Source organism: Sporotomaculum syntrophicum (genome assembly GCF_009932395.1).
GTDB classification, from domain to species: domain Bacteria; phylum Bacillota; class Desulfotomaculia; order Desulfotomaculales; family Desulfallaceae; genus Sporotomaculum; species Sporotomaculum syntrophicum.
Map to the genome: position 1 here is coordinate 529,932 of NZ_LSRS01000002.1, position 51,914 is coordinate 581,845.

Here is a 51,914-nt window from a genome sequence, read left to right on the forward strand (position 1 = left end):
TCGGTAGTCGGTGATAGAGTTACCTTAGCTAAACTACTACTTGCTTGGCTGTACAGTTTTGAGGGAACAACAAGTTAAACACAAGGTGCCTGGCACCGTTAAATTAACTTATTTACCTTATACAAATAGTATATAAAGTTTTCCGGTGACCATACTGGAGAGGATACACCCGTTCCCATCCCGAACACGGAAGTTAAGCTCTTCGAGGCCGATGGTACTTGGGCTTGTCCCTGGGAGAGTAGGTAGTTGCCGGAATTAATTTTAATGAACCCCCTGGTTTTGTGCCGGGGGGGTTTGCTTTATGTATAATAAAGCTTTACATTTGGAGTTAATATTTTTACAATTATTTTAATTAACTAGGATAGTTTTCTGAATTATTGAAGAAGAGGTGGGATAATATGAAGAAGCTGGTTTTATTGGGTGTATTTGCTGTATTTTTTATGTTTGCTTCGACTGCTGCTGCATCAGAGATTAAAGTGCTTACCCAACCTGCAGTAAAGGGCGACTCGGTTAGCTCGCTGGGTACTGTTCTAATTAAAATTACAGGTGGGGCGTTAAAGAATGGCGATATAGGATTATTTAGACTTCCTGAAGACTTTAGGTTTTGCAATGAGGATGAATCTACAATGACCCAGGGTGACTGGGTAGAACAACTCAGTAACGAGGCAATAATGGTGGGTAATGCAAAGAATTATGTTAAAATTCCACGCAAGTATGGTGGCAAAGAAAACGCTCTTTACGGTCAGGGGAATTTGTCTGTAACCCAGCTTGATGAAAATGAAATCATGCTCAAAGTGAACACTACCCCGGACATTTCACAGGATAGCTATATTCTGCTGTACCTTGGTGCAATTTACATAGATGAAGATGCAGGTGAGATAATAATGTCTATGCGGGCACCGTCGGGTTCCGGGTTCCCGTTCCCTAGCACAGATAAACTGGGCAGAACAGGGGGAGCAAAGGTAAAGGTAAATGCAGATACAGAACAAGATGATGCTCAAAAAGACCAGGCTGATGTTGATAAAACTGCTCCAGCAGAAAAACCGGTAGCTGAAGAAGTTGAAACTACTGGAATTGATAAAAAGATTATAAAATTTGCCATTGGAAGCATGCAGGCTACTTTGAATGGCAGCACTGTTAGCTTGGACGCGGCGCCATATATAAACTCCAGTGGTTTTACAATGGTACCGCTGCGTTTTATTGCTGAAGCGCTGAACGTCCGAGTGGAATGGCTACCAAACTTATCCCAGGTTAATATCTATGGTGATAGTAACATACTAATAAATGTTGAAACAGGTGCTGTTTACATCGATAACAGTATTCATCAATTACCAAGCCCACCGGAGGTTATAGCGCCGGGCAGAGTGTTTGTTCCGTTGCGTTTTGTAAGTGAAACTCAGCACGCTGAGATAGACTACGAAAAAAATCACAAAGTTATTACAATTAAAAGATAGGGTTTAAGGGACGGAGCTATGGATTGGTCTTTTTTGGATCAGCTAAGCGTTATCGCGTATGTTGTTGACGCGCAGCTAAAGTTAATATACGTTAACCAAACCGCTGCCAAGCGCCACAAGCAGGCAGGGATGCTAATCGGACAAAGCATTTTGACTTGCCACAAAAAAGAGGCTTCAAAAGAAAAAATTAGGCAAATGGCTGATGAATTCGCCAGGGGGAGGCGAGAGCCGTATAATTATTCGCTTAAGAAGGGTGGCAAAGTGATGCATAAAGTTATTTTGCCTTATTATGACGAGGGTGTTTTTGCAGGTTTAATTGAATTGATGTATTTTGTTTAATATAGATGCCTGCTTAGGTGAGTATAAAATATGGGCCGGATACTGATGCTATCGTCACCAGTATCCGGCCCATTAATATTCTCTTTGCTTAGGCACTTAAATCCTTAATTGCTTCAACGATCATTTCTACACCCAGACCGCCGTGGAACCGAGGCTCGCCGTTAATAACAGTAAGGGGCAGCTTAACGCGGTTTAATATCTTTTCTATCTCGGGATAGTTACTCATTTCATCGGTGCTGACGTCAACAAAACTGGTTTCCACATTGTCACCAAAAGCATACTGGAGTTTGCCCGCCAGCTCAAGCGCCTCATCCTTCATAGTTCTATCTGACCCACATCCAGTGGGATCTGATCCGCATCCGGAGTCAGAACATCAACCGCCGCCGGTGGATACCGGAGCGTCGATACCAAATACATGAACTTGTATCTTTTGCTCTGCCATAATATTACCTCCCTAAATTTTTTGACTATATAATAGCCAGTTCTGGTTTTATGTCTCAAGTTTAGTATTACATTATTAATATTATATAATACTGGCACAAAGTCAACATGTTTTTCTTATAGCGGTTGCTTTTTTAATAAATTAAATTAATGACTGAAAGGTAGGATTTTACGCCTTGAGGGTTACCCATTTGGTTTCTTGATAGACAAGGACAGCGAACTGAGGTAAAATTTACTCAGCATATACAACAAGGCATGAAAGAGTTTATTGGCTTTGAGCAAAAGAGAAAGAGAGTAGAAAATGTAATGAGCATCTACTGGAGTGAATTAATCAGGGGATTGGACCCCTATGTGCCCGGCGAACAGCCAAGGGATCGCCAATATATCAAGTTAAATACCAACGAAAATCCTTACCCTCCGTCGCCGGCTGTTCTGGAGGCTATTCGTGAGCACACCAACCAGGACCTGCGGCTTTACCCTGACCCCAATGGAGACATTCTCAAGGCGGCGGTTGCGGATTATTTTCAGGTGGAAAAAAATAACGTTTTTGTAGGCAATGGCTCCGATGAAGTACTAGCCTTTGCTTTTATTTCAATTTTTAAACAGGCAAAGCCAATTCTTTACCCGGACATTAGTTATAGCTTCTACCCGGTTTACAGTAAGTTTTTTGAGATTGAGGCGGTGACTGTGCCGTTAACCGCCGATTTCCAGATTGATTTGGCAGATTACCCGGTAGATAACGGCGGGATTATTTTCCCCAACCCCAACGCGCCTACCGGCCGTATCCTACCACTGGAGCAAATTGAAGCCTTGCTGCAGCGGAATACTGCTTCAGTGGTGCTGGTGGACGAAGCCTATATTGATTTCGGCGGTGTAAGCTGCATCCCCTTAATAAAAAAATACCCCAACCTGCTGGTGGCCCAGACTTTATCCAAGTCCAGATCACTAGCCGGCCTGCGCATCGGTTATGCCGTTGGATCGGCAGAATTAATCGAGGGGCTGGAGAGGGCTAAGAATTGCTTTAACTCCTACACCCTTGACCGGCTTGCGCTTGTGGCAGGTGCCGCGGCTATGCGTGACCGGGATTATTTTGACACCACCTGCCGGGCGGTTATGGCCACCAGGGAATGGGTGGTCAGTGCACTAAAGCAGCTTGGTTTTGAGGTGGTGCCTTCGGCAGCAAATTTTATTTTTATTTGCCATCAGAACCAAAGTGCGGAGGAGCTGTTCAGCGAACTACGGCTAAGAGGAGTGCTGGTCCGGTATTTTAAACAGCCGCGTATTGACAACCACTTGCGGGTGACTATCGGCACTGACCGGGAGATGCAGGAATTAGTCAGGCAGCTGCAGGCTATTTTAGGGAGTAACTGAGTAATTTATGGTAAGCTACGCTTTTCGGGGGACAGTACGTGCTGTCCCCCGTGGCGTAGTGGGCATATGACAAGTTTATGAATATATGGCGCGGCTACTCAGATAATCTAACATTTTCTCTTTCTTAAATACACCGTCTTCCGAGATCAGACCGGTGATAAATTTAAATGGAATTGCTTCAAAACCCTCTTCTATTTTATCCAACCTGCGGTCCAATGAAAACTTTAATGAATCGCAGATTACATAAACAGGCACCGTGGGATTATGAACAGCGGCTGTCTCAGCCAGTTTTAGACTGGGGTAACCGTTAAGTACCGAACCGTCCTTAAACACGGTGTCAGCACCAAGCAATACTAAATCCACCCCATCCAGCGAATCCGGCAAGATATCGTCAGGTATAACCCGGCAATTTAAGCCATCCGCTGCAAAGCGAAGACGGGACTGTTCCCCATAACTAATAGCGCCTGCTTGAGACTTCATTACCAGCAGCAACATTGTTTTTCCTTGCAGTACAGCATTGTGGATGGCATCTACTAAAGTGGAACTATAACTACAGGTGGCAATGGTTGTACCGGTGTTAATAAAATTTGCGGCATTGATTATGCTTTGTTTTTTATTGACAATGACATCCTTTTTTAGTTGGTCCAGCGCTTTCATACAATAATTTTGCAGTTCGGGCAAGGTACTGCTCAATTCAACACAAGTTTGCAACTGCTGCTGAAAACGGTGGACAGCATTATAAATAGTTGCCATTGTTGGCCTGCACTTGGCTAAGGCAGCAATGACCTCCTGCAGTTCACTGGTGAACAGTTCCGGAGTAGCTGCTTGACTGGTTTTGACCGACTTAGCGAGTGCCTGCAAAGCCTGAACAGCCAGTTCGCTGGCTCCACTAGTCCGGTTTGTGATAATAGCGTCAATATCGTCGAGGAGCGGCTTCATCATTTGACCTTCTCCCAGGCGGCGTATAAACCGGGTACCGTCTGATGAGAGGGAATTTGGTCCGGGTGAACCCAAAGATACTCGGTGTTTTCCCAGTCGAGCACGATTTTATCCTTATTTTTTATGTTAAACCGGAAAGGATGCACAAACCATTTTCTATCCAATTTATTATCAACAATTTGCAGTACCTCACCTTCTTTTAGTAAGGTAACTTCATCTGAACCTAAACCAACCTCTTCATGAATTTCCTGTCGGGCTTGTTCTACGGCACTTACCCCAGGTTCGATAAAGCCGCTAACCCCCGCCCAGCGTTGCTGGTAGGTGCCAACCTTGTTGCTTCTTTTCAGGATAAGTACCTGTCCGTCATTTTCCAAAAAGCACGTAACCACATGACTTTCTTGCATTAATAGCACCTCTATCCTTTATTTTTGCAACATAATCGCTAAAAAGTATTTAATGGTTAAAATATTATATCTATTGTCTGCCGGGAGTGTCAATCAACCTAGCACATAGCACATACATCTATTTATACCGTTAAATAATATGCAGAACAAACAGTAGCAATAAAAAGAGGGACAGTGTATGGTAGATTAATTGACTTAGAGTAATGGCAAATGCTATATGTAATTTTTAAAGATCGAATGCCGGGCAAATTTTTATCCAAGTTATACGGAAGGAATTTTATAGGTTTTCATGAAGATTATTAACCAGGCTTAAAGGACATATCAAAAGTTAAGTAGTAGATATGGAGCGATAAGATGAGTGTATTTGAAATCGTTATGCTGTTATGTTTCGGAGCGGCCTGGCCATTTTCCATTTATAAATCCTATAAATCCCGGTCTATCGAGGGAAAAAGCTTGCTGTTTTTACTGGTAATTTTTACGGGGTATGTGTCCGGCATCTTACACAAAATTTTCTTTTTTTATGATAGCGTGATTTACCTTTATGCCTTTAATATGGTTATGGTGGGAACTGATATTTTATTGTATTTCCGTAACAAAAGATTGAGAAATACGGGTCAACTGCGGGGCGATTAGGGAAAATATTTTAGTAGTCAAGAAAAGACCTTGGTTTGGTTAAGCGGGTAGCTCTGAATATACTAAGAAGAAGGGGAATTAGCATGAGTATTGGGGCATTTTCGATTAGTTTAACGGTTAAGGACATTAATACGTCTAAAGCATTTTATGAGAAACTTGGTTTCACTGTTATGGTGGATGACAAAAGAACACAGCAACTTTGCCACAGGAATGACTAAATATTGACTTTTCTGAGTTAAGAAGTAGTTAAATTTAAGTTCAAATGTTAGAATATTGTTAACAAAACAAATATTAAGTAATTTTTTTCGCTATCGAATATTAGGTGCATAAATGACTAAATTAAAAGGAGAGGAGGATATTATCGTTGATTCAAGATAAAGAAAGTTTTAAAAAAGCTTATCTGGATACTTTCAGCCGGGTGGAAAGCAATCCTTTGGAATTGTCAAACAACTGGGAAAAGTATCATGCCTTAGTAAGTTTAGTTAAGGAAATGATGAACAGCTATTGGGTAAATGCAGTGAAGACAAATATTGAAAAAGATCAGAGACGTATCTATTATTTATCGATGGAATTTTTAATTGGTAAAATGCTTGCTTATAACCTGATGAACTTGGGCTTAGAAAACATTGTACGGGAAGGGTTGGCCGACTTAAATATTAATTATGATGAACTGCTTCTCCAAGAAGAAGAGGCCCCCTTGGGTAATGGCGGGTTAGGTAGGTTGGCCGCCTGCTATTTAGATTCTATGGCGCAGGAAAAGGATGCAGGCTATGGTTTTGGTTTTGGGATCCGCTACAAATACGGCCTCTTTACCCAGAAAATCGTAGATGGCTGCCAGGTGGAGGTACCGGATCCCTGGCTTAAGGATGGTTATGTGTGGGCTACGCCCAAGCCGGATCGGATGATCACGGTTAAATTCAAGGGCAATGTACGGACTGCAATGGATGGCAACCGAATTATTTTTATTCATGAAAATTATGAGCCGGTATTGGCTGTTCCTCATGATATATTATTCTTAGGTTATATGGATACGTCCAAGATTAACTATCTCAGATTGTATAGTGCCGAACCTGTGATGCAGGATTTTGACCTGTTGTCTTTTAATCAGGGCGAATTTGCTAAAGCAGCTGCTTATAGAGCAGAAGTGGAGGCCATCAGCAACATACTATATCCCGAAGACCAGAACCAGGCCGGCAGGGAGTTGCGCTTGAAACAGGAGTATTTTCTTTCTGCAGCCAGTGTTGGTGATAGCATTGCATACTATAAGATGATTTACGGGTCGCTGGATAAATTTGCGAAGCGGGTGGCCTTCCATATTAATGATACCCATCCTGCCGTCAGCATCCCTGAATTGATGCGCATTCTGATCGATGAGGAAGGAATGTCTTGGGAAGAAGCCTGGGAGATTACCGTAAACGTCTTCTCTTATACCAACCACACTATTTTGCCGGAAGCCCTGGAGTGCTGGCCGGTGGATCTATTTCGTGCTTTATTGCCCCGCATTTATATGATTATTGAAGAAATTGACCGTCGTTATCTACAGGATATCGGCAGCAGGTATCCAGGCGACGAAGAATTGCTCCGGAAAACCGCTATAATTGCTGACGGCCGGATTAACATGGCCCATTTATCGGTAATTGGTTCTCGTTCGGTGAATGGGGTTTCTCGCATTCATTCTCAAATACTGAAGGAGAATATTTTTGGCGCTTTCTACAAAATCACCCCGGAGAAATTCCATAATATTACTAACGGTGTAAGCCATAGACGTTTCCTGCATTATGCCAACCAGCCTTTATCCGATTTAATTTCCCAAGCCATCGGCGTCGAATGGATTAACCAGGCTACTGAATTGGATAAACTGCTAGCTTTTAGTAACGACCGGGGTTTTATGGAACAACTGGCCAAAGCGAAATACAAAAACAAAGAAAGGTTGGCCAAATATATTTTTGAGCGGCAAGGGGTGGCGATTGACCCGTCTTCAATGTTTGATATCCATGTTAAACGTTTGCATGGGTATAAGAGACAATTACTTAACGCTTTAAAAATCATGGACCTTTATAACGCTATAAAAGAAGGGAAGACGATTCAACCCACCACCTTTATTTTTGGCGGAAAAGCAGCTTCGTCATATCAACGGGCCAAAGACGTTATTAAATTGATTAATTCCGTGGCGCAAATTGTAAACAATGACAAACAGGTGAATGATTATATACGGGTGGTGTTCTTGGAGAATTTTAATGTTTCGCTGGGAGAAATTGTTTACCCGGCGGCAGATGTCAGCGAACAGATTTCCACTGCCAGTAAGGAGGCTTCCGGTACGGGGTGCATGAAATTTATGTTCAATGGAGCAATTACCCTGGGCAGCCGGGACGGGGCCAATTTGGAAATACACGAGGCTGTGGGGGATGAGCACTTTGCGCTGTTCGGGCTAACCGCTGCTCAGGTAATGGAGCTTAGTGTAGCCGGTCGTTATAACTCCTGGGATGAGTATTCCAGCACACCACGCCTAAAAAGAGTAATAGACCAGCTGGTGGATGGGTTTTTACAAACAACCTATGATTTTCATAGCATTCGTAATGGTCTCTTGTGGGAAAATGATTGTTTTTTTGTATTAAAGGATTTTATGCCCTATACCGTGGCCTGGGAAGGACTAAATCAGAAATATGCCGATCAGGACCAGTGGCTGCAAAGCTCATTGTATAATATTGCTAAAGCCGGCATATTTTCCAGCGACCGGGCCATCAAGGAGTACCATCAACTAATCTGGAACCGCAAAGGACCTGTAGTTTAATCTTTTATGACCCGATGCAAAGACCTTATCAATCATTTCGCCTTTAAGTATAAATTAATATGACAAATATTGTACCGGCTATTGACAAATTTGATAGATAATTCTTACAATAAACTCAACATATCCACAAGTACTTTATATATGGATGCTATAAGCCTTTCAAGCTTGGGAGAAGTGGAAAATTATTTATTATATAACAATTTTGGATATGACTGCGCAGGACTGGTTTTTTAATATGATTTTCTTAGTAGACTTGACTCTGAGATTGCCAGAAGGGGGGCTGTACTATGTTTGAAAGAATAATTGTTGTGCCTGATTTATCAGACGACTCCTTGGCCTTAGTTGAGCGACTTGGTGCATTAAAGGCTTATGGGGTTAAGGAATGTCTTCTATTACATTGCCTGGATGCCCGGGTAGCTAATACTGTCACTCTTTCGTATATTTCTTCAGTGATGGAAATTAACCTCAAGGCGAAGAAAGAGGTTCTTGAAAAGCATGGATATACTGTTGAAACCAGAATTGCACCAGGTTTGGCTAGAAAAATGGTCAACAAGATTGCCCTGGAGGAGGATTATTCATTAATTGTTGTTGGCGCCCATAAGCATTCTTTTACCAGTGAGACTCCTTCAGACGGAGTCGCCTATGATGTAATTCATTATGCTCGGAAGCCGGTGCTGGTCGTAAGGTTGGAGGACGAGTATGAACCGGATACGGCCGGTAGTTTTAGTATCAGTGATCATATCTTATGCCCCACCGACTTTTCCGAAAATGCAGAACAGGCTTTTGAATACTTATTGGGCATGGCTTCTAAAGGCGTTAAGAAAATTACTTTAATGCACGTTCAAGATCAAACTATTAGCAAATACTTGGGAGACCGTCTGGATGAATTAAATCGCATTGACGATGAACGATTGCAAAATTTGAAACAGCGGCTCCAATCTATTTCGAATGCCGAGGTAAATACAGAAATAAAACATGGCAATCCTTCTGTAGAAGTATTAAAAACCGTCCAGGAAATTGGTGTGCAGCTTGTCATTATGGGGAGTCAGGGAAGAGGATTTGTGAAGGAACTTTTCCTGGGCAGTGTCAGCCATAATATTGTGCGGCAGGCTGATGCGTCCGTATTATTAATCCCGGCCAGGAGGGAGATAGCTGCTGCAGTTAATGACGGTGGTGGTTTAATGTACGGCTAGAAAAAGTAAAATGGATGCTTTGTCATTAAATAGGCTGTGGTTTATGTGCCTGATTGGAAAAAACTGCAGGGAAGCTTTGGCAGCCTCGACCCTGCAGTTTATTTATATTAATCGGGGGGATATGAGCAACCGGCAGCAGTAAAAGCACTGTAGGCCGTTACTTCAAAGAACTTACGCAAGCTCCGGGATAAAATCAAAACCTAACACAGAGCCAAGGCTTTTGGCTATTTCACTGCTTGTTCTGCCGTTTCGCTTAAGATAGTCCTCAAACTGCTCTCGATCTATTTTATTAATATCAAAATACTCGGCTTCCCCCGCGCCGAAGTAAAGGCCGCATACACTGGCCGCCGGCTCCATCATGAAACTTTCCGTTAAAGACACACCGATGCTGTGGCCGTTTAAAAGAGCAAATAGTTTCTCTTTTTCCGTATGGTCCCTGAGTGAGGGGTAACCGAAGGCTGGACGGATACCGGTATATTTCCCCTTGAACAAATCCTCCAGAGAAAGATTTTCATTTGCCCCATAACCCCAGTAAACCATCCTAACCCTTTGGTGGAGCAGTTCGGCAAAGGCTTCGGCCAGCCTGTCCGCCAGCAGTTTCACCATTAAGGCACTGTAATCATCGCCTTTAGCTTTTAAATCTGTTGCATATTCCCTGGCTCCAAGCCCGGCGGTGACAATGAAACCCCCGAGATAATCCCGCAAGCCGCCGGTTTTCGGTGCCAGGTAATCTGCCAGACACCTGTATCGGTTATCTTGACTGGCCTGCTGTCTCAGCAGATTAAAGGTGGTCAGCAGACGATTGTGGTCCAGGGGGTCGTATACCTCAATATCATCACATGCTGAATTAGCCGGAAAGATGCCAAATACAGCATTGGCAGATATAATATGCTCTTTTTCCAGGGTATCCAGCAGTTTATGGGCATCGGCCAAAAGCTTGCCGGCTTCCCTGCCATACCTGGGATCCTCTAGAATTTTTGGATAAACCCCTCGCATATCCCAGGCCGCAAAGAAAAAGGTCCAATTGATAAATTCCCTTAGCTTGGCTATGGGGAAGTTTTCTAATTTTTTAATGCCTAAGAAGTGAGGGACGCTGATTTTAGCCTCGGACCAGTTAATTTCAAATCTGTTTTTTCTAGCTTCGGCCAGGGGAATTGTCTTTATTTCTCTCCTGGCATAAGCTGCTCTGATTTGCTGGTATTCCTCATTTATTTCAGCTAGATATTTTTCCCTCCCGGTTTGGTCAACCAGCTGCCTGGCTACCTCGACGGCCTTGGAAGCATCAGGTACATAGACAACTCCTCTGGAGTACTTAGGGGCAATCTTTAAGGCCGTATGTACCTTGGAGGTGGTTGCACCTCCAATCAGCAGCGGCACCGTGAAGCCTTCTCGTTCCATATCTTCTGCCAGATGGACCATTTCCTCCAGTGAGGGAGTGATTAACCCGCTTAGGGCGACGATATCTGCCTTTTCTCTTTTGGCGGCTTGCAGGATGGTTTCGGAGGGCACCATAACCCCTAAATCGACCACTTCAAAGTTATTGCAGGCAAGCACTACAGCCACAATATTTTTGCCAATATCATGGACATCTCCTTTAACCGTTGCAAAAACGATCTTGCCCGCACAGCTGCTTTTGTTGCCGGCTTTTTCTGCTTCAATATAAGGCAGTAAAAAGCTCACCGCTTTTTTCATTACCCGGGCACTTTTGACCACCTGGGGCAGAAACATTTTACCTTCGCCAAATAAATTGCCCACCAGCTTCATGCCATCCATTAAGGGGCCTTCAATAACCCCTAAAGCCCGGTCGTAATTTTTCCTGGCTTCTTCAATATCTTCGGCAATATAATCGGTTAATCCCTTAACCAGGGCGTATCTTAATCTTTCGTTGTAATCCGCAGTTCTCCAGGCTAGCTTGTTTTCACTTTGGGCTGCCTCAACACCCTTAAACTTTTCTGCATAAACCATAAGTTCTTCCGTCGCCGTAGTGCTTTTATTTAAGACCACAGCTTCCACCTTGTCGAGCAGCTCCGGGTCTATCTTATCGTAGATCTGCACCAGGCCGGGGTTTAATATCCCCATGTCCATACCGGCATTGATCGCGTGGTAGAGGAATACAGAGTGCATGGCTTCTCTAATCACATTATTGCCCCGGAAGGCAAAGGACAGGTTGCTTATGCCGCCGCTAACCTTGGCATAAGGTAAATTTTCTTTAATCCACCTGGTGGCATTAATATAGTCTACTGCATAGTTATTGTGTTCTTCAATGCCGGTGGCTATGGCCAAAATATTGGGGTCAAAGATAATATTTTCCGCCGGAAACTTAACGATATCCACTAATATGTGATAAGCCCTGTGACAGATATCTATTTTCCTGGCCAGGGTATCTGCCTGCCCTTGCTCATCAAAGGCCATCACAACGACACCGGCACCATATTTTTTGATAATCTGTGCCTGAGCAATAAATTCCTTTTCTCCTGCTTTTAAGGAAATGGAATTGACAATCGCCTTACCCTGAATGGCTTTTAAGCCTGTTTCCAACACGTTAAATTTGGAAGAATCAATCATCACCGGTACTTTGGCTATGTCAGGTTCGCTGGCCATGAGCTTTAAAAAAAAGTCCATTTCCTTTTCAGCATCTAAAAGCCCGTCATCAAAATTTACATCAATTATTTGGGCTCCGTTTTCCACCTGTTCCTTGGCTATAGACAGGGCTGCTTCATATTGCTTTTCTCTGATTAGCCGGGCAAATTTAGCCGAACCCGCTACATTTAACCGTTCACCGATGTTGATAAAATTATTTTCTTTATTTACCTTAAGCACCTCGAGGCCGCAGTAAATAGTAACCTTTTCAAGAACGGGTATTTTTCTTGGCTGAATATTCCGCACTGCCTCGTGGATAGCCTGAATATGCTCCGGTGTAGTACCGCAGCAGCCGCCGACAATGTTCAGGTGGCCTTCCTCAGCCAGCTCCTTAACATGCGCAGCCATTTCCACCGGTGTCTCATCATATTCACCAAGGGAATTAGGGAGGCCGGCGTTAGAATGGCAGCTGATATAAAGGCCTTGGGTTTTGGACAGCTCTTTTATAAAGGGCACTAATTCCCTGGGACCAAAGGCGCAGTTTAAGCCAATGCTAAATACTCGATCGTGTTTTAAGCTTTCCGCAAAAGCTTCCAGGGTTTGGCCGGTTAAGATTCTGCCGCTTTTATCGGTAATGGTTCCGGAAATCATAATGGGCAAATTTATTGACTTTCTGGTCAGTATCGTATCAGCGGCTATGATAGCTGCTCTGGCATTTAGCGAGTCAAAGATGGTTTCGATTAATAAAATATCCACCCCGCCATCGACAAGACCCTCAATTTGCTCTTCATAAGCCTCTCGCAGCTCGTCAAAGGTTATATTCCTTAGACCCGGATTTTCCACATCCGGAGATAAAGAGGCAGTTTTATTGGTTGGACCTATAGAACCGGCTACAAACCTGGGCTTAGCTAGTTTCTTTTGCGTGTACTCATCTGCGGTTTCCCTGGCTGCTTGAGCTCCATAATAATTTAGGTCATAAACCATATGCTCCATCGCATAGTCTGCCTGGGAGATTCTATTGCTGTTAAAGGTATTGGTTTCAATAATATCGGCTCCAGCCTGTAAGTAGCTCCGGTGTATCTCTTTAATCAGCTCCGGCCGGGTGATATTTAAAATATCGTTGTTGCCCTTTTGACTGCGTCGGCAAGCTAGGCCGCCGCTAAAGGCCTCTTCCCCCAAACCCAGCTTTTGTATGGCTGTCCCCATGGCGCCGTCCAGAACTAATATCTTTTCTTTTAACAAAGCTTCTATTGGGTACTTCAATTTACCGCCTCCTTTTATACCAGGTTCCCTCAATAAATTAGAAACGGAGGAAACACAAAAATCATTCAAAATGTCAGCCGTTAATTTCTTGCGTGTCCCGTATTCATTCCATTTTGTTTTAGTATTCTAATTCTAGTTGATTTTTTTAAGGAGAGCAATTTATGATTATATTTCCGGGCAAATTAATTGTTCAACAGGATTTATTAACATGTTGAAAAACCGAACAATCATGGTAGATTATTCTACAAACCTTAGCAATTTAAATGAAACCGAAAAATTCAGGCCCGGGTTAATCAGATAACCGAGTATTGGAGTAATTAAATAACAAAGCTAGCTAAATGAGCAGTACAATGCTCTGTCGTATAAAGCGTAGTCAAATGCAAAGCCGGCCACACTTGAGCATTGGCCGGCTTTTATTGTGCATACTATAGGCGGGTTATTGATTGTTATACTGCTGCTGTTGCTGTTGTGTTGCATGGGAAATAAAGTTTTGCGGGCTGCTGGGTAGTTGATACCAGCCTCGCTGGGACATGTAGTTGTAGATTTCATAAGACATTTCAATGCAGTTGCGGGCCATGTTGGCCAGCGCTGTGCGAATATGGGGCTCTGAGCATTCCAGGGCAGCTTTGGTAACGGTATCGGCACCGTATTTATGGAAATGCAGCGCCCCTTCAGCGATGGAACGGTCATTGAGAATGCCGCTTGAGTTGCTCTGGCTGCCGGTTTGCATGCCCATTGGCATACTCAGCTGGGATTCAGCCTGAGTGGGCATCGTCGCACCCATGCCATGGCTGCCGATACCCTGCTGCATAGTGTAAGTCATGGTGCTAGCTTGCCCGGTGCTGTATTGCGGCGCAGACCACTGGGAGCCGTAAGGTGCGGTTGCGGAAGCGGATGTGCTTGTGCTCATAGTGCTGCCGCCAGTAATGGACATGGAGGTAGGCAGAGGAATACTACTGGTGTCCATCCCGTGACTTTGCATTATTTGGGTCAGTCTTTGGAAACTATCCAGAGTATGCCTTTGCTGGCGGTCCAGTAATGAGCGTAGCTGCTGGTCCTGGCAGCTATAAATGTACAGGTTGTAATGGTCTATCATGCTGGCGTTACTCCGCAGTACTTCACTAACGACTATTGCGTCATGGATTCCCGTGTTCATGGATTTCCTCCCTTTGCATAATTGTAAAGCTATCTTGTTTATTATTCAGGTATTAGGCGTAAATTATGCACACCGGGAGGATATATTATTGAAATGATAGGTATAACCAGTAATTGGCTTGATTGGTGGCCAGTACAACATTGTAATAAATTGTTATTTAAAAATAAATTTAATCCCTGCTCACCGTTAAGTATGAAAAGCATGAAAAAGATTGGGTTTAAACGTATTTTAAGTTAGGCTTGTATTTTATACTGCTAATTTTTAACAAGAATTTTCGTAATTGTTTGAGCAATAATCGGTTATTACTAAAACATGATTTATATGTTATATAAGGAGGTTAACGTGGATGAAGGCAACTGGTATAGTTAGGCGGATAGATGACCTTGGGCGAGTTGTTATTCCTAAAGAAATTAGACGTACCATGCGCATCCGTGAAGGCGAACCGTTAGAGATATATGTAGATCGTGAGGGAGAGGTAATTTTAAAAAAATACTCTCCCATTAATGAACTCGGTGAGTTTGCCAAGGAATATGCAGATTCCCTGCATGAAGCGCTGGGTCATGTGGTTTGTATCGCCGACCGTGACGAAATAATTGCTGTCTCAGGTAACTTCAAAAAGGAACTAATCAAAAAGCCCATCAGTAGTACGCTTGAGGAGATCATTAATAACCGGCAGACCAAGACAATTGAAGAAGAGCACAGCCTGGCTGTGGACGAACGGACGATGTTTAAAAACAGTGTCGTATCGCCCATTATTGCCAACGGGGATGCCATTGGTGCCGTAATCATTACTACAAGCGGGGATGAGCGCATGGGTGAGCTGGAAAGAAAACTTTCAGAAACCGCAGCCTCATTTTTAGCCAAGCAAATGGAAGAATAAACGCCTTGCGGGGCGTTTTTTTTTGGGGTTTATTAAGCTCATTGCGGCTAAGCTAATTTAAGGCAGATATAGCAATGGCCTTGGCATAAACTTTCAAGGTGTCCGAGGCAATCTGCCGCCAGTTAAACTTAACGGCTACATTGCGCTTGGCCCGCCTAGTAAAATGTTGGGCTAGTTCCGGGTTATTGAGCAGTTCAGTAGTGTAATGGGCTAGCATGGCGGCATCGCCGGGCGGCACGCAATAACCGTCTATGCCATGCTCAATCACATCACGCAGCCCCCCGGTGTCAGATACCACCACGGGCAGACCTGCGGCCATAGCTTCAAGCGCAACGATGCCGAAGGGCTCGTAAAGGCTGGGAATAACAGCCACATCACACTGGTCAAGCAGTTTGTTGCGGTCTTCATCATTGACAAAACCAACAAAATGCACCTGGGCGGCTACGCCCAGGGACTTGGCTTGTTCGGCCAGTTCCTGCTGATAGGGGCCCTTGCCGGCGATATACAGTTTGACCGGCCCGGCTTTTTGTATAATTGCCGGCAGCGCCTCAATTAATACCTGTACACCTTTTTCCGGCACTAACCGACCAAGGAAGAGAATGTTTTTACCCCGGCCTGACCGGGAGAGCGATTTTTCCCGGTCGGGTAAGATGTTTTTTGGATCAACACCGTTGGGTATCACGGCAATTTTATCAATTGGCTGGTTAAATAAACGGGCGATTTCCTGGCACATATACCGGCTGCAGCCGATTAATAAAGTGGCCTGCTTGGTTAGCTCCTGCTCAAGGCTGTGGATATGTTTCTGCAAATCGGTGTACAGGCCGTGGTTACGCCCGTATTCGGTGGCGTGGATGGTGGCCACTAGAGGCAGCTTCATTTGCCCGCAAATTAGTTTGCTGGCTTCGACCACCAGCCAATCGTGGGCGTGGACCAGGTCAAAAGGCCCAAACACATCCACCAAATTTCCGGCCATTTCCGCCATGCCGTTATTCATCTGGCCCACCCAGTTTATGAAATCGTCCGAGGTTAACAATTCAGGACGGATGCGGTGCACGTGTACACCTCTGTAGAGGGAATAGCTACCTCTACTTGACACCGGGCAGGTGATGACGTGGACTTCATCCCCCAGGGCTGCCAGGGAGCAGGACAAGTCATGAACATGCCTGGCTAGACCGCCCACCGTTTGGGGCGGGTATTCCCAGGATAACATTAAAATACGGTAACTGGCACGTGCGGTAGACGGCCGGCCGACCATATCGCAGCTACTAAAGACATGATAATCAATATCCGGTAAAAATTTGGACCTGGCTTCGATTTCCTCAAGTAAATCTATTTGAATATTACCGGTATCCACCATGCTTGCTAGTGCGTTGAAGCGGCCGATATGGTTGGTAAACCGTTGTTTGGCGTATTCCACAGCTGTGCCCGAATGAATGATGAAAGGCCAGTCGCTGCTTTGAGCCAGCAATAACTCCCGGGCTGCCTGATTTAAACAGCGTATTTCTAATTCTTGCGCATTCCGGTGTCCGTCAGCTAGATCGGTCATTTTTTCCTCAGCGTGGTGCAGGTGTTTGTATATCCAGTCTGTGGATGGGTTAAGCCAGAACTGGTTATAGCCGCCTGCACCCCAGCTGCACATGGGCAGTTCTACTACCTGGTTATTCGGGTAAGCTTTAAGATATTCGGCCGGGGTGACCATGCGCAGGGAATCACTGTCGGCGGCCTCCCGACAGAGGAAATTAAGCCAGTCCGGACCTTCGAACCACCAATGCCCGAATAGTTCGGCGTCATAAGGTGCCAGCACCAGTGGTTGGCGGTGCATTTGGCGACCTGCCTTTTTCAGTTGCTCATAGCGCTGCTGTATAAAATCCCTGGCATGCTCGGCTGCCCGCTTTTTTGCCAGGTCAGGCCGGTAGGGCTGTTTGTCCGGATCACTGCCGGTGATGCGATGATATTTTAACCCTGTGTCTACCCGGATATTATTGCCGGGCAGATAGGGACCAATATAATCCAAAGGCAAATCGTAACCGATATCCCGGTAAAATTCCCTGTATATGGGATCACCCGGGTAACCGCTGTGCCTGTCCCATACCTGCCGGGATGACTCAGGGTCACGGCCGAAAGCAGCCACACCAGCGGGAGTGCAGACCGGAGCGAAAGTGCCGAATATCGAGGTTGGCCTGCTGTTGTATATACCATGACTATCCACAAAGAAATAGCTGACCTGATATTCCCGTAATAGTTCATCCAGGCCGGGGGCGTAGGCGCACTCGGGCAGCCACATGCCCGCTGGTGGATGGTCGAAATGGCTGGCATAAAGCTCTAGAGCTGTTTGGATTTGCGCGCGCCAACTGGAGCGGCAGTTCATTAATGGTAAAAACCCGTGCGTTGCGCAGGTGGTGATAAGCTCGAGACAACCTTGTTGTTGCAGCTGCTTAAAGGGGTTTATTAAATTGCCGTTATACCGCTCATACTGTTTTTTTAACTCGGTAAGTTTTTTTAGGTAATATACGGACAGGGATTGATACTGGGGAGCATTCTGTAAACGTTCCTGTTCCAAAACGGCCAGTTCAATGGACTTTTCCAAATGCCTAACGTAACGTTCTTGTAATATTGGGTCAGTTAGCATAGTGATCAAAGTAGGGGAAAGAGAAATCGTAAGGCGATAAGGCACCTTGTCCTTTTGCATTGACTCAAAAACATCTAATAACGGCAGGTAACATTCGGTTAACGCTTCGAATAGCCATCTTTCTTCCAGCATTTCGGGAGCTTCCGGGTGGTGGATATAGGGGAGGTGCCCGTGTAAAACAATAGCCAGGTAGCCGATATGCATAATCTTTTCTCCCTTATGATGTAGTATTGTGGATGCCCATATAAAAGGACATTTGGTTCAGTATTTCGTTAACAGTTATATCAGGTTTGGAGGTGGTGGCAGCGATATTCCCCGGCAGGTGTCCCAACTTCATAGATTGCCATTGGGCCTCCCTCGCTACCCCTAGTGGTTCGGCAGGCGGTACACGGACGCTATTGGATTTGAGAAGGCTGTAAAAAACTCCGTCTTGTTCCCAACCCATGTCTGCCTGGTATTGACTGTCCGCCGGCAGGTCGTTAAAATACCAGTTTTCAGTCCCTACCGGTAAAGCTGCACTTGTTACCAGCCTTGGCTGTTCAGTTGGCTGCTCCGGGGCCAGGGCAAATAAGCGCACGATCAGCTGGTGCCCGGCAACAGCCTTCCATTGGCTGAAGGCCAGTTCCCAGTATAAAAAAACAGTATGCGGGGTGACTACCATTAAAACCATTTTGTTTTCGTCATACCACCGGGGCAGTTCCATCCGGTCAATGGAGCTTAACATAAAAAATCACCTTCCATAAGAACAGTAGATTTGTACCCGCACGTTTGGCATGGCTGTAAACTTGTATAAATACTAATTTAAGTATAACAAAATTTATAGAAAATATATACAGTAAAGTGCAGAGGCTGTGTAAAAATAAAATATTATGATAATATTGTCTTATTATTAATTATAAGTAGACTGTTCATATATTAATATTAAGGTCTAAAATAGAAAGTGATATTTATGTGAGTGGAGTGATAAAAATGGCTTCCTACCGCACTGTGACGGTCATTCCCCGGATGCCCGGGGAAATTGAGCGCCTGAGGGAATTGGCTTATAATCTATATTTTAGCTGGGATAGTTCTGTTGTCGACTTGTTCAAGGCAATTAACCAGGAATTATGGGAGCAGGTTTACCATAACCCCGTGAAATTCCTACTGCGAGTAAGTGAGGCTGATTTGCAAAAGGCAGCCTCTAGTGAACAATTTCTAGCCCAGTACCGGCAGGTGATGAACTCATTTGATAAATATATGCAGCAGCCGACCTGGTATGATACATTTATTGCCCGGTGCAGTTGCGACGGGCAGGAAACCAAAAAAGAGCCCGGCAACGATAAATCAAATACTACCGGCAGAAATTTTTTAATCGCCTATTTTTCCGCAGAATTCGGCCTGCATGAATCCTATCCTACCTATTCCGGCGGTCTGGGGTTGCTGGCCGGGGATCACTGCAAGGCGGCCAGTGACCTGGGGCTGCCTTTTGTGGGCGTGGGGTTACTGTACAAACACGGGTATTTTACTCAATTAATTAATCGGGAAGGACGCCAGGAAGCCCATTACCGTTATCAAAATTTTAATAAACTACCGATTACTCCTGCGCTGGACAGCAGCGGCAAAGAAGTGGTTATATCTGTCGAATTGCCGGGGCGGCAGGTAATGGCCCGGGTTTGGCATATGAAAGTGGGCAGAATTAACATTTATTTCCTCGATGCCGATATATCGGCCAATAGCCAGAAAGACCGTGAGCTCACCGGACTGCTATACGGCGGAGACAGTGAGACGCGTATTGCCCAGGAGATACTTTTGGGTATAGGTGGTGTGAGGGCATTGAGGGCGCTGGGGTTGGCACCCACTGTTTGGCATATTAACGAGGGGCATGCTGCATTTTTATTGTTAGAGCGGCTGCGGGAGCTAGTGGAGGGACAAAATCTGCCGTTCGGCGTGGCGAGGGAGGTGCTGCGGGCGGATACATTGTTTACCACCCATACTCCGGTGCCTGCCGGACACGATATTTTTAGCCAGGAAATGATAGACCGCTATTTTAGTAATTTTTACGAAAAGCTGGGCATAACCCGGGAACAGTTTATGCAGTTAGCTCTTGATCAGGAACACGGCGGCTTTAATATGACTTTGCTGGCTTTGAGACAATGTGGTTTTAGTAATGGGGTTAGCCGCTTACATGGTGCTGTCTCCCGTTCCATGTTTCATCACCTGTACCGGGATATCCCTGTGGAAGAAGTGCCCATCGGTCATGTTACTAACGGCATCCATACCTTGACCTGGTTGGCTCCGGAAATACGTGATCTGTTCGACAAGTATTTGGGGGAGATGTGGGAGAGAATGATTGCCGGTTCCTCAGATTGGGAGCAGGTGGAGGACATACCCGGACGTGAGCTGTGGGGCATCCATATGGACTTGAAAGAAAAGATGGTACTGTTGGCCCGCCGTCATATCCACCAGCAACGGGTGCGTAACCATGAAACGCTGGACCGGATTAAAGAGGTGGAAAGTTATCTGCGCCCCGAAGTGCTCACCATTGGTTTTGCTCGTCGTTTTGCTACTTATAAGCGAGCCGGCTTGTTGTTCAGGGATAAAGAAAGACTGGCCGCGCTGGTCAATGACCCCGAGCGCCCGCTGCAGCTGATTTTTGCCGGCAAGGCCCATCCTGCAGATAAGCCTGGTCAGGAATTAATCAAGTTAATTAACGATGTCACTGAAGATGACCGGTTTAGAGGTAAAGTTATCTTTTTAGAAAACTATGATATTAATATTTCGCGTTATTTGCTGCAGGGGGTAGACGTGTGGCTAAATACACCCCGCCCCCCGATGGAGGCAAGCGGTACCAGTGGTATGAAGGCCGCTTTAAATGGCGTACTCAATTGCAGTGTTCCTGACGGCTGGTGGCCGGAGGCATATAATGGTGAAAACGGTTTTACCGTGGGCAGCGATTGGGAGTTTCCGGACGATGATGACCGGGATGAACATGATTTTTATGCATTGTATGCGCTGCTGGAGAAGGTAATTATACCGGTATACTACGATCAAACAGCCGGTTTGCCTAAAAAATGGGTAAATTGGATGAAAAAGTCCATTAAAACCATAGCCCCCTATTTCAGTACCAGGCGGATGGTGCTTGAATACACTAACAACTATTACATGCGGGCCAGCGAAAGAAGCCAAATATTTTGTGCTGAGGGCTATAAGGTAGGTAGTGAATTATACGAGTTGAAAAAGTTTTTACGAGAAAATTGGCACAAGGTACAGATAAGCAGCGTAGAAACCAGCGGTGACGAAAATATGTACCCGGGAGAAAAACTAACGGTACGTGCTACTGTTGAACTGGGCCCGGTGTCCCAAACACAGGTATGCGTAGAAATAGTGTACGGTGAGGCTACCAGGAGGGGCGTGAAGATGGTAAAAACCGCCCCAATGTATAAGGAGGAAAACACTAATGGTGAGCAGCAGGGGCGGCTTGTTTACACGGGAGATATCAGCCTGCCCCAGGGAACCTATGCCTACACAGTACGTGTTCGCCCCTACAGCCCTCATTTTGCCCACTACTTTGAATTGCCTCTGGTTTGCTGGGCAGCATCTCTGTAAATCATTAGTCCAGTCTAATAACCAGGAAGCAGCCGGTTAAATCGAGAGGTGCTTATGAAAGAAAAGTCGTTACAGCAATTGTACAGCCTGATTATCAATTGTCGATGCCCGTGCCCGGGTGAAAGGACAGGTGGCTTACTGGTCAGGGATCACGGTAATCCCGGCAAGCGCATTGTTTTTTTAGGTGAAGCACCCGGGGCGGAGGAGGTCAAGCAAGGCATGCCCTTTGTCGGCCAGGCGGGGCGAAATCTGGAAGGCTATCTGCAGTTGGCCGGTCTGGAGCGTAAAGATATCTTTATCGTGAATACTGTAAAATGCCGCCCTACCCGAAACAACGGGCGGGCCAACCGCAAACCCGGGGCCTGTGAAATAAAATCTTGTGCCCATTGGCTGGATGAAGAGTTGGCGATACTATCACCCGGGGTCATTGTTACGCTGGGTGATGTAGCCCTGAAAAGGCTGGGCGGCGGTAAAAGCAGGCGGATAAGTGACTGCCACGGCCAACCTTTTAAACTGGAGAGATATACTGTTTTCCCTATGTACCACCCGGCGGCAGCTATTTACCGCCGGGCTTTAACTGAGGTAATCGAGGGGGATTTTAAAAAGCTGGGCAACTGGCTGAGAGGTTAAACACAAGGAGGAGATGAAAAAACTTCATCTCCTCCTTGTGTTTTATAACATTAACTTATTGAATTTCAGCTAGATTATGCCGGCCTCAGCAAGGGCTTTCATTTTTTCATCGGAAAACCCCAAAAGACCCCGGTAAATCTCATCGTTGTGCTGACCCAGCGTCGGCGGCGGGCTGTCCACACTGCCCGGAGTTAACGACAATTTGGGCACAATACCCGGCACTCTAAACTTACCCAGACCGGGGTACTCTGTTTCTACAAACATTTCCCGGGCTTTTATTTGCGGATCCTCAACCATAGTGTCCACGCCATGCACTTTGGCGCTGGGGACACCGGCTTCGGCCAGGATTAAAACAACCTCTTCGACTGTCTTATGACTCACCCAAGCCTGAACCGCTTCATCGACGTCATCGACATTTAAAACTCGAGCCGAGGGTGTGGCAAAGTTCGGGTGCTCAATTAGCTCTTCCCGTCCCATCGCCCGGCATAACTTATCCCACAGATTATTACTGGTAACCCCGATGACCACATAACCGTCCCGGGCAGTATAAGTATTATAGGGTGCCACCCAGGCAATGCGGTTACCCACCCTTTTCTCTTTTAAGCCCAAGAGGTCGTAATTGGGCACCAGGTTTTCCAGAATCGCAGCCACGCTATCCACCAAAGCGCAGTCAACATATTGTCCTAATCCTGTCTTTTGCTTATAGTGCAATGCGGCTAAAGTTCCATAAGCGGCAAACATTCCGGCCAAAGAATCGGCTATAGCATTGCCTGTCCGCATGGGCGGGCCATCCGGCATGCCGGTCATACCCATTAAACCTCCGATAGACTGGGCAACATAATCTAAGCCGGTCCTGTCTCTATATGGTCCGGTTTGCCCGTAGCCTGAGATGGAAGTCATTATAATGCCCGGGTTAATTTCTTTTAATTGTTCATAACCAATGTTCCACTTGGCCATGGTTCCCGGCCGGTTGTTTTCTACAACGATATCGGATATTTTAGCTAAATCTCTGAAAATTTGCTGGCCTTCCGGTGTGCGCAGATCTAAGGTAATGCTTTTTTTGTTGCGGTTGTTGGAAAGAAAGCAGGTGCCCACGCCATTAATCTGTGGATAGGAGTGACGGTGTTCGTCTCCAAAACCCGGAAGCTCGATATGTAAAACTTCCGCTCCCATGTCCGCCAGTAATATTTCTGCATAAGGACCGGCCAACATCCTGGTTGCCCCTAATACTCGTATTCCTGATAAAGCCTTCTCCATAATCCTCTCTTCCTTAATACAAATTTTTTCTTTAAATTACCTTAAGTTCTTTCTAATCGACGAAATTCCTCTTTTTCAGATATGCCAAGTATTTGAACAACACGATCAGGGAAACAGCTAGTCCTCTGGACTCTAGCTCTTGTTGGAAGCCTTGCGGTTTTTTTATTGTATTTAAAAAATGTCGAACACTGTGTAAAATAGTCATACATTGTAAGAAAGTATGACAGACAATGACATAACAATCGCATAAAAGCCGGGCGCTGGTATGCTTTCTTGTAATTCGGTTTACAGGGATATTAGCTGCTGTGCTCCCTATAGTAGCAAAAAATAGTCGTAATAGCTTTACCATTGCCGCTGCCAGGACAATTCATTGCCTAACTCAAACAATCCGGATGATATAAATGATCTTACTAAAAATCTAAAAAAACAAAGGCTGATAGAATGCAAAAGGAACAAGATTTGCAGTAAGAAAAGTTATGCAAATATTAAAACACAGACTTTTCAGATATACATGATTTTTCTCAACAATTTGGAAGTTAGACAGGAAGTTAGAAAATTATTTGCCGAGGGAGGTGGGGTCTATGGCCTAATACATTATATCATATGTATACATTGTGACGGCGCACCGACGAAGAACCGTTATCTAAAAGCATGTTAAGAGTGGGGTTATATTTTATTGTCACAGTTCGATTAGGATAGCACAGAAGGGTGTGGTTAAAAAGATAAAGTTGCTGAATAACAATGTTTGTGTTACTACGTAAACTTAAGAAAGTTTACGAGATGGAATTCTATATTTTAAAAAGGAGGATATTATATGTCAGGTCCAGCGATGGGGGCAATGGCTGTCATTATATGCTATTTGGCAATAACCCTTGGAATAGGGATATATTCAGGCAGGCAATCAGCAAAATCATCTGAAGGTTATTTTTTAGCAGCCAGAGAACTTGGTCCTTATGTTATGTTTTTTACTTTATTTGCAACCAATATTAGCGCATTTGCCTATATGGGCGCTCCCGGCGGAGCTTACCACCTGGGGGTAGGGTTCTTTGGCTATCTGGCCACTACTACAAGTTTAGCAGCTGTATTCTTTTATGCAATTGGTTATCGCACCTGGCTGCTTGGCAGGAAGTATGAGTTTATGACAGCGCCTCAGCTTTTGGGGGCGATATATAACAGCAGGGGTGTAACCCTTGTTATGTTATTAGCGTTTGCTGTCTTTACAGTAGCCTACATGTTGGTGCAGCCTATCGGTGCCGGTTATGTGATCAACGCAATAACCGGGGGGGCTATACCAGCTTATGTAGGGGTGTTAATGGTTTTAATATTTATTACGATTTATGTTTTTATGGGCGGGTTAAAGGCCACTGCTTACGCGGACTTGTTTCAAGGGTCCATTATGATAATTTGTGTTGCACTGGCGTTTCTCTTAATTGTCTTTAAGATCGGCGGTCCTACAGAAGCAGCTCATAATTTAATGGCTATCAGTCCGGAGCTATTTGGGAGGGGTAATTTCTCGCTTGAGCAATGGATTAGCTTTGGTCTTGTTATTGCCCTGGGTGTGCCTGTATTCCCGCAGCTTTTTACAAAGTACCTGGCAGCCAAGAACCCGGATTCTTTAAAGACTACCATGACTCTTTATCCGGTTGCCATGATCGTTATTTATATACCTGTTTTATTCCTCGGTGCGTTTGGAACTTTAGTTTTCCCGGGCCTTGAGGGTAAGGCGTCAGATTCAATAATTCCGATGATGTTACAAAACTTTTACGCGCCGTGGGTTGGGGCATTGGTATTATCAGCCGTACTGGCTGCTATTATGTCAACGACGGCCTCTCAATTAATTACCATTAGCACAATGATATTAAAAGATTTTTACATTCCATATGTCAACAAGAATCTGAGTGCGGACAAAGAAGTGACAGTTGGACGTGTTTTTATCTTTGTCTTAGCAATTTTGGCCTGTTACATTGCTCTTAATCCGCCGTCTGCAATATTAACTATTGTAACCTGGGCCTTTACCGGGTATGCTGTATTAACCCCGGGAATTTTGGCCGCTTTGTATTGGCGGGGGAGTACCGCAACTGGTGTTATTTGCTCGGTATTGGCAGGCGAGGCAACCGTGGCGCTATTTGCCTTCGGTATAATTCCGGCGTCGGTTCTTGGCAACTGGCAAGCCTGTGTCCCGGCAGTTATCATTAGTACAGTAGTGTTAATAGTTGTAAGTTTAATGACAAAACACAGCCCGGACGAACAAAGAGCAATCGATGATAAACATGGTTTCATGGATTCAATTTTCAAAAGTCAAAATGCATAATATTAAGGGATTAATAATTAGCTGATTAGAAAAATGTTTAATGTATAGCAAAAATTGTTTTTAAAAGGAGGTTATTCTTATGACAGGGAAAGCAATGTTTTGGTTTATAATGATGTTCCTTCCCTTTGTATTATATGTTGACTTTTGGCAGTGGGACACAGTTAACCCTATAGTATTCGGCTGGATGCCCTGGCATGTATTTTATCAAGTACTCCTAAACATTTTAATGGTTGTGATTTTTGCAGGATTTTGCAAGTATCATTGGCCCAAAAATCCATTTAATGATTAATTTAATGATTAATAACAAGTTCACGGAACGCTCAATAGTATAGCCAACGCTTTTGGAACAGGACCATTTAAGTGGTCCTGTTTTTTTTTGGTGGTTCGGTAGGACGCAGTCTAACGGGTGAAAGGCCTTATTGCGGGTTGATATAGTGCCAAGCACAAGGGTGTCCATCGCAAGGTGGGATCTAAAGGAAGCCGGGGGCAAATGCTTGACCCGCGAGAGTACACGAACTTAATTTGAAGCGGTATATGCAGGATTAACCGGCAGCAAATAACCAAGTCCAAAGTCGCCAGGGAGTTCCGTGCGGTAAACTTGGGCGGGTGCATGGGCGAATCATGGGAGGCTTGCAGGAAACGCCGGGTAGCTTGGTAACGGTAACCTAACCGTCGTTGAGGCGGAGCTGAGAACCCGCAGGAGTCGGCGGAATTTCTAGTACGGCAGCAGGGGATGCCCGGAACCCGGGAGGACGAACTCAAAGGAGAGAGGAGCACGACATGTTCCTGCAAAGCAACGACGGCAGCCAGCTCACTCACTGTTTATATGGCATAGTAACTTTCTTTGCCAATGGCGTACCAAAGCCTATTACCGGCGAGCCTGTTCCTTATAGCCTGGACATGGAACCTGACAGTGGCGTAAAGGACATTGCGAAGCGCCTGGCTCGATGGACTCGCCGGCGCCCGCGCATGTACGCATGGGAAGCACCAGCAGAGTGTCCGAACCGGGATTCGGTAGCTGCGTGACGAGCCATCGCTGTAAAGAAAATTTAGTCTGCAAAGGCAGATGTGTAATAAAAATGCTACTTGACTACTCTATTTATACGAAAAAATAAACAAAGCAACTCTTTTTCCGTGGAATTTTGGCGATTACACCAAAACCCCAGAAAAAAGAGTTGCTTTGTTTGGGTTACCGGTATATCAGAAAATAGTTGAAACTGGTCAAACACAATCCCGGATAGGTCAATTTCCCTTTAATAGATTTTACGCACTCTTTATTTTGCCTTGTTAGAGCTGTTCAGACAGCATAATTTTGGTTATTGTCAATATTTAATATAGAGTAAATTACTACCCTAAAGCAGCAATAAACGCACCCGCCGCCACAGCCGTGCCGATAACACCGGCCACGTTCGGCCCCATAGCATGCATCAGCAGGTAGTTTTGCGGGTTGGCCTCCATGCCCATGTTCTGGACCACCCGGGCCGCCATGGGTACGGCAGACACGCCGGCGGCGCCGATAAGCGGGTTGACCTTGTTCTTGACGAACAGGTTCATTAGCTTGGCTATCAATACACCGCCTGCCGTGGCAACAGCAAAGGCTACAACACCCATGGCAAATACGCCGAGGGTTTTGGGGTTCAAGAAAGTTTGTGCAGTCATGGTGGAGCCAACGCCTACACCAAGGAAAATGGTGACTATATTCATCAGGGCATCACGGCTAACCCCGGTCAGCCGCTCCACCACACCGCTTTCCATAAACAAGTTACCCAGTGCAAACATGGCAATCAGCGGGGCCGCCATGGGCACCAGCAGCATAATAACGATGGATATCAGAATGGGGAAAATAATTCTTTCCGTCTTGCTGGGTGTGCGCACCATATACATAATCATTTCCCGTTCTTTCTTGGTAGTCAGTAACTTGGCAACGGGCGGAATGATTATTGGCACCAGCGCCATGTATGAATACGCGGCCACTGCGACCGTGCCCAGCAAGTGCGGGGCCAGATTGGCAGCAAGATATATGGAAGTCGGACCGTCGGCACCGCCGATAATACCAATGGTAGCCGCCTCTTGCGCAGTAAAACCGATTAATATAGCGCCGAAAAATGCTGCGTAAACACCTAACTGGGCTGCCGCACCCAGAAGCAATGTTTTGGGATTGGAAAGCACCGGCCCAAAGTCCGTCATTGCGCCCAGACCCAGAAAAATAAGGGGCGGGATTAGTTCATTAGCAATACCGTAATTGTAAAAGATATAAAACAGTCCGCCTTCATCTAAAAGGCCTGTCCCGGGGAAGTTGGTGGCAAATATACCAAATGCGATGGGCAAAAGGAGTAACGGCTCAACCCCCTTCTTAATGGCCAAATATAAAAGGACAAAGGCAATCAGCCACATAGCAACATGACCGATGGTTAATTGCATAAGCCCTACATTGCTAAAAACCTCAATGATTTGATCCATGCTTAATCCTCCTAATTATTATAGCTGTTAAATTACCCACTTTGTTTTTCAGATTGTTTTTTTGTTATACTGTCCAGTACACTGCCGGTAATTGATACGGCAATGTTCAAAATAATCAGCACCGCGAAAACAGATACTATTCCCGATACCGCCACCATTGTGACTTCACCCCAGTCAACCATAAATATATACCTCCTTTCTTTAAATTAAATTAAATATTCACAAGGATACACTTAAAAATGCCGAATTTCGATGGTGTGCTTCAGTTGTTGACTGGATATCTATATCTGAGCCCCTGAAGCTCATAACAATAATTGCCATCACACTATACATGTGAGGCTTTCACAATGTTCAGAATTTAATTTATAAGGTACCTTACTAAACACTTATTGCTTTTGTTTAAATTAAGCAACTTTAGTGCCAGACATGCTATTGTTTTGCTGATACAAATACAGCCTGCTTCAAATGAAATTCGGCCGCGACAACCGTTGATTAAGAACAGGCCGGTTTTTCATGTAAACAGCCTGCCTGGATAAAGGCTTAACGTAAGATATTTAATGTATGGTCTTAAACTAGATTGTATGAGGAAGTATTTACTCTAACAGCATGAAATAACTGAAGAGCTGATAAAGGTTGGTTTAACAGTCTAGATAAGGAACCGGAAATTTAGCCTTAGGGAGATGTCTAATATGGCCTAAGGGGGTCGGTGGGGTTTTAATGATTTGCTGTGGTTGCAAAGCCGGTCGGCTTGATTTGTTAAGTAGTTATTTAGGGGATACACATAGATTCTTGCAGAAAAGGTCGAAAGCTACAAAAAAATTGTCGTATTTACTGACAGTGTATGTTAAATTTACATAACTAAGATAAGGCAATTTCCTATACCTAGAATCGACTTTTTTGCTATGGTACGGGCCGGGCATAATAAATCCGTTGATGTCGTCGTGTTTTAATAATAAATATATCTCAAAACTACTGTTGAGAGAGAAATCTATTGCATCTAGCACAATAATTGCTGAATTAATATAAGTAAAAATTCTTAAAAGTTTAAATTCAGCATATATTATGGTAAAATAATTCAGTAGGATGCATCAAGAGAATGCTGGTCATGGAGATTATGGTCGTTGCAAGGTAATTGTAGTGGCCTTATTTTATTTCGCATGATCATAAAAGACCTTGGGAAGTTAAGATATTAAAATCATTTAGAAATCAGGTGATATGTTATGAGTTCTCCCGTTATAGATTTTCATATCCACACCGTGCATTATGATTATTATACCGAAAGCTGCATGGAATTCTTTCAAAATGCGCGGTCCGGGGAAAACTGGCAGGAATTTTACGATCGGTATAGCAATCCGCAACAATTTGTTGAATATATGCACGCTAATGGTGTGGATTACGGAGTTGTTTTGGCCGAGTTGTGTCCTGCAGCCACAGGTGTTTGCCCCAATGAATATGTAACACAATTCTGTGCGGGACAGGAAAGTCTTATCCCATTTGCCAGCGTAAACCCTTTCATGACCCCGAGCGCAAAAAAGGAACTAAAACGCCTTGTATCCGACGGTTTCCGGGGTGTCAAGCTTTATCCAACTTACCAGCAATTTTATCCTAACGATAGCCTTCTTTACCCGTTATATGCCGAGGCGGAGTCGCTGCAAATTCCGGTGATGTTTCATACCGGGTCCTCGATTTTTAAAGGATCAAGGCTGAAATATGGTAATCCTCTTTATCTGGATGATGTGGCTGTTGACTTTCCCGATCTGCCAATAATATTGGTGCACAGCGGCAGGGGATTTTGGTATCAAAGCGCATTTTTCCTGGCCAAACTACACAAAAATGTCTACATGGAGGTAGCAGGGTTGCCGCCGCAAAGGTTGCTTGACTATTTCCCGGAACTGGAAAGGGCGGCTGATAAGGTTTTGTTTGGCACTGACTGGCCAGGTATTGAGAGTATTCAAAAAAATATTGACACCATTCGGGCTTTGCCTTTGACCGAGGTGACCAAGGAAAAAATCTTGGGCGGAAATGCCGCAAAATTATTAGGATTGCTTGTATGATTTATTTTTGAATTAAAGAGGGCGTGCAAGTTGTTACTTGCACGCCCTCTTTAATAGTTTTTTTGTTTGTATGCTTGCAGTTAATGTTATAATATGAAAGTAATATAAGCTAAAAAAATGTCGAAGAACTTCAAAAATTAATGAAATTGGTGTAAAATTAGTCGTATAAGCTATTTAAGTCACAATAATAATTTAAAAATTATAAAAATTTAGCTTACCCCGGTTGGGCTGTATTTCACAAAGAAAATTAAGGTGGATCCCATGTTCGAGATAAAAACAATTATTGTCGATTAGTTTTTTAAGTGTCAATTGGATTGGAGTGAGTTTATGAAGGCGAAAGAAATCATGGTTCCGACTACAGTTTCTCTTAATCCTGATGATACTGTAAGAGATGCCCTGCTTATATTTCGGAAGACCAGGATGACAGGAATCCCTGTAGTTAACCAGGATGGACTGTTAATCGGTGTATTTACCCGGATTAACTTGCATGATTGCCTTCTTCAAGGAGCAAACCTGGATACTGTTATAGAAGATTATTACCGTCGGGATGTTATGTACTTTCGCGAAGACAAAACTTTTAACAATCTATCGGAGTTAATACTTTGGCTGCGTAATGCTAAAATTGCCCAAACTCCCGTGGTTGACCTTGAAGGAAGACCAATCGGTGTAATTACCCAGCCCTTTGCAGTTAATCACCTGCTCGATCATATTGAATTTTTATATGAGGAGCTATCCAATATTTTTCAGCAAGTGCCGTGTGGGATCGTAGTTACTGATGAGTTTGGGAAAATAAATTTAGTCAGCAGTTACACTAACCGAATTTTCCCGGATGTTAAGATTGAAGGGCATATCAATAAATTATTACCGGACCTGCCGTTTAACGAGATCATCTGTGGAATTTGGAGAAGCCCGCAAAGAGTTAATTACCGATCCAAAATTTTAATTGTCAATGCTATAACGGTTATTCATGCCGGAAGAACCAAAGGTGCAATTTTGATCATCCAGGATGCCGCTGAGATTGATGCAGCTAAACAATGTAATAAGGATGAAGCAAACCAGCAGATTGTAACGGACCGTTCTGATGAATTATTAAAGTTGAATGGTACCAAATATACTATAGACAGTATTATTGGCAAAAGTACGGTAGTAGCCGAAATAAAAAGGCAAATTATGCAGGTCGCACCGAGTTCTTCTACGGTACTTATTTCCGGTGAAAGTGGGACCGGGAAAGAATTAGTGGCTCAATCGATTCACAACGCGAGCAACCGCTACAAACGCCCTTTCATAAAGGTTAATTGTGCTGCGATATCGGCCGAGATTGCAGAGGCTGAATTGTTCGGTTACGAGGGAGGGGCATTTACAGGTGCTCTTAGACATGGAAAACCGGGGAAATTTGAGCTTGCCGATGGAAGTACTATTTTTTTAGATGAAATTGGTGATATGCCTCTGTCTTTGCAGAGCAAATTGTTGCGTGTGATCCAGGAAAAAGAAGTAGAGCGTATTGGCGGCATTAAAACCAAAAAAGTTGATGTGCGCATTCTTGCCGCCACAAATAGAAATTTATACAAGCTTGTAAAAGAGGGGAAATTTAGAAATGACCTCTATTATAGATTAAATGTGTTGGTTATAACCGCACCGCCCCTAAGAGAACATGTTGAAGATATACCTGATTTGTTGGAACATTTTATTAAAGTATTCAGTAAAGAGTCCGGAAAGCAAATTAATGGTGTAACGGACGAAGTTTTGAAATTTTTAACAAGCTATAATTGGCCTGGGAATATACGGGAATTAGAAAATATGCTTGAACGGGCTGTTATTTATAGTAACAATAGTATAATTCAATTAAATGCTCTTGGTATTGATGCGCAGGATATGATGAATAACAACGTTGATATAGAATATGGACTAGCTCTATCTAAAGTAACAAAAGACACCATAGAAAAAGCGCTTGAAATTACAGGGGGTAACAAATCAAAGGCGGCAAAATTATTGGGTATTAGCCGGGCTGCTTTGTATGACAAATTAAAACGATAAAATTTGACACATGTATGATTGTTAGACAATTAAGGTGTGAATTAATCCCGTATTTACTAAGACTTTAACTAAAATATATATGGTATAATTCTTGCTTTTAGATTAAGTCAGCAGGTTAAGATGACTTAAGACTTTGCAAGTCAGGAGTTTCCGGGGTTGTCAATACATGACTAACCAAGTTTTTGACAGCTTGCGGCGGCTTGATAAGGAACGGTGAGGATAGCCATGTATAAAAAGAAAAGCTATACACAATCTGAGGGTCTGGTACCGGCTGGAATGACTGCCGGCGATTATTTTGAGCAGGCTGTATCATTGGTACCAAACAAACCGGCTATATTTTATAGTAATAAAGAAATTACTTACCGGCAATTAGATGATTTAGTTAGCCAGTTGGCCGAATCATTATTAAATCTTGGGATTAGACATGGTGATAATATTGCCCTCTTTTTGCCTGACTGTCCGGAATATATTATTGCAAGTCAAGCTATCTTAAAAATTGGAGCAGTAAAAGTTCCTTTAAATATAAGCTTCAAGGAAAAAGATTTGCAATTTGCCTTGCTGCACAGCAAAGCACGGGCGATTATTATGGCTTCGGAAATTGGTGATTTTTCCCTTGTGGATTTAGTCGCCAGTCTTCGTTTTCAGCTTCCGGCATTGGAGCATGTTATTGTGAAGGGCAGGACAAAAGCAGAAATGATTTCGTTGCGTCAACTGCTCACCGGCGATAACAATGCCAAAAAATCTGTGGAAAATTATATGCGGGATCACCCGGTGGATCCGGACGATATTGCAGCCATTGTGTATACCTCTGGAACCACCGCTGCTCCCAAAGGGGTAGTGCACACCCATAACACAATCTATCGCTTGGCCTATTCAAGTAACTATATGCGTGAGGTAGTGGACAATGAGGTTTGGCTGGGAGTGCTGCCGCTTTCTTCAGCTGTCGGGGTCATGTATCTCGAAACATGCCCGATTATTAGCCGGTCTTCATTAGTGCTTCCGGAAAGCAATGATCCGGAGGCTGTTTTAAGGTCAATTCAGAAATACAAAGTAACTTCTCTTGTGGGTATGCCGTTGTCTTTTGTCAGAATAATGAAACACCCTCATTTTTCTGATTATGATGTTTCTTCGGTGCGTGATATTTACTTTTTCGGAGCAACTGCACCTAAAGAGATTCTTATGGAACTACAAGAGCAATTTAAATGTACACTGACTATAACTTATGGCGCTGGTGAGTATGGTCATGCTACTATGGCCAAGTGGTCGGAACCCTCAGAAAATATGTTAGCAACCTCCGGCAAGCCGATTTACGGTGGCGTGGAAGTTAAAATTGTTAATAGTAATGTGCAGATTGTTCCATGTGACCAGATTGGCGAGATCTATGTCCGGGGTTTTGGCAATGCATTGGAGTATTGGGGTGATTCTAACCGCACAGACATTACTTTCTGTAATTCGGGATGGATCCATGTTCATGACCTGGGGTTTATGGATAATGAGGGAAATGTTACCGTCATTGGGCGATTTGAAGACATAATCGTCCGTGGGGGATATCATATTTACCCTTGTGAAATAGAATCATACTTGTATACTCACCCCAAGGTGGCTGACGTAAGCATTGTCGGTTATCCCGACCAAAAACTTGGCGAGAAAACCTGTGCCTTCATTATTCCTAAAGATGATGCGACGGAGATAACCTATGAAGACATTGCATCCTTCCTCAGGAGCAAAATAGCTGAGTATAAGATTCCCGATCAGATTAAGATAGTATCTTCTTTTCCTGTAACGATTAATGATAAGGTACAAAAGTTTAGACTGCGGGAAATGTTGCTCAGGGAACTTACCGATAATAATAATTAGAAGGTGAGATCCTTTCTGTCCATCAGCCGGTCGTGAATTTGCTCAAATAGCAAACCCGTGCAAAACCATAGTGGGGCCATGTCCAAGCGAATCAGGCCGTCTATTACCCAGCCTTCCCGATAAATCCACGGGCTGGTGCCAATAATAGTGCGAATCAAGCTGCCTGTGCTAAACTCCACCGCCCAGATGACCAGCACCCAGATCATCCCCCTCAGGTACCAGTGCAAGGGACGGATGCGGTTGTGCAGCGGCTCAAGAAACACTGCCAGCCCGTAAATAGGCAGCATCCACAGGTAAGTATGTGCTGTCAAACGGGGGTTGCCCTGCAGTCCGGACATGAAACCGGTAAAGAGTACTTCTAAATTCAAGCCTAACAGGCCATAGATAACATATTTGGTAATCATGATTATATTTTGTACGTCTTTGGCCGGGTTATGCAGCAAATAAAAAAAGGCAATATAGAAGCAACAAGACCAGTAAGACTTGTTGCTTCTATATTGCCTTTTAAACATATAAAATGTACTTTTTAATACGGTTTGATTAGTGTAAACTGCAAGCTTAAAGCCGGACTTCCGGTTATTGTTGTTCACCCGGTTTAATTGCAGGCCTGAACATGTTAAGTGCTCCCAGCAGTATATGGGCCAGGCCGAAACCCAGAATACCGGCTCCCCAATAACCGCCTACATACCAACCAATCAAAGATACAATTACTCCTAAGCCAACAACGACCCAACAGGTTGTAATACCTTGCATAAAAAACGCCCTCCTTAATAGGGATATATTACATTTATTGTCGGGGAAAGTGTTTTCTATACATGATTAGCTGGGTGAACTAAGAAATTTTTTGCAGGTCTTCAGGTTGTTTTTGACGCCTGTTCTGCATCTCATCCATATAATCGGTTGAGATTAAGTATAAATTGACCCACAGGTCATGTTCGTTGTTTTTTCCATCCAACTCGTTAGCCAGTATTTTAAATTTTTTCTCTACCCGATCTTTAAACGCAGAAAACTCGACCATTAAATCCACAACTTCACGTTGACTGTAAGAGGCGCCCTCTTTAATTGTTTTAGCCAAAGTATTCGTCCCCCCAACAAATATCTTTACCATATTATAAATTAAAAGGTAAAATATGTTAAGGGGTGATATTTGTCTATTTAAATAGGTTTAAGTTGAATAATATTACTTACCCAACAATGATAAAACCCAGAGGGACAGTTCATGACCCTCTGGGTTAAGCATAGCCTGGGTATTGCTTAGAAACTGCTGTAATTGCTGGATAAATTGGAAAATTGGTTGTTCATGCTCATGCCGGATAAATTTTGGTTCAGCCGGTTGGCCAGTGCTTGCTGAGCCATTTGGCTGATTTGCTGGTTCTCGGCAAAGCTTTGGCTTTGCTGGTTGCCGTAACCTTGAGAACTCATCATGCTAGGTGAAGCATACCCGCTGAAGGGTTGGTTATAGCTTTGGGTATATCCCGACTGCATGGGTGAATAATAACTACTGGCGTACTGGCGTTGCTGCATTGGCATGCTGGAAATATAGTTGGGCTGATAATGCTGGCTCGAGCCAAACGAGCCGGTAGTTTGACTGGGGGCAAACTGATTGCCGAAAGTGCCGAACTGTTGGCCATAACCGCTTATGCCGGTGCCAAATTGGGAATAATTTTGGGATATTGATTGGCTGGCCTGCTGGGCCGCACTGCTGACGCTGTTCAGGTCACTGCTAATTTGGCTGCAAATCTGCTGAATTCTTTGTAACTGCTGGGAAGCGGTTACTTCGTTCTGCTGCAAGCGTTGTAGTTGTGAAGCGTTGTTTTGTTCAAACTGCTGCAATTGGGAAGTCATTGAAGTAATGTTGTTGATGTCCTGGCGCAGTCTTTGGATTTGCTGTTGCAATTGATAAATTTGATCCATAAAATTACCCCCCTTGGAATAGTGTTGTTTGAAGCAAGTTCTTAATTCAAGGGGAGATTCAACTCCCCTTGAATTTTAGAACTGCAAATGCATGACTTAATTGGCGTTGTACTCCCATTTTTAAAAGTGGGAGATTTACGCCAAGTTAGTCAGGTAAAAAACTTTCGAACATATTATGTGCCAAAATTCTACTATTATTTAAGGAAGTTAATGGAATATTTTTAGTATACTTTTGCAACTCCGTATAATAACGGCCAGTCTGTAGGACTTAATATAAAGCCTTGAATTTGGGGTGAGGTAGCAGCGTGGTGCAGGCTATGGTTAAGGATCAGCCAGGGTGCGTCCTGGTTGATGATTTGCTGCGCCTGGTGGTAAATTTGCTGCCTGGTTTCCGAGTCAGCAGTGCGACGGCCGCTCGCCAGTAAGGTTTCCAATGCTTTGCCGTGGTAACGGGTGATATTCAGCCCGTTATTGATCTGGTTTTCCGCTAGCAGGGTAGATAGGAAATTATCCGGGTCACCATTGTCGCTGATCCAACCATATAGAAAAGCGTCCCCCTCCCGGCGGGTCAAGGCCTGTTTGAATTGCTGCCAGGGATAGGCCTGAACCTTTACAGTAATGTTATGCCCGGCCAGCGACTTGGCCAGAGCTTCAGCTAAAACTTTACCGCCTCCGGGACTGTAAGGGCGTGGCTCAGTATAAGTAATTAGCGTAAAAGACAGACCTTTATCAAATCCGGCTTCCTGTAAAAGTTGGGCAGACTTATCCGGTTCGTATTTAACTTGTGTTAATTTAGTGTTATAACCAAGTACGGACGGCGGCAGTGGTCCATGAGCCGGGCGTGTTTCCTGGGGCCATAAATTTTCTAAAATTTCCTGGTGGTTTATGGAACAAACCACCGCCTGGCGTACAGCAGCCTGGTTAAACGGCTCGCGGTCGGTATAGAAGCCAAGGTAGCCGATATCCAGGCCGGTATCCCGCAGCACCGGATACCCCTGAAAACGCAGTTGGGCAGTTTGTGCAAAGGTGAGGTCGAGGGCGATATCAATTTGGCCGCTGAGCAGCTTTTGCACTCGCTGCTCGGCTGCTGGTTCGCTGATAAATAATATTTCCTCTGTCGGCGGCGGATCATTCCAGTAATCGAGGTTGGCCTTTAGCAGTATGCCGTTTTCTTCTTGACCGGCATAGCTAAAAGGACCTGTGCCTGCCGGGTGGGCGCCTAATTTATCAGTGGGCAGGTGTGAGGTAGCCGGGCTGACAATTGGTGCCGCCATAGGCATGGCCAGGTTGTTTAATAATGGCGCATATGGATATTTTAAATGAAACTCAATGGTATATTGATCAATTATTTTTATCTTTTCTAACGGGGCGTAAACAAAATCAGAGTAGGTGGTGGCATCCTTGGGCCGGTTGGCTATTTGTTTTTGTACACTGGCTTGCACTGCCGATGCGTCCAGGGCGATACCGTCATGAAAGCTGACTCCACGGCGCAGGTCAAAGGTGTAAATTAACCCGTCTTCCGATACTTTCCAGGACGTCGCCAGGCATGGTTCGATTTGGGCGGTGCCTGGCTTAAACCGCACCAGTCCTTCAAATATGTTGGCTATTAACCGGATTGAGCCGGTATCGGTAGCGACTGCCGGATCTAGTGTGGATACGGCGTGCTTTTGTGCAATGATAATGCGTTTGCTGTCGGATGTTTGCGTGGTGGTTGGCATATCTTTACCTGTTTTTGATTGAACCAGCAAGGTGAATGTTAATAGGCAAAGAAGGCTAAGAACAAGCAGATTAAAAGGCTTTGTCATGTTTATCATCTCCCGTGCAATGATTGCTGTCTGCCATAATATACTAATACTGTAAAATTATTAAATATCCTTTTAAATTTATGAGAAAAATAATAATAAAACATAAGCCGTAGCCAGTTATTGCGGTTTTTTTATGCTATGTGGCTACACGCTGATGATATATGGTAAGATAGATACATATTTAAATAAGAAGGGAACACAGATATGAGCCAAGTGCGTTTTGGTCCGGCAGGAAATAGCGATTCTTTTTATGAGGCGGGTTTTAAGTCCTCTCTGGACATGCCCAGGTGGCTTGCCGGCCTGGGGCTTAATGCTTATGAATACCAGTGTGTGCGGGGGGTACATATAAAGGAAGCAACTGCTGTAAAATTAGGTGAGGCAGCCCGCGAGTATAATATAGCGTTAAGCATTCATGCGCCGTACTATATCAGCCTGGGGAGTGCGGACCCGGGGATCAGGGATAAAACCCGCAAGCACTTCCTGGATTCGATGTGGGCGGCTAAGTGGATGGGGGCGCTGACAGTGGTGCTGCATCCGGGAGGAAAGGTGGGGGATGACCGGCCTGCTGCTTTAAGCCGGGCTAAAGAGCACCTGGCAGAGCTGCTGGATATTGCGCGGGTTGAGGGGCTGGGGGATATCGTGGTGGCACCGGAGACCATGGGTAAGCCGGCTCAGTTAGGTAATCTGGATGAAATTTTGGAACTGTGTACCGTAGAAGGCAAAGTTATGCCGGCAATTGATTTTGGACATCTTCATGCTGCCGGTGCGGGTGCCTTGAGCGAGGCGGCCGACTTTAATACGGTTCTGGACCGGATTGAGGCGGCTCTGGGTGTCGGGGCGTTAACCAGCCTGCACATCCATTTTTCTCAAATAGAATTCACCCGGGCCGGGGAGCGCCGGCATCGCACCGTGCTGGATGAAGGATATGGTCCTGATTTTACCCATTTGGCCAGGTTAATTACTGAACGAAATATGACCCCTACAATAATCTGTGAATCTGCCGGACGGCAGGCTGAGGACGCGCTGGTTTACCGGCAAATATATGAATCCATGCAATAAAAAAGGACGCTGTTTTGCGTCCTTTTTAAGTGGTGTAAAGTAGATAATTTTTTAGTGTGTTTCCACATCCTGTGCGCCATAACGTCTCAGCGTGTCGGCGGCTTCGTTAATGCGGTTGTCCTCGGTGCGGACAGAAACTAAAATGTTGCCTTGCTTAACTCTATCCTCATAAAACTGGCTGCGCTCCTGGGGGATACCCCAGTCTACCAGACCGCCGGCAATGCCACCGGTGGCGGCACCGGAAAGCAGACCGGCAATGGGGCCGGCGGCAATCAGCGGTCCAATGCCCGGGATGGCCAGTGCGCCTGCACCCACGGCGAGACCTGCCAGCCCGCCCAATACCCCGCCGGTGGTGACGCCATCAGTGACGCTATTGTTACCCATAGTGGTGTATTGATTATTTTCTCTGTTTTGCCCGTCCCTGGCAATGATAGATATGTCTTTGTCAAATCCCTTTTGGCGCAGCTCGGCTACTGCTTTTTCAGCTGCATCTTGGTTGGGGAAAGTGCTTAATACTGTTTTCATATTGATAACCTCCTTTAACCAGTACTTTTTTAATATCTCACGCTGTCCGGGATAATATGCGTAAAGGTATAAAAATAACGTTAAATGTAGAATTATACGGTTTATTTTTTTCCAGGGTTTGATATAATAAACTTTGTTGTTTTGCAAAAATTAGTACTGGAAGGGGATTATCAGCATGTTACCGACCCCAAAGAAGTTTTTTTTAACAGCCGCTGCCGCGGAAGGTCATAGCGAACTAACCGCGTTTGATAATGCATTGCTGGCAGGTAAAATAGGCAATATTAACTTGCTCAAAGTAAGCAGTATCTTACCTCCCGCTGCGGAATACGATCCTGATTTAGTCATTCCACCCGGATCACTGGTACCCACTGCTTACGGGTATATTTGCAGTGATGTGCCGGGCGAGCTGATTGCTGCTGCGGTAGGAGTGGGTTTTTCTGAGGACACCTTTGGCGTGATAATGGAAACTGCCGGGCGCTGCAGCCGTGATGAGGTAGTGGCGAAAATTGAATCTATGCTCCGGGAGGCCTTTATATCGCGGGGTATGGAGTTAAAGGATATGAAAATCGCCGCCGTAGAGCACCGGGTAGAAAAAGTGGGCTGCGCACTGGCGGCTGTGCCGATGTACTATTAAATGGTTCAGGAGGGATAACAGTTGGAGGTATGGTTCACTGAAGATCAAACTAATGATTTACGGATTGGCTGCAGGGTGAGGGAGGTCCTGTTCAGTGACGTTTCACCCTTTCAAAAAGTAGCGGTTCTGGATACTGTTGAATTCGGGCGTATGCTTACCCTGGACAATGTAATCCAGACTAACCTAAAGGATGAATTTGTTTATCATGAAATGATTACCCATGTGGGTCTAAACACCCATCCCAATCCCAAAAAAGTGCTGGTGATCGGCGGCGGGGACGGGGGCGCAGTACGGGAAATAGTTAAGCACCAGGGCATTGAGCGGGTTGTACACGTTGAAATTGACCAGATGGTCATTGACGTGGCAAAAAAATTCTTTCCCGAGTTGAGCTGCGGCTTTGCCGACCCCCGGGTGGAAATAGTGGTGGATGATGGTATCAAACATGTGAAGGATAACAAAGGTGTTTATGATATGATCATCGTTGATTCCACCGACCCGGTTGGCCCGGCGGTGGGTCTTTTTAGCGAAGAGTTTTATCGCAGCGTTTTCGAGGCGCTGACCGGGGACGGGCTATTTGTTGCCCAGACAGAATCGCCTTTCTTCAACAGTGAGCTAATTAAGCAAATAACCGCCACTGTTAACGGTATATTTCCGGTGACCAGGTTATACTGGGCGGTGGTCCCAACCTATCCCGGAGGCTATTGGACCTTTACTATGGGCTCTAAAATGTATGACCCTAAGACGGTGGTCTTGGATGAAGCTAAAATTGCTGCCCTTAACACCAAGTGGTATTCGTCTGAAATTCACCGTACTGCTTTTATGCTACAGCCCTTTGTCAAGGAATTATTGCCGAGATAATAATATCGGAGGGTTCGGATAATGGACGACCTTTTAGAACGCTGTGGCGGTTTTATGGGGGCTACTACTGACTATCGGCTGTCACGAGTGGTTCTGCTAGGTGCACCGATGGATTTTACTGTTAGCTACCGGCCGGGTACCCGCTCCGGACCTCGACGCATCCGGGAGGTTTCCATAGGTTTGGAGGAATATAGTCCTTACCAGCATAAAGATTTGAAGAATTACAGCTATTACGATGCCGGCGATGTACTGCTGCCCTTCGGTAACGTATCCCAAAGTCTGCTCCGGATGGAGGAAGTGATTGGCCGTCTTCTAAAGGACGATAAATTCCTGCTGATCTTGGGCGGAGAACATTTAATTACCCTGGCACCGGTTAAGCAAATGGCTAATAAATACCCTGACCTGACTGTGTTGCATTTTGACGCTCATGCCGACCTGCGCAGCGATTACCTTGGGGAAACTATGTCCCATGCCACGGTGATGCGCCGGGTGGCGGAGGTGGTAGGCAGCCATAACCTATACCAGTTCGGGATCCGATCCGGCACTGCTGAGGAATTCGATTATGGGCGGGAAAACACCGGGTTTTACTCATTTGAGATACTCAACCCGCTGAGGAAAGTAGTTGACCGGCTACACGGGCGCCCGGTTTATGTGACCCTGGATATCGACGTTGTTGACCCGGCTTTTGCTCCGGGTACGGGTACGCCTGAGCCGGGCGGGTGCAGTTCTTCGGAAATTATCGCGGCGTTGCATATGCTTAAGGATTTAAATGTGGTGGGTATGGATTTGGTTGAGGTTTGCCCGGTGTATGACCAGACAGACCGCACTGCATTGCTGGCGGCCAAGTTGGTGAGGGAGGCAATTTTGCTGTTTGGCAAAGAAAATTCCATTTGACATAAAAGCATTTTTTTTGTATACTTAACATTGTCAGTGAACTGGGTGCCTTGGTAAACCGGTTCAAAGCAAGTGCGGAGCTGTGGTGTAGCGGTCTAACATGTCGGCCTGTCACGCCGAAGATCGCGGGTTCGATTCCCGTCAGCTCCGCCAGTATAAGCCACGATAGCTCAGTCGGTAGAGCAGAGGACTGAAAATCCTCGTGTCGCTGGTTCGATTCCGGCTCGTGGCACCATATGCGGAAGTAGCTCAGTGGTAGAGCATCGCCTTGCCAAGGCGAGGGTCGCGGGTTCGAATCCCGTCTTCCGCTCCAGTTTATAAAAGAATAACCTGCCAAATGGCGGGTTTTTTTTTGCCTTACTAGCCTTCCCTTTCTTTACTTTTCCCTGCCCTCCGTATGCGCAGTCACAGATTAACCCGCGGTGGAATAACATGTTAACTAACCAAATAAGGAGGTATGGTCATGTTATTCTACCAAGTCGAATGGCTGCGGGAAAACAGGCTTAAGTTATGCTCAACACTAAAGAAAAGGGTATTAGCAGAGTATAAACCTATTAAATTTATACCGTGTTTCCTGCAGGATTGGGTGTATAAGTTAAAAAGAAAGCTGCACAAGCACAAGGTGATTATTCAGTTCGATCCCTTGGTCAGGAATGCGGGTAGCCTGCGTACACTTTCCAGCATACTGGGGTTTAAAGCGAATAGAGAGCTGGATATTATTAATGCCGTGTCCGCTGAACTTAGCACTGAGAAACTGGAAAAAGTGGCGCAGCATAAGTCCGTAGTAAAGGTCTGGTATGATTATGAGGTAAGGGCGCTTTTAAATATCGCTGCCCCAACAGTAGGTGCCCCGGATTTGTGGCAGTCTCCGGGTGAAGTACCATATACTGGGGCCGGGGTAACGGTAGCGGTTATTGATACGGGAATTTATCCTCATCCTGATTTAGCTGGCCGGGTTACCTATTTTAAGGATTTTGTAAACAATAAAACTGAAGCTTATGACGATAACGGCCATGGTACTCATGTAGCCGGTTGTGTTGCCGGGAATGGCAGTTGCTCGGCCGGCAAATTTCGGGGCACGGCGCCGGGGGCAAATTTGATAGGCCTTCGGGTGCTGGGCAAATACGGTTCGGGTAGTCTTTCCACCATCATTCATGCAGTGCAATGGTGCAGGGATAACCGGGAGCAGTATAATATTAAGGTAGCTAACCTATCCCTGGGAGGTGCTGCAGAGCAGTCATATAAAGACGACCCGCTGTGCCAGGCGGTGGAAGAACTCTGGCGTTCGGGTGTGGTTGTTTGCGCTGCTGCCGGTAACGAAGGTCCTGACAATAATACCATTGGTAGCCCGGCCATTGACCCGATTGTGATAACCGTAGGAGCTACTAATGACTTTAATTCCACTGATATAAGCGATGATGAAGTGGCGGATTTCTCCAGCCGTGGACCAACCGTTGATGGACTTGCCAAACCAGACCTGGTGACACCGGGCACCAATATTATTTCTCTGCGCTCGCCTGGTTCGCATTTGGATAGAAGTAACAATGTTTCCCGGTATGATGATAACTATACCGTCTTATCCGGTACCTCGATGGCTACCCCCATTTGCGCCGGTGTGGCGGCTTTACTGCTGGAGGTTAAACCGGATCTCAGCCCTGACCAGGTTAAGGAAATTCTGATAAGCTCCAGTCGTCCCTTTAATCAATATACGGTCAACGATCAGGGGGCCGGTTTGGTAGATGCAGCGGCGGCATTAAAGCTAGTACCAGAAGAGCAGCCCGCGCCTACAGCTGATTAGAAAGGATGCGTTCTTTATGCATCCTTTCTAATCAGTCCTTTTAATGGTGATCTGTAACTTGAACCATTTATAATGCCTGGTTCAAATTACCCCCTTGACTGACCGGCGGTAATTTGCTAATATTATTATTGCCGATGCAGAGGTCAATGAAATAAGGCGACATAGCCAAGTGGTAAGGCAGAGGACTGCAAATCCTTTATCCCCCGGTTCAAATCCGGGTGTCGCCTCCAATTTTTTATGAGAAGGATTATAACGTTTTTTAGCGTTATAATCCTTTTTTTATATGCTCCTTAAACAAGACAATTTGGCACACGAAGTTTTGAAAATGAACGATAATTTAGCATCAAGCCAAACACTGTTTTGTAAAGTCCTTAGCTAGGGATTACACCATAGAGGTTAATAATAAAGTGTGAGTGACAGTAACCCAGGTGTTATCCTTTTTTTCATCCTCAGGCTAATCATTCTTCCATCCTATTGTGTGATTATATTTGTTCCTTATTTCCTCTACAATACAATTGTCGTATTCTAGTAGTTACTTCTAATGTGGGTGAGAGTGGTGTAAGTGATCGTTATGCTTAAAAAAGCATAACGATCACTTTAAAATAATAGTACAACAATATTTATAGTTTTATAATTATGAAAGTACCTGTTAAGACGACTAAGGGTTATGCTTAAAAAACATAAGGAAAGCATTTAAATTAATAAGCAGTAAAACTGTGGTCTTTTAAGATAGTTTGGCAGAGATGTTCAAAAGATTGGGTGGATGCCACTTCTCATAATTTATAATAAAAACAAATACTTAATAATTTATCGGTTATCTTCTGCTTTGTTATTTCTGGGGGTGACAACTTGATACATGTTAATAAGAAGATCGCTGAAAAAGAGACTATTCCAGCAGTGTTACAACAAAAAATAATTGCTGCAATAAAAAGTTTAAAATTTGGTTCAGTCAATATTATAGTTCAGGATGGACAAATAATTCAGATTGAGAAATTGGAGAAAGAACGTTTCAAATAATTTTGTTTTTTAGTTCCGATTTATTAATTTGATACTCTGTTTTAGTTAGTTGACCAGACAAACTGGAGGCTAAGGAATTGTTTAATTTAACAATTCCTTAGCCTTTTTCAATTAATAAGGTAGATAAGAAGTTTAACTAACTGCAGTTTGCTCTAAAACAAGTTGAACATCTTTGACGAACCTATCGATTACTAAAGAAAACATTAAGGGAGGGGGGTATATAGTAACAGGACTTATCTTCACCGGTCGTAATGCCTAAATGTTCGAATGGTTAAAATTTTGTTGCGTTGATGCCAAATGGATAAAAAAGTTATAGAGGGGTTGAAAAATGAGATACGCAGAGACAGGCTATAACTTAGAAATTGACCTTGCCACAGGTAACATTGAGAAGGTCGAAACTGACCCGAAATTAATGGCTACACACTTGGGAGGCCTTGGTACCTCCGTCAAAATGCACTGGGATAGGGTACCACCAGAGACTAAGCCGTTTGATTCTGGGAATCTACTGATAATGAGTGCCGGTCTTTTTTGCGGTACACCTGCCCATAGTGCTAATCGTACCCTTTTTACCTTCATTTCTCCTCAGACGAATTTGCTTGCCTATCCCATGATGGGGGGGTTCTTAGCAGCGGAATTAAAGTATGCCGGTTATGACAAGGTGATTTTCCGCAACAAGGCTCCTAAGCTTGTTTATATATGGATAAATAACGACAAAGTAGAAATACGTGATGCCTCTCATTTGAAGGGTAAAGGTGCTCTTGAAACGCAAGAACTTATTAAGGAGGAGCTAAACGAGCCGAGAGCTCAGGTGGCCGCTATCGGCCTGGCTGGTGAAAACCGGGTTTTCGTGGCTTCAATTGAGCAATCCAGGTCAAGCTCCAGCCGGGGCGGTGGAGGCGCCGTTATGGGTGACAAAAACATAAAGGCGATAGCTGTCCGGGGAACAAAAAATCTTTATCTTTATAATGGTGCTAAATTTATGGAGCGTTTGCAAGAAGTGACGGATTATATAAAATACCGTAACGCAAATCCCATTCCACAAGTAATGACCATCCTATCCGGGATTGGGTCACCGCAGGAGATGAAACACACTGATGAGAAGTGGCATACTGAAAGTTTTGCCTGGGGAAATGCTCGCGAACGGAGAAAGACTTTCTGGACTGAAGAAATTGAAGAGAGTTGGACGAAGCTTCAATTAAATACGGTGAAGCGGCTTATTAGCTGCTATAACTGCCCACAGCAATGCGGTGGCTTAATTGACTACAAGGGTGTCCCGGCATACATGATGAAATGTTTTTCGAAACTTACTTATGCTATGGGGGCTTATGTAGACGACCTGAGTTTTTCATTTAAAATTTGTAAGCAAGCCTTTGAATATGGGGTGGACTCATTCTCAACCCCGCAAATTTTAGCTTTTGCTGTTGAGCTTTATGAAGATGGTATCTTTACTGATAAAGACTTTGAAGGCTGTCCGTCTGATAATGAAGGAAGATTTTTCTGGTTGCTTGACCGTTTAGCTCATCGTGAAGGAATTGGGGATTACCTCGCTGACGGCACTTATTGGGCAGCTCGCAGGATCGCTGCAGATCGCGGCGATACCCGTGCGTTAGCATACGATCATAATACTACCAAGAAGCATGAACAGATGAATATCAAGCTGGGTATGCTGGATCCTCTGTATTTCCTTATGTATGGCACCAATGAGAAGTTAAGCATTACCCAAATTGAAGGGAATTGGCCCCAGGCACCTTTCGAAAAAATGGAGGATAGAATTGAATTCGTTAAAGACTGGCCTCAGCTTCCTGATGAAAAGTTTAAGAAATATTTCTTGGATTGGGAACCGCGGGGAGAAATGGCAAACCCATATTACCCGACTCCACAAATTGCTAGTGAAATTGTAGATTGGATGGAGATGCTACACAATATTGATGACGCCCTTGGAATTTGTGCCGGTATGTCATCATTTTGCCTAAAGCCACCTTATCATGTACATGTTTTCCCCAAATTGATCTCGGCAGCGACTGGTATGGAAGTAGACGAAGCCGCGGTAAAAAAAATAGTTAATAGAAGTCGGAATTTGCACAGAGCTTTTAATATTTTAAGAGGCGTAAAGAGAGAAGATGAGAAACCGCCGGAAGACCATTGGAAGCGTAGATTTCCCGAGATTGAGGAAAACCTCTTAACTACGTATTACCATTATAAGGGATGGAATTATGATGGTGTTCCTACTAAAGAGAGATTGCATGAGTTAGATTTAGATTATGTGGCAGATGAGCTTCAAAGGAGAGGGGTGTTAAAGGATGAGCAAAACTAAGAGGAAAATCAAGACTATCAAAATTGATGCAGACAAATGTAATGGCTGCCGGGCATGTGAGATCGCTTGCTCTGGTTTTCATTCTACGCCCAAATATGACATTATTAATCCGGCCAGGTCACGTATCCAGGTGATTACTCACCGGCTAAAAAATATTTGGCTGCCTGTATTTGCCGGTGAATATACTCCTGCCGAATGTATGGGTAGAGATATCTATGTGATTGATGGAAAGGAATACGGTGAGTGCGCCTTTTGTAGACAACCATGCCCATCCAGGGATCTGTTTAAGGAACCGGATTCCAAACTGCCGCTTAAATGTGATATGTGTGAAGACGATCCGCCACAAAAAGAGCCCCTTTGTGTGCAAGTCTGCTTAAATAATGTCCTGGTTTACGAGGAAAGAGAAGTTGAAGAGGACGACGTCTTTAAGTCCGACATGATGGAGATGAGCATCAAATCTGTAGTAGACTCATATGGCTTAGATAATGTGGTAGCCACCTTGGCTCGCATGTCGGAGAAGAGCTAACATGAAAGCAAAAACATTAGTTGAAAGAAGGGGATTATGTGGATACTGAAACCCCCATCAAAGAAGTAATAGAGGAGATAAAAGAGTACGGTGGCTATCCGGTTAAATACTGCTATCAATGCGGAAAATGCGATACAGTCTGTCCCTGGAACAGAGTAAGAGTATTCAGCATGCGAAAACTGATCCGCGAAGCCACCTTTGGTTTGACCGAAATTGAAAACGAAGAGATCTGGCGCTGCACCACCTGCGGTAGATGCCAGGAAGTATGCCCCAGAGAAGTCAAGCAGATACAAAACATGATGGCAGTGCGTCGAATGGCCACGGGATATGGCGTATTCCCCGAACATATCAAACCAGTGCGCGCTGTAACCGCCGGTCTGGGCGCAGAAGGCAACCCCTTTGGCGAACCGCGCGCTAACCGTGCCGACTGGTCCAAGGGCTTGAATGTAAAGACCTACGAAGAAGGCATGGAAGCCCTGTATTTCCCCGGCTGCTACCTGTGCTATGACCCGCGTTTAAAGAAAGTAGCAGTAGCAACAGCAAAAGTCCTCAACGCAGCAGGCGTGGAATACGGAATCCTGGGCGAAGAAGAGAACTGCTGCGGAGAAAGCATTCGCAAAACCGGAAACGAAGAAATGTTTAAAGAACTGGCCAAAGCCAACATAAAAAGCTGGATCGACCACGGGGTAAAGAAAATAATAGTATCTTCCCCCCACTGCTACCATACCTTTAAGAACGAATACCCTGAATTTAATGTAAACTTTGAGATAGTGCACATCTCCGAATACATCAACCAACTAATAAAAGAAGGCAGACTACAACTCAAAAAAGAATACGCGAAAAAAGTAATCTACCATGACCCCTGTTACCTGGGCCGTCACAATAACATCTATGACGCCCCCCGGGACGTGCTAAAGAACATACCTGGCCTACAACTAGTAGAATTTGAAGAAAATCGGGTAAACAGTCTCTGCTGCGGCATGGGCGGTGGCAGGATCTGGGTGGATACTCTCATGGCCGATCGATTCGTTAACCTAAGATTAGAACAAGCAGTAGCCCTGGGAGCACAAGAACTGGTAACCACCTGTCCGTACTGCGTCACAAACTTTGAAGACGCAAGAGTAAACATGAACTATGATAACACCATCGAAATAAAAGACCTCACGGAAGTTCTCCAAGAACTAATATAAAGCAAAGAGGACAATCCTCCCGCAGAGGATTGTCCCTTATATGGGCAAAGAGGTTAAGGTACCCATGCGCATGCATAGTATCGGATATGAAATGAGGTGATAGAAAGTGGAGAATGAAATAAAACAACAACTTAAACAAATATATACCAGCCGTTCAGAAGGCAATTTTGGCGATGTAATGGTAGTAGGTGGCGGTATCAGCGGCATTCAAGCCTCGCTCGATTTAGCTACCGCCGGCTTTAGAGTATATATGGTGGAAAAGTGGCCGAGCATAGGCGGTCATATGGCCCAGCTCGACAAAACCTTCCCCACCAACGACTGCTCGATGTGAATACTCTCGCCAAAGCTGGTCGAGGTCGGCCGGCATCCAAATATAGAAGTTCTCACCTATACTGAAGTTGAAGATATTGTAGGAGACCCGGGAAACTTTAAAGTAACACTGCGTACCAGACCTAAATATATCAACGAGGTACAGTGTACAGGTTGTGCTACCTGTGTAGAATACTGCCCGGCACAATACCCGGACCAATATAACCAAAATATATCAAATAACAAAGCCGTACATGTCTTCTTCCCACAGGCCATACCCCTGGTAGCATATATAGACGACAGCTGCCTTTACCTTAAAGAGAACAAATGCCGACTCTGCGAAGGAGTATGTGAAAACAACGCAATAGACTTTACGCAAACAGATAAAATTACCGAAGTAAATGTCGGGGCAGTAATTCTAGCCAACGGCTTTGAACCCTATGACCCCTCTGTCAGAACAGAATATCACTACGGCGAGTACGCCAACGTAGTAACCAGTATGGACTTTGAACGCCTGCTAGGCGCCACCGGACCATACGGAGGTGAAATACTGCGAGCATCAGACAAGAAACATCCCCATAAATTAGCCTGGATTCAATGCGTTGGCTCCAGACAGGTTATCCCCGGCGGTAACAGCTACTGCTCAGCTGTCTGCTGCTCCTACGCCCAGAAGCATGTAATTTTAACCAAAGATCACGACGCAGAAGCAGAATGCACAATATTCCACAACGATATTCGCTCCTATGGTAAGGACTTTGAACAATTCTATACCAGAGCATCAAGTTTACCCGGAGTTCGCTTCATCAGGAGCTATGTATCAATAACCAGGGAAGACCCGGTAACCAAGAACGTCACCATCCGCTATTCCACTCCTGATGAAGGAATAAAAGAGGAAGAATTTGACATGGTGGTGCTATCCATTGGTTTGAATCCACCTTTGGAAGCCCACAAAATTGCTGATACATTCGGCATTGAATTAACCGGTCATGATTTTGCCAAGATCAGTCTCACCAATCCCATGGAGACCACCAGACCCGGAATCTTTGTCAGCGGAGCCTTCCAGGGCCCGATAGACATCCCGGAATCTGTTTTCAGCGCCAGCGGAGCGGGCTCCCAATGCGGTGAACTCCTCGACTACAGACGCGGCAACCTGTCCACAGAAAGGGTATACCCGCCGGAAAGAGATGTATCGGCTGAGGAACCAAAGATCGGAGTATTTGTCTGCCATTGCGGTGCCAATATCAGCAGAGTAGTAGACATTCCTTCAACAGTGGAATATTGTAAAACCTTGCCTAATGTAGTTTTTGCAACAAATCAGGTATTTTCCTGTGCAACAAACTCGGCTCAAGAAATAACAGATATCACCAGAGATCTAGGACTCAACCGCGTAGTTATCGCGGCCTGCTCCCCCAGAACCCTGGAGCCTTTATTCCGTGATACCGTACGTGAGGCCGGTATAAACCAGTATTACTTCGAATTCGCCAACATCCGTGAGCACGACTCCTGGGTCCACGCAAAAGAGCCGGAAGAAGCCACCAAGAAAGCCTGGGATATCATCCGGATGTCCGTGGCCAGGGCAGCCCACCTAGAGGCCTTACAAGAATTTGACCTGTCAGTAAATAAGACTGCCTTAGTGGTTGGCGGCGGTATCGCCGGTATGAACGCAGCACTATCCATAGCCAAACAGGGACACCCTGTCCACCTAATAGAAAAGAACGCAGAGCTCGGGGGTATCTCAAGAAGAGTCCACCACACCCTGGAAGGGCTGGATGTGCAAGCTTACTTGCGTGAACTAATCAGCCAAGTATATCAACATCCCATGATCCGTGTCTATCATAAAGCCACCATCACAGAAGCTACCGGTTACGTAGGTAATTTCGTGACCAGGGGCGTATCCGAAACAGGCAAATTTGAAATAAAACACGGAGCCGTCGTACTGGCTACCGGAGCTGAATTATATCAACCCACCGAATACATGTACGGCGAAGATGAACGGGTAGTAACCCACCTGGAACTGGATGAACTAATAGCCCAACAAGACGAAAAAGTCATGAACGCCCAAAGTATAGTAATGTTACAATGCGTAGGCTGCCGGAATGAAGATAGAAAATATTGCGCCCGCATCTGCTGCAGCGAGGCAGTCAAAAATGCACTGTCCCTAAAAGAGCAAGATCCGGAGAAAGATGTCTACATCCTCTTTAGAGACATGAGAACATATGGATTAAAAGAAGATTTCTACCGTGAAGCGGCCGACAAGGAAGTCAGGTTTATTCGCTGGGAGCCGGAAGACCCGCCTGAGGTAGAAGTCGGTGAGGATGATGAAGGTGAAGAATGCCTGGTAGTTACCGTGACCGATCCAGTTCTCGGTAAGAAACTTGAACTATACGCTAATATAGTATCTTTGGCGGCTGCTATAGTTCCCTCCGCAGACACCAAAGAATTAGCCGACTTATTTAAAGTAGTGTTAAGCCCGGACGGGTTCTTTAAAGAAGCCCATGTCAAATTAAGACCGGTTGAATTTGCAACAGAAGGCGTATACCTGTGTGGATTGGCCCACTATCCCAAGCATATACCGGAAACAATTAACCAATCATATGGAGCAGCTGGTCGTGTCTTAACACTCCTCTCCCGTGATACAGTTGTTGCGTCCGGCTCTGTATGCGTGGTAGATGAGAAGAAATGCATGGGCTGTGGGGCCTGCGTTGAAGTCTGCACATATGGCGCCCTGGTGTTAAATAAGGCCAAAAGGGTTGAAGTTAACCCGGTACTGTGTAAAGGATGTGGCCTCTGTAATACCAAATGTCCGCCAG

At 44.8% G+C, this 51,914-nt stretch carries 41 protein-coding genes, 4 tRNA genes and 1 rRNA gene; 30 read left to right on the forward strand and 16 right to left on the reverse strand.

The features are described from left to right. The first annotated feature begins 141 nt into the window (after positions 1 to 141). The 3 genes from rrf to SPSYN_RS04895 all read left to right on the forward strand — a co-directional run bounded on the left by rrf (position 142) and on the right by SPSYN_RS04895 (position 1,793). Positions 142 to 255: ribosomal RNA gene (gene rrf, locus SPSYN_RS04885) — 5S ribosomal RNA — on the forward strand. Positions 256 to 398: 143 nt separating this feature from the next. After that, positions 399 to 1,454 (forward strand): copper amine oxidase N-terminal domain-containing protein, encoded by a 1,056-nt coding sequence (locus tag SPSYN_RS04890; RefSeq protein ID WP_161821352.1) that lies wholly within the window; start codon positions 399 to 401, stop codon positions 1,452 to 1,454. An 18-nt stretch (positions 1,455 to 1,472) separates the two neighbouring features. Beyond that, complete coding sequence (locus SPSYN_RS04895) at positions 1,473 to 1,793, forward strand: PAS domain-containing protein (RefSeq protein WP_161821353.1); 321 nt, start codon at positions 1,473 to 1,475, stop codon at positions 1,791 to 1,793. An 88-nt stretch (positions 1,794 to 1,881) separates the two neighbouring features. Here SPSYN_RS04895 and SPSYN_RS04900 read toward each other — a convergent pair whose 3' ends face one another. Then, a complete protein-coding gene (locus SPSYN_RS04900) occupies positions 1,882 to 2,112 on the reverse strand; it encodes a hypothetical protein (RefSeq protein WP_161821354.1) in 231 nt (76 codons plus the stop codon). Positions 2,113 to 2,540: 428 nt separating this feature from the next. Here SPSYN_RS04900 and hisC point away from each other — a divergent pair, with 428 nt between their 5' ends. Beyond that, complete coding sequence (hisC, locus tag SPSYN_RS04905) at positions 2,541 to 3,605, forward strand: histidinol-phosphate transaminase (protein WP_161821440.1); 1,065 nt, start codon at positions 2,541 to 2,543, stop codon at positions 3,603 to 3,605. A 75-nt stretch (positions 3,606 to 3,680) separates the two neighbouring features. On the opposite strand, the gene SPSYN_RS04910 is transcribed toward hisC, so the two are convergent. Both SPSYN_RS04910 and SPSYN_RS04915 read right to left on the reverse strand, forming a co-directional pair. Beyond that, entirely contained in the window at positions 3,681 to 4,547 is an 867-nt protein-coding gene (locus SPSYN_RS04910) for an eIF2B alpha/beta/delta subunit family protein (RefSeq protein ID WP_161821355.1), read from the reverse strand. After that, complete coding sequence (locus SPSYN_RS04915; RefSeq protein WP_161821356.1) at positions 4,544 to 4,948, reverse strand: NUDIX domain-containing protein; 405 nt, start codon at positions 4,946 to 4,948, stop codon at positions 4,544 to 4,546. The genes SPSYN_RS04910 and SPSYN_RS04915 overlap by 4 nt, the downstream gene beginning before the upstream one ends. Before the next feature lie 354 nt (positions 4,949 to 5,302). Between SPSYN_RS04915 and SPSYN_RS04920 the strand changes: the two genes are divergently transcribed. The 3 genes from SPSYN_RS04920 (at position 5,303) to SPSYN_RS04935 (ending at position 9,565) form a co-directional block, all read left to right on the forward strand. Beyond that, positions 5,303 to 5,581 (forward strand): hypothetical protein, encoded by a 279-nt coding sequence (locus tag SPSYN_RS04920; RefSeq protein ID WP_161821357.1) that lies wholly within the window; start codon positions 5,303 to 5,305, stop codon positions 5,579 to 5,581. Between the two features lie 364 nt (positions 5,582 to 5,945). Beyond that, the gene (locus SPSYN_RS04930; protein ID WP_161821358.1) at positions 5,946 to 8,372 is read left to right on the forward strand and encodes a glycogen/starch/alpha-glucan phosphorylase; all 2,427 of its coding nucleotides are present in this window, start codon (positions 5,946 to 5,948) and stop codon (positions 8,370 to 8,372) included. 287 nt (positions 8,373 to 8,659) lie between these two features. Further along, positions 8,660 to 9,565 (forward strand): universal stress protein, encoded by a 906-nt coding sequence (locus tag SPSYN_RS04935; RefSeq protein WP_161821359.1) that lies wholly within the window; start codon positions 8,660 to 8,662, stop codon positions 9,563 to 9,565. Positions 9,566 to 9,736: 171 nt separating this feature from the next. On the opposite strand, the gene metH is transcribed toward SPSYN_RS04935, so the two are convergent. Both metH and SPSYN_RS04945 read right to left on the reverse strand, forming a co-directional pair. Beyond that, on the reverse strand, positions 9,737 to 13,408 hold the full coding sequence (gene metH, locus SPSYN_RS04940; RefSeq protein WP_161821360.1) for a methionine synthase: 3,672 nt from the start codon (positions 13,406 to 13,408) through the stop codon (positions 9,737 to 9,739). Between the two features lie 436 nt (positions 13,409 to 13,844). Continuing rightward, positions 13,845 to 14,564 carry a spore coat protein gene (locus SPSYN_RS04945; RefSeq protein WP_161821361.1) on the reverse strand — a complete coding sequence of 240 codons (720 nt, stop codon included), beginning with the start codon at positions 14,562 to 14,564 and terminating at the stop codon, positions 13,845 to 13,847. Positions 14,565 to 14,910: 346 nt separating this feature from the next. Between SPSYN_RS04945 and spoVT the strand changes: the two genes are divergently transcribed. Next, positions 14,911 to 15,444: a stage V sporulation protein T gene (gene spoVT / locus SPSYN_RS04950; protein ID WP_161821362.1), complete on the forward strand. Its 534-nt coding sequence runs from the start codon at positions 14,911 to 14,913 to the stop codon at positions 15,442 to 15,444. A 52-nt stretch (positions 15,445 to 15,496) separates the two neighbouring features. Here spoVT and SPSYN_RS04955 read toward each other — a convergent pair whose 3' ends face one another. Further along, complete coding sequence (locus SPSYN_RS04955; protein WP_161821363.1) at positions 15,497 to 18,277, reverse strand: 1,4-alpha-glucan branching protein domain-containing protein; 2,781 nt, start codon at positions 18,275 to 18,277, stop codon at positions 15,497 to 15,499. Between the two features lie 13 nt (positions 18,278 to 18,290). Further along, the gene (locus SPSYN_RS04960; protein ID WP_161821364.1) at positions 18,291 to 18,797 is read right to left on the reverse strand and encodes a DUF4912 domain-containing protein; all 507 of its coding nucleotides are present in this window, start codon (positions 18,795 to 18,797) and stop codon (positions 18,291 to 18,293) included. A gap of 245 nt (positions 18,798 to 19,042) precedes the next feature. On the opposite strand from SPSYN_RS04960, the gene glgP reads away from it, so the two are divergent. Both glgP and SPSYN_RS04970 read left to right on the forward strand, forming a co-directional pair. Then, positions 19,043 to 21,658 carry an alpha-glucan family phosphorylase gene (gene glgP / locus SPSYN_RS04965; RefSeq protein ID WP_161821365.1) on the forward strand — a complete coding sequence of 872 codons (2,616 nt, stop codon included), beginning with the start codon at positions 19,043 to 19,045 and terminating at the stop codon, positions 21,656 to 21,658. Positions 21,659 to 21,712: 54 nt separating this feature from the next. Further along, positions 21,713 to 22,288: a uracil-DNA glycosylase gene (locus SPSYN_RS04970; protein ID WP_161821366.1), complete on the forward strand. Its 576-nt coding sequence runs from the start codon at positions 21,713 to 21,715 to the stop codon at positions 22,286 to 22,288. Positions 22,289 to 22,357: 69 nt separating this feature from the next. Here SPSYN_RS04970 and SPSYN_RS04975 read toward each other — a convergent pair whose 3' ends face one another. Beyond that, the gene (locus SPSYN_RS04975; protein ID WP_161821367.1) at positions 22,358 to 23,545 is read right to left on the reverse strand and encodes a CaiB/BaiF CoA transferase family protein; all 1,188 of its coding nucleotides are present in this window, start codon (positions 23,543 to 23,545) and stop codon (positions 22,358 to 22,360) included. Positions 23,546 to 24,359: 814 nt separating this feature from the next. On the opposite strand from SPSYN_RS04975, the gene SPSYN_RS04980 reads away from it, so the two are divergent. The 3 genes from SPSYN_RS04980 to SPSYN_RS04990 all read left to right on the forward strand — a co-directional run bounded on the left by SPSYN_RS04980 (position 24,360) and on the right by SPSYN_RS04990 (position 26,882). Further along, positions 24,360 to 25,856 carry a sodium:solute symporter family protein gene (locus SPSYN_RS04980; RefSeq protein WP_161821368.1) on the forward strand — a complete coding sequence of 499 codons (1,497 nt, stop codon included), beginning with the start codon at positions 24,360 to 24,362 and terminating at the stop codon, positions 25,854 to 25,856. A 79-nt stretch (positions 25,857 to 25,935) separates the two neighbouring features. Further along, positions 25,936 to 26,145: a hypothetical protein gene (locus SPSYN_RS04985; RefSeq protein WP_161821369.1), complete on the forward strand. Its 210-nt coding sequence runs from the start codon at positions 25,936 to 25,938 to the stop codon at positions 26,143 to 26,145. A 491-nt stretch (positions 26,146 to 26,636) separates the two neighbouring features. Further along, a complete protein-coding gene (locus SPSYN_RS04990) occupies positions 26,637 to 26,882 on the forward strand; it encodes a hypothetical protein (protein WP_161821370.1) in 246 nt (81 codons plus the stop codon). A 321-nt stretch (positions 26,883 to 27,203) separates the two neighbouring features. Here SPSYN_RS04990 and SPSYN_RS04995 read toward each other — a convergent pair whose 3' ends face one another. Together SPSYN_RS04995 and SPSYN_RS05000 are read right to left on the reverse strand one after the other, a co-directional pair. Then, on the reverse strand, positions 27,204 to 28,316 hold the full coding sequence (locus tag SPSYN_RS04995) for a sodium ion-translocating decarboxylase subunit beta (protein ID WP_161821371.1): 1,113 nt from the start codon (positions 28,314 to 28,316) through the stop codon (positions 27,204 to 27,206). Between the two features lie 32 nt (positions 28,317 to 28,348). Then, positions 28,349 to 28,498, reverse strand: coding sequence for a hypothetical protein (locus tag SPSYN_RS05000; protein WP_161821372.1), 150 nt, complete (start codon positions 28,496 to 28,498; stop codon positions 28,349 to 28,351). Between the two features lie 1,038 nt (positions 28,499 to 29,536). Here SPSYN_RS05000 and SPSYN_RS05005 point away from each other — a divergent pair. The 3 genes from SPSYN_RS05005 to SPSYN_RS05015 all read left to right on the forward strand — a co-directional run bounded on the left by SPSYN_RS05005 (position 29,537) and on the right by SPSYN_RS05015 (position 34,261). Continuing rightward, on the forward strand, positions 29,537 to 30,370 hold the full coding sequence (locus SPSYN_RS05005; protein WP_161821373.1) for an amidohydrolase family protein: 834 nt from the start codon (positions 29,537 to 29,539) through the stop codon (positions 30,368 to 30,370). A 327-nt stretch (positions 30,371 to 30,697) separates the two neighbouring features. Beyond that, on the forward strand, positions 30,698 to 32,404 hold the full coding sequence (locus tag SPSYN_RS05010; protein ID WP_161821374.1) for a sigma-54-dependent Fis family transcriptional regulator: 1,707 nt from the start codon (positions 30,698 to 30,700) through the stop codon (positions 32,402 to 32,404). A 225-nt stretch (positions 32,405 to 32,629) separates the two neighbouring features. Next, positions 32,630 to 34,261 (forward strand): class I adenylate-forming enzyme family protein, encoded by a 1,632-nt coding sequence (locus SPSYN_RS05015; RefSeq protein WP_161821375.1) that lies wholly within the window; start codon positions 32,630 to 32,632, stop codon positions 34,259 to 34,261. Here SPSYN_RS05015 and SPSYN_RS05020 read toward each other — a convergent pair. The 5 genes from SPSYN_RS05020 to SPSYN_RS05035 all read right to left on the reverse strand — a co-directional run bounded on the left by SPSYN_RS05020 (position 34,258) and on the right by SPSYN_RS05035 (position 37,980). Then, the gene (locus SPSYN_RS05020; RefSeq protein WP_279279240.1) at positions 34,258 to 34,773 is read right to left on the reverse strand and encodes a putative ABC transporter permease; all 516 of its coding nucleotides are present in this window, start codon (positions 34,771 to 34,773) and stop codon (positions 34,258 to 34,260) included. The genes SPSYN_RS05015 and SPSYN_RS05020 overlap by 4 nt on opposite strands. Positions 34,774 to 34,837: 64 nt before the next feature. Further along, positions 34,838 to 35,014 carry a hypothetical protein gene (locus tag SPSYN_RS15690; RefSeq protein ID WP_202623723.1) on the reverse strand — a complete coding sequence of 59 codons (177 nt, stop codon included), beginning with the start codon at positions 35,012 to 35,014 and terminating at the stop codon, positions 34,838 to 34,840. A gap of 79 nt (positions 35,015 to 35,093) precedes the next feature. After that, entirely contained in the window at positions 35,094 to 35,336 is a 243-nt protein-coding gene (locus tag SPSYN_RS05025; RefSeq protein ID WP_161821376.1) for a hypothetical protein, read from the reverse strand. A 179-nt stretch (positions 35,337 to 35,515) separates the two neighbouring features. Next, on the reverse strand, positions 35,516 to 36,175 hold the full coding sequence (locus SPSYN_RS15695) for a hypothetical protein (RefSeq protein WP_202623724.1): 660 nt from the start codon (positions 36,173 to 36,175) through the stop codon (positions 35,516 to 35,518). A gap of 221 nt (positions 36,176 to 36,396) precedes the next feature. Continuing rightward, positions 36,397 to 37,980 (reverse strand): ABC transporter substrate-binding protein, encoded by a 1,584-nt coding sequence (locus tag SPSYN_RS05035; RefSeq protein WP_161821377.1) that lies wholly within the window; start codon positions 37,978 to 37,980, stop codon positions 36,397 to 36,399. Between the two features lie 204 nt (positions 37,981 to 38,184). On the opposite strand from SPSYN_RS05035, the gene SPSYN_RS05040 reads away from it, so the two are divergent. Next, complete coding sequence (locus tag SPSYN_RS05040; protein ID WP_161821378.1) at positions 38,185 to 39,039, forward strand: TIM barrel protein; 855 nt, start codon at positions 38,185 to 38,187, stop codon at positions 39,037 to 39,039. 51 nt (positions 39,040 to 39,090) lie between these two features. Here the strand turns inward: SPSYN_RS05040 and SPSYN_RS05045 are convergent, their stop codons facing one another. Next, the gene (locus tag SPSYN_RS05045) at positions 39,091 to 39,564 is read right to left on the reverse strand and encodes a general stress protein (RefSeq protein WP_161821379.1); all 474 of its coding nucleotides are present in this window, start codon (positions 39,562 to 39,564) and stop codon (positions 39,091 to 39,093) included. Between the two features lie 175 nt (positions 39,565 to 39,739). On the opposite strand from SPSYN_RS05045, the gene SPSYN_RS05050 reads away from it, so the two are divergent. From SPSYN_RS05050 to SPSYN_RS05110, 13 genes are all read left to right on the forward strand, one after another. Further along, the gene (locus SPSYN_RS05050) at positions 39,740 to 40,198 is read left to right on the forward strand and encodes a pyruvoyl-dependent arginine decarboxylase (RefSeq protein WP_161821380.1); all 459 of its coding nucleotides are present in this window, start codon (positions 39,740 to 39,742) and stop codon (positions 40,196 to 40,198) included. 21 nt (positions 40,199 to 40,219) lie between these two features. Continuing rightward, a complete protein-coding gene (gene speE / locus SPSYN_RS05055) occupies positions 40,220 to 41,056 on the forward strand; it encodes a polyamine aminopropyltransferase (protein WP_161821381.1) in 837 nt (278 codons plus the stop codon). 21 nt (positions 41,057 to 41,077) lie between these two features. Beyond that, on the forward strand, positions 41,078 to 41,950 hold the full coding sequence (speB, locus tag SPSYN_RS05060; protein WP_161821382.1) for an agmatinase: 873 nt from the start codon (positions 41,078 to 41,080) through the stop codon (positions 41,948 to 41,950). Positions 41,951 to 42,026: 76 nt separating this feature from the next. After that, positions 42,027 to 42,103 (forward strand) — tRNA-Asp (locus tag SPSYN_RS05065). A 6-nt stretch (positions 42,104 to 42,109) separates the two neighbouring features. Next, a tRNA-Phe gene (locus tag SPSYN_RS05070) sits at positions 42,110 to 42,185 on the forward strand. Between the two features lie 3 nt (positions 42,186 to 42,188). Continuing rightward, a tRNA-Gly gene (locus SPSYN_RS05075) sits at positions 42,189 to 42,263 on the forward strand. 150 nt (positions 42,264 to 42,413) lie between these two features. Next, positions 42,414 to 43,748, forward strand: a complete 1,335-nt coding sequence (locus tag SPSYN_RS05080) for a S8 family peptidase (RefSeq protein ID WP_161821383.1) — start codon at positions 42,414 to 42,416, stop codon at positions 43,746 to 43,748. Positions 43,749 to 43,903: 155 nt separating this feature from the next. Further along, positions 43,904 to 43,978 (forward strand) — tRNA-Cys (locus tag SPSYN_RS05085). Positions 43,979 to 44,597: 619 nt separating this feature from the next. Continuing rightward, positions 44,598 to 44,765, forward strand: coding sequence for a YezD family protein (locus tag SPSYN_RS05090; protein ID WP_341478850.1), 168 nt, complete (start codon positions 44,598 to 44,600; stop codon positions 44,763 to 44,765). A gap of 328 nt (positions 44,766 to 45,093) precedes the next feature. Then, a complete protein-coding gene (locus tag SPSYN_RS05095; protein ID WP_161821384.1) occupies positions 45,094 to 47,079 on the forward strand; it encodes an aldehyde ferredoxin oxidoreductase N-terminal domain-containing protein in 1,986 nt (661 codons plus the stop codon). Then, positions 47,066 to 47,605, forward strand: a complete 540-nt coding sequence (locus SPSYN_RS05100; protein WP_161821385.1) for a 4Fe-4S dicluster domain-containing protein — start codon at positions 47,066 to 47,068, stop codon at positions 47,603 to 47,605. The genes SPSYN_RS05095 and SPSYN_RS05100 overlap by 14 nt, the downstream gene beginning before the upstream one ends. A 38-nt stretch (positions 47,606 to 47,643) precedes the next feature. Next, complete coding sequence (locus tag SPSYN_RS05105) at positions 47,644 to 48,795, forward strand: (Fe-S)-binding protein (RefSeq protein WP_161821386.1); 1,152 nt, start codon at positions 47,644 to 47,646, stop codon at positions 48,793 to 48,795. Between the two features lie 178 nt (positions 48,796 to 48,973). Then, positions 48,974 to 51,914, forward strand: a 2,941-nt coding sequence (locus SPSYN_RS05110; protein ID WP_161821443.1) for an FAD-dependent oxidoreductase, incomplete at its 3' end; no start/stop codon positions are given.

Coding starts and splice junctions, on each gene's coding strand:
- SPSYN_RS04890 (WP_161821352.1), top strand. CDS start 399: ATGAAGAAGCTGGTTTTATTGGGTGTATTTGCTGTATTTTTTATGTTT.
- SPSYN_RS04895 (WP_161821353.1), top strand. CDS start 1,473: ATGGATTGGTCTTTTTTGGATCAGCTAAGCGTTATCGCGTATGTTGTT.
- SPSYN_RS04900 (WP_161821354.1), bottom strand. CDS start 2,112: ATGAAGGATGAGGCGCTTGAGCTGGCGGGCAAACTCCAGTATGCTTTT.
- hisC (WP_161821440.1), top strand. CDS start 2,541: ATGAGCATCTACTGGAGTGAATTAATCAGGGGATTGGACCCCTATGTG.
- SPSYN_RS04910 (WP_161821355.1), bottom strand. CDS start 4,547: ATGATGAAGCCGCTCCTCGACGATATTGACGCTATTATCACAAACCGG.
- SPSYN_RS04915 (WP_161821356.1), bottom strand. CDS start 4,948: ATGCAAGAAAGTCATGTGGTTACGTGCTTTTTGGAAAATGACGGACAG.
- SPSYN_RS04920 (WP_161821357.1), top strand. CDS start 5,303: ATGAGTGTATTTGAAATCGTTATGCTGTTATGTTTCGGAGCGGCCTGG.
- SPSYN_RS04935 (WP_161821359.1), top strand. CDS start 8,660: ATGTTTGAAAGAATAATTGTTGTGCCTGATTTATCAGACGACTCCTTG.
- SPSYN_RS04945 (WP_161821361.1), bottom strand. CDS start 14,564: ATGAACACGGGAATCCATGACGCAATAGTCGTTAGTGAAGTACTGCGG.
- spoVT (WP_161821362.1), top strand. CDS start 14,911: ATGAAGGCAACTGGTATAGTTAGGCGGATAGATGACCTTGGGCGAGTT.
- SPSYN_RS04955 (WP_161821363.1), bottom strand. CDS start 18,277: ATGCATATCGGCTACCTGGCTATTGTTTTACACGGGCACCTCCCCTAT.
- SPSYN_RS04960 (WP_161821364.1), bottom strand. CDS start 18,797: ATGTTAAGCTCCATTGACCGGATGGAACTGCCCCGGTGGTATGACGAA.
- glgP (WP_161821365.1), top strand. CDS start 19,043: ATGGCTTCCTACCGCACTGTGACGGTCATTCCCCGGATGCCCGGGGAA.
- SPSYN_RS04970 (WP_161821366.1), top strand. CDS start 21,713: ATGAAAGAAAAGTCGTTACAGCAATTGTACAGCCTGATTATCAATTGT.
- SPSYN_RS04975 (WP_161821367.1), bottom strand. CDS start 23,545: ATGGAGAAGGCTTTATCAGGAATACGAGTATTAGGGGCAACCAGGATG.
- SPSYN_RS04980 (WP_161821368.1), top strand. CDS start 24,360: ATGTCAGGTCCAGCGATGGGGGCAATGGCTGTCATTATATGCTATTTG.
- SPSYN_RS04985 (WP_161821369.1), top strand. CDS start 25,936: ATGACAGGGAAAGCAATGTTTTGGTTTATAATGATGTTCCTTCCCTTT.
- SPSYN_RS04990 (WP_161821370.1), top strand. CDS start 26,637: ATGTTCCTGCAAAGCAACGACGGCAGCCAGCTCACTCACTGTTTATAT.
- SPSYN_RS04995 (WP_161821371.1), bottom strand. CDS start 28,316: ATGGATCAAATCATTGAGGTTTTTAGCAATGTAGGGCTTATGCAATTA.
- SPSYN_RS05000 (WP_161821372.1), bottom strand. CDS start 28,498: ATGGTTGACTGGGGTGAAGTCACAATGGTGGCGGTATCGGGAATAGTA.
- SPSYN_RS05005 (WP_161821373.1), top strand. CDS start 29,537: ATGAGTTCTCCCGTTATAGATTTTCATATCCACACCGTGCATTATGAT.
- SPSYN_RS05010 (WP_161821374.1), top strand. CDS start 30,698: ATGAAGGCGAAAGAAATCATGGTTCCGACTACAGTTTCTCTTAATCCT.
- SPSYN_RS05015 (WP_161821375.1), top strand. CDS start 32,630: ATGTATAAAAAGAAAAGCTATACACAATCTGAGGGTCTGGTACCGGCT.
- SPSYN_RS05020 (WP_279279240.1), bottom strand. CDS start 34,773: ATGTTTAAAAGGCAATATAGAAGCAACAAGTCTTACTGGTCTTGTTGC.
- SPSYN_RS15690 (WP_202623723.1), bottom strand. CDS start 35,014: ATGCAAGGTATTACAACCTGTTGGGTCGTTGTTGGCTTAGGAGTAATT.
- SPSYN_RS15695 (WP_202623724.1), bottom strand. CDS start 36,175: ATGGATCAAATTTATCAATTGCAACAGCAAATCCAAAGACTGCGCCAG.
- SPSYN_RS05035 (WP_161821377.1), bottom strand. CDS start 37,980: ATGACAAAGCCTTTTAATCTGCTTGTTCTTAGCCTTCTTTGCCTATTA.
- SPSYN_RS05040 (WP_161821378.1), top strand. CDS start 38,185: ATGAGCCAAGTGCGTTTTGGTCCGGCAGGAAATAGCGATTCTTTTTAT.
- SPSYN_RS05045 (WP_161821379.1), bottom strand. CDS start 39,564: ATGAAAACAGTATTAAGCACTTTCCCCAACCAAGATGCAGCTGAAAAA.
- SPSYN_RS05050 (WP_161821380.1), top strand. CDS start 39,740: ATGTTACCGACCCCAAAGAAGTTTTTTTTAACAGCCGCTGCCGCGGAA.
- speB (WP_161821382.1), top strand. CDS start 41,078: ATGGACGACCTTTTAGAACGCTGTGGCGGTTTTATGGGGGCTACTACT.
- SPSYN_RS05080 (WP_161821383.1), top strand. CDS start 42,414: ATGTTATTCTACCAAGTCGAATGGCTGCGGGAAAACAGGCTTAAGTTA.
- SPSYN_RS05095 (WP_161821384.1), top strand. CDS start 45,094: ATGAGATACGCAGAGACAGGCTATAACTTAGAAATTGACCTTGCCACA.
- SPSYN_RS05100 (WP_161821385.1), top strand. CDS start 47,066: ATGAGCAAAACTAAGAGGAAAATCAAGACTATCAAAATTGATGCAGAC.